The sequence below is a fragment of the Anaerovibrio lipolyticus genome (assembly GCF_021531495.1).
Classification (GTDB): domain Bacteria; phylum Bacillota; class Negativicutes; order Selenomonadales; family Selenomonadaceae; genus Anaerovibrio.
Genome location: NZ_JADYTY010000018.1, coordinates 1 through 45529 on the forward strand (window position 1 = coordinate 1; position 45529 = coordinate 45529).

The 45529-nt window shown below is 45.3% G+C and carries 40 protein-coding genes, 2 pseudogenes and 1 other annotated feature; of the genes and pseudogenes, 38 read left to right on the forward strand and 4 right to left on the reverse strand.

Annotated features, from left to right (window positions below; translation table 11 throughout):
- From I6E26_RS07265 to I6E26_RS07325, 13 genes and pseudogenes are all read left to right on the forward strand, one after another.
- The coding region (locus I6E26_RS07265; protein WP_235321188.1) for an Rpn family recombination-promoting nuclease/putative transposase at nt 1-839 on the forward strand (839 nt) is incomplete at its 5' end.
- Nucleotides 840-1380: 541 nt separating this feature from the next.
- Nucleotides 1381-1978 (forward strand): annotated as a pseudogene (locus I6E26_RS07270) (flagellin); the annotation flags it as partial.
- Nucleotides 1979-2610: 632 nt separating this feature from the next.
- A pseudogene (locus I6E26_RS07275) lies at nt 2611-3237 on the forward strand (flagellin); the annotation flags it as partial.
- Nucleotides 3238-3493: 256 nt separating this feature from the next.
- A complete protein-coding gene (locus I6E26_RS07280) occupies nt 3494-4780 on the forward strand; it encodes an AbiH family protein (RefSeq protein WP_235321189.1) in 1287 nt (428 codons plus the stop codon).
- Between the two features lie 64 nt (nt 4781-4844).
- On the forward strand, nt 4845-5810 hold the full coding sequence (gene fliB, locus I6E26_RS07285; RefSeq protein WP_235321190.1) for a flagellin lysine-N-methylase: 966 nt from the start codon (nt 4845-4847) through the stop codon (nt 5808-5810).
- 474 nt (nt 5811-6284) lie between these two features.
- Nucleotides 6285-6728: a ribosome maturation factor RimP gene (rimP, locus tag I6E26_RS07290; protein WP_235321191.1), complete on the forward strand. Its 444-nt coding sequence runs from the start codon at nt 6285-6287 to the stop codon at nt 6726-6728.
- 104 nt (nt 6729-6832) lie between these two features.
- Complete coding sequence (nusA, locus tag I6E26_RS07295) at nt 6833-7996, forward strand: transcription termination factor NusA (RefSeq protein ID WP_235321225.1); 1164 nt, start codon at nt 6833-6835, stop codon at nt 7994-7996.
- Between the two features lies 1 nt (nt 7997).
- A complete protein-coding gene (rnpM, locus tag I6E26_RS07300; RefSeq protein ID WP_235321192.1) occupies nt 7998-8267 on the forward strand; it encodes an RNase P modulator RnpM in 270 nt (89 codons plus the stop codon).
- Nucleotides 8264-8593: a L7Ae/L30e/S12e/Gadd45 family ribosomal protein gene (locus tag I6E26_RS07305; protein ID WP_235321193.1), complete on the forward strand. Its 330-nt coding sequence runs from the start codon at nt 8264-8266 to the stop codon at nt 8591-8593. The genes rnpM and I6E26_RS07305 overlap by 4 nt, the downstream gene beginning before the upstream one ends.
- Entirely contained in the window at nt 8593-11157 is a 2565-nt protein-coding gene (infB, locus tag I6E26_RS07310; RefSeq protein ID WP_235321194.1) for a translation initiation factor IF-2, read from the forward strand. The genes I6E26_RS07305 and infB overlap by 1 nt, the downstream gene beginning before the upstream one ends.
- Before the next feature lie 23 nt (nt 11158-11180).
- Nucleotides 11181-11546 carry a 30S ribosome-binding factor RbfA gene (gene rbfA / locus I6E26_RS07315; RefSeq protein ID WP_235321195.1) on the forward strand — a complete coding sequence of 122 codons (366 nt, stop codon included), beginning with the start codon at nt 11181-11183 and terminating at the stop codon, nt 11544-11546.
- 110 nt (nt 11547-11656) lie between these two features.
- Nucleotides 11657-12592, forward strand: a complete 936-nt coding sequence (locus tag I6E26_RS07320) for a DHH family phosphoesterase (RefSeq protein WP_235321196.1) — start codon at nt 11657-11659, stop codon at nt 12590-12592.
- 79 nt (nt 12593-12671) lie between these two features.
- Nucleotides 12672-13199: a nitroreductase gene (locus tag I6E26_RS07325; protein ID WP_235321197.1), complete on the forward strand. Its 528-nt coding sequence runs from the start codon at nt 12672-12674 to the stop codon at nt 13197-13199.
- Nucleotides 13200-13360: 161 nt separating this feature from the next.
- On the opposite strand, the gene I6E26_RS07330 is transcribed toward I6E26_RS07325, so the two are convergent.
- Entirely contained in the window at nt 13361-13828 is a 468-nt protein-coding gene (locus I6E26_RS07330) for an Hsp20/alpha crystallin family protein (RefSeq protein ID WP_235321198.1), read from the reverse strand.
- Between the two features lie 415 nt (nt 13829-14243).
- Here I6E26_RS07330 and murI point away from each other — a divergent pair, with 415 nt between their 5' ends.
- A complete protein-coding gene (gene murI / locus I6E26_RS07335; RefSeq protein ID WP_235321199.1) occupies nt 14244-15035 on the forward strand; it encodes a glutamate racemase in 792 nt (263 codons plus the stop codon).
- 33 nt (nt 15036-15068) lie between these two features.
- Here murI and I6E26_RS07340 read toward each other — a convergent pair whose 3' ends face one another.
- Complete coding sequence (locus I6E26_RS07340; RefSeq protein ID WP_235321200.1) at nt 15069-15635, reverse strand: chromate transporter; 567 nt, start codon at nt 15633-15635, stop codon at nt 15069-15071.
- A gap of 12 nt (nt 15636-15647) precedes the next feature.
- A complete protein-coding gene (locus tag I6E26_RS07345; RefSeq protein ID WP_235321201.1) occupies nt 15648-16229 on the reverse strand; it encodes a chromate transporter in 582 nt (193 codons plus the stop codon).
- Between the two features lie 251 nt (nt 16230-16480).
- Here I6E26_RS07345 and I6E26_RS07350 point away from each other — a divergent pair, with 251 nt between their 5' ends.
- From I6E26_RS07350 to I6E26_RS07445, 20 genes are all read left to right on the forward strand, one after another.
- Nucleotides 16481-17854, forward strand: a complete 1374-nt coding sequence (locus I6E26_RS07350; RefSeq protein ID WP_235321202.1) for an amino acid permease — start codon at nt 16481-16483, stop codon at nt 17852-17854.
- Between the two features lie 89 nt (nt 17855-17943).
- A complete protein-coding gene (gene polA, locus I6E26_RS07355) occupies nt 17944-20631 on the forward strand; it encodes a DNA polymerase I (RefSeq protein ID WP_235321203.1) in 2688 nt (895 codons plus the stop codon).
- Between the two features lie 84 nt (nt 20632-20715).
- On the forward strand, nt 20716-21561 hold the full coding sequence (gene mutM / locus I6E26_RS07360; protein WP_328228049.1) for a bifunctional DNA-formamidopyrimidine glycosylase/DNA-(apurinic or apyrimidinic site) lyase: 846 nt from the start codon (nt 20716-20718) through the stop codon (nt 21559-21561).
- A complete protein-coding gene (gene coaE, locus I6E26_RS07365; protein WP_235321204.1) occupies nt 21558-22154 on the forward strand; it encodes a dephospho-CoA kinase in 597 nt (198 codons plus the stop codon). The genes mutM and coaE overlap by 4 nt, the downstream gene beginning before the upstream one ends.
- Nucleotides 22154-22789 (forward strand): lytic transglycosylase domain-containing protein, encoded by a 636-nt coding sequence (locus tag I6E26_RS07370; protein WP_235321205.1) that lies wholly within the window; start codon nt 22154-22156, stop codon nt 22787-22789. The genes coaE and I6E26_RS07370 overlap by 1 nt, the downstream gene beginning before the upstream one ends.
- A gap of 28 nt (nt 22790-22817) precedes the next feature.
- A complete protein-coding gene (locus I6E26_RS07375) occupies nt 22818-23570 on the forward strand; it encodes a 3'-5' exonuclease (RefSeq protein ID WP_235321206.1) in 753 nt (250 codons plus the stop codon).
- Nucleotides 23571-23992: 422 nt separating this feature from the next.
- Complete coding sequence (locus I6E26_RS07380) at nt 23993-24190, forward strand: hypothetical protein (protein ID WP_235321207.1); 198 nt, start codon at nt 23993-23995, stop codon at nt 24188-24190.
- A gap of 116 nt (nt 24191-24306) precedes the next feature.
- Complete coding sequence (locus tag I6E26_RS07385; protein WP_235321208.1) at nt 24307-24567, forward strand: type II toxin-antitoxin system RelB/DinJ family antitoxin; 261 nt, start codon at nt 24307-24309, stop codon at nt 24565-24567.
- On the forward strand, nt 24564-24827 hold the full coding sequence (locus tag I6E26_RS07390) for a Txe/YoeB family addiction module toxin (RefSeq protein ID WP_235321209.1): 264 nt from the start codon (nt 24564-24566) through the stop codon (nt 24825-24827). Before I6E26_RS07385 ends, I6E26_RS07390 begins: the two co-directional genes overlap by 4 nt.
- A gap of 105 nt (nt 24828-24932) precedes the next feature.
- Nucleotides 24933-25260, forward strand: a binding site (T-box leader).
- Between the two features lie 103 nt (nt 25261-25363).
- On the forward strand, nt 25364-26383 hold the full coding sequence (gene trpD, locus I6E26_RS07395; RefSeq protein ID WP_235321210.1) for an anthranilate phosphoribosyltransferase: 1020 nt from the start codon (nt 25364-25366) through the stop codon (nt 26381-26383).
- On the forward strand, nt 26380-27006 hold the full coding sequence (locus I6E26_RS07400) for a phosphoribosylanthranilate isomerase (protein ID WP_235321211.1): 627 nt from the start codon (nt 26380-26382) through the stop codon (nt 27004-27006). The genes trpD and I6E26_RS07400 overlap by 4 nt, the downstream gene beginning before the upstream one ends.
- Nucleotides 27003-27779 (forward strand): indole-3-glycerol phosphate synthase TrpC, encoded by a 777-nt coding sequence (gene trpC, locus I6E26_RS07405; protein WP_235321212.1) that lies wholly within the window; start codon nt 27003-27005, stop codon nt 27777-27779. Before I6E26_RS07400 ends, trpC begins: the two co-directional genes overlap by 4 nt.
- 73 nt (nt 27780-27852) lie before the next feature.
- Entirely contained in the window at nt 27853-29049 is a 1197-nt protein-coding gene (gene trpB / locus I6E26_RS07410) for a tryptophan synthase subunit beta (RefSeq protein WP_235321213.1), read from the forward strand.
- Between the two features lie 2 nt (nt 29050-29051).
- Nucleotides 29052-29846, forward strand: a complete 795-nt coding sequence (trpA, locus tag I6E26_RS07415; protein WP_235321214.1) for a tryptophan synthase subunit alpha — start codon at nt 29052-29054, stop codon at nt 29844-29846.
- 15 nt (nt 29847-29861) lie between these two features.
- Nucleotides 29862-31358: an anthranilate synthase component I gene (gene trpE, locus I6E26_RS07420; RefSeq protein WP_235321215.1), complete on the forward strand. Its 1497-nt coding sequence runs from the start codon at nt 29862-29864 to the stop codon at nt 31356-31358.
- Complete coding sequence (locus tag I6E26_RS07425; RefSeq protein ID WP_235321227.1) at nt 31339-31905, forward strand: anthranilate synthase component II; 567 nt, start codon at nt 31339-31341, stop codon at nt 31903-31905. The genes trpE and I6E26_RS07425 overlap by 20 nt, the downstream gene beginning before the upstream one ends.
- A 180-nt stretch (nt 31906-32085) precedes the next feature.
- Nucleotides 32086-32310: a hypothetical protein gene (locus I6E26_RS07430; RefSeq protein WP_235321216.1), complete on the forward strand. Its 225-nt coding sequence runs from the start codon at nt 32086-32088 to the stop codon at nt 32308-32310.
- Between the two features lie 304 nt (nt 32311-32614).
- The gene (locus tag I6E26_RS07435) at nt 32615-33217 is read left to right on the forward strand and encodes a cytidylate kinase-like family protein (RefSeq protein WP_235321217.1); all 603 of its coding nucleotides are present in this window, start codon (nt 32615-32617) and stop codon (nt 33215-33217) included.
- Between the two features lie 30 nt (nt 33218-33247).
- Complete coding sequence (locus I6E26_RS07440; RefSeq protein ID WP_235321218.1) at nt 33248-34669, forward strand: glycoside-pentoside-hexuronide (GPH):cation symporter; 1422 nt, start codon at nt 33248-33250, stop codon at nt 34667-34669.
- Nucleotides 34670-34777: 108 nt separating this feature from the next.
- Complete coding sequence (locus I6E26_RS07445) at nt 34778-37018, forward strand: alpha-galactosidase (RefSeq protein WP_235321219.1); 2241 nt, start codon at nt 34778-34780, stop codon at nt 37016-37018.
- Nucleotides 37019-37034: 16 nt separating this feature from the next.
- On the opposite strand, the gene I6E26_RS07450 is transcribed toward I6E26_RS07445, so the two are convergent.
- On the reverse strand, nt 37035-37886 hold the full coding sequence (locus I6E26_RS07450) for an AraC family transcriptional regulator (protein WP_235321220.1): 852 nt from the start codon (nt 37884-37886) through the stop codon (nt 37035-37037).
- Between the two features lie 92 nt (nt 37887-37978).
- Between I6E26_RS07450 and I6E26_RS07455 the strand changes: the two genes are divergently transcribed.
- The 4 genes from I6E26_RS07455 (at nt 37979) to galE (ending at nt 45189) form a co-directional block, all read left to right on the forward strand.
- Nucleotides 37979-41086, forward strand: coding sequence for a glycoside hydrolase family 2 TIM barrel-domain containing protein (locus I6E26_RS07455; RefSeq protein WP_235321221.1), 3108 nt, complete (start codon nt 37979-37981; stop codon nt 41084-41086).
- Nucleotides 41087-41110: 24 nt separating this feature from the next.
- Nucleotides 41111-42388 carry a galactokinase gene (locus I6E26_RS07460; RefSeq protein ID WP_235321222.1) on the forward strand — a complete coding sequence of 426 codons (1278 nt, stop codon included), beginning with the start codon at nt 41111-41113 and terminating at the stop codon, nt 42386-42388.
- Between the two features lie 21 nt (nt 42389-42409).
- Nucleotides 42410-43903 (forward strand): UDP-glucose--hexose-1-phosphate uridylyltransferase, encoded by a 1494-nt coding sequence (gene galT, locus I6E26_RS07465; RefSeq protein WP_235321223.1) that lies wholly within the window; start codon nt 42410-42412, stop codon nt 43901-43903.
- 290 nt (nt 43904-44193) lie between these two features.
- Nucleotides 44194-45189, forward strand: a complete 996-nt coding sequence (gene galE / locus I6E26_RS07470) for a UDP-glucose 4-epimerase GalE (RefSeq protein WP_235321224.1) — start codon at nt 44194-44196, stop codon at nt 45187-45189.
- The last annotated feature ends 340 nt before the right edge of the window (nt 45190-45529 follow it).

The window sequence follows — 45529 nt, forward strand, 5'->3', positions numbered from 1 at the left end:
AACCAGAAGCTCTTGTTGATGCAATGGCGAAATCACAGTATAAAGCTGATGATAATGTAATACACGAACAGGAACGGGATGTAGCTAAATATTGGACGGATAAGAACTGTTATATTCGTCTAGCCCTGTTGGGAGTAGAGAATCAGTTGGCTATAGATATGGATATGCCATTGAGGGTGATGGGCTATGATGGCAGTTCCTATCGGGATGAAATGAACCAAGACGAAATAGTTATTGATGAAGGAACAGGCAAAAAACATAAAATTCGCCATAAGCGTTACCCAGTTGTAACTATTGTGTTATATTTTGGCAAGACACCTTGGAAGAAGCCGCTTAGCTTATATGATGTATTGGAAATATCTGATGATTTGAAGCCCTTTGTTAATGACTACAAAATCAATTTGATTGATGTGCCAAGGCTTACAGGGGAGCAGGTAGAAAAATTTACCAGTGATTTTCAGATTATTGCAGACTACTTTGTACAGCTTAGTAAAAATAATGATTATGTGCCAAAGGATAAAACTATTAAGCATGCAGATAGTTTCTTGAAATTAATGTCAGTATTAACACAGGATGATAAATATGCTGAAATGGGTAAAAAAATTGCCCATGAAAGGGAGGGATTTAATATGTGTAAAGTATTAGATAAGGCAGAGGCGCGTGGTGAAGCTCGCGGAAAAGCTATTGGCGAGGCAAGGGGCAAGACTATTGGCGCCTTGAATAAAACTGTAGAAATTTTGCGGGTGATTATTGCCAAGAATAGCTGGTCCAAGGAACAGGCTATGGAGTTTATTGGCATACCTAAGAGTGAATTTGCCAAATATGCTGCTTTATTGTAAAGTTGCAGGGTATATTATGCGAAAAAATCCAACACGACAATTTTAATTAATAATAAATGAGAGAAAAGAATAAAACTTTACAAAATTTATGAAAAAAGGGGCGTATTCGGCTTGTAAGGCGGATATGCCCTTATTTTTGTGTCAAGAATAAGGCTGTTGCAGGCAAGTGTTAGAGGCTGGCTGTGAGGAAATATGAGGATAGGGAAATTGGTGGGGGTAGATGATTTGCAGATCGGTTGCAATAATTAGGAAACTATTAAGTGCCATGAGCGAGGCTGGCATATGAGGCCAGAGAGGCCCTAGAACCCCCATGTAGTCACAGGAATGAAATTTGACCTAAAAACTCCCGAATATACTTGATTTTTTCAACTTCTATATTAAAATATAGTCACCGAGGATGGAGTAGAGAAAAGCCTTGTACCAGACAATTTTTCCGCGGAGGCTGGAACAGGATTTTTCCTGAAAAATCCTACCTATATGGGAGAGATAGCAAGGATGCAATCTCTCTTTAGATGTTTTTAAAATCAAGGAGGAATTTATTATGGCTATGATCGTAAAGAACAACATGACCGCAATTAACACTCTCAACACTTTGAACAAGAACTCCAGCGCCCTGTCCAAGAGCCTGCAGAAGGTTTCTTCCGGCATGAAGATTAACAGCGCTGCTGATGATGCTTCCGGCTACGCTATTTCCGAGCGCATGCGCGTACAGATCCGTTCCCTGGATCAGGCAAATCAGAACACCCAGAATGGCAGCTCCATGATGAAGGTAGCTGAGGGTGCTGTAAGCTCTACTGTTGAGATTCTTAAGACTTTGAAGGAAAAGGCTGTAAACGCAGCCAACGATTCCAACACCGATTCTGATCGTCAGACCATCCAGAAGGAACTGGATCAGTCCATTGACCAGATTAACGATAATGCAAATGTAACCTTCAACGGCAAATATCTGGTTGACGGATCCAAGAACAGCAAGGGTAATGCTACCTACACTGTATTGACTAACCAGAGTCTTTCTACCGATACTAAGGCTGGTGATTTGCTTACTACCTTGAAGGCTCGCAGTGGCGACAGCTTGGAGATTGTAGATACAGATAAGGTAACTGTATCCTATGTGCAGGCTGGTAAGACCTATAGTACTACCTTTGATGCTAAGGGTGCTAGTTTGCAGGATATTTTCAATCATGCTGAAAATATTGATGATAGTAGCAAGATTTTTGCAGATAAATCTAATGAAAGTGTTATGGCTTCCACAGGTGTTACAGATGCTACTAAGGCACAGGAAGCCATGAAGAAAGCTGATGCAAAAGTGTATGGTGATGATGTAGCTGACGCAATTGCTAAGGGAACTATGGACTATCCACCTCAGTTTAGTAAAAAAGCGGCTGATTCTGGAAATTTTGTTGCAAAAGATGGCACTACTAAGATAGCTATTGACAACACGGCAAAAGCTGCTTTGGGTTCTGTAGAAGGTGGTACAGGTAAGGCAGGCGAGAAGGTAGCCAAGGCTATTGCTACTTATAATGAAGGTGCAAAAGCAGGAGAGGAAATCGATATTAGCAAGCTGAAGGCTTACATGACCATAGACAAGACCGCTGGAGCAGTTACTGCCGATAATGATGCTGACAAAATGGAAATGTTGAAGATTTTGGCTCAGGATCCTAATGCCGCAAAATTGGCAGCTAAACAAGCCGATGCTAAAGCAGCAATTGATGCTTATAATACATACAGTAAAGACAGAGTAGCTTCATCTAATGAACATACCGCGGTAGTTTCAAGTGCTACCGTGGGTATTGATGCTGCTGGTGATAAGGTTGATACTGCTTCTGGTGAGGCAGGGATTAGCATTACTGCCCACAAGGGAGGTATCGGCGGTCAGATTTCTGGTCTGAACATCAGTATTACCGATTCCAAGGGCAATGTAAAGAAGTCTGCTAATGCAGCTTTGGATGCTTTCTCCGAGACTGTTCGTGCTCAGAACAAGTCTGATGATAATGCTATTACCTTGCAGGTTGGTGCATCTGCTAACCAGTCCATTAAGGTTGGTTTGACTGATATGCGTGCTGAGGCTCTGGGCTTGAAGGGTGCAGACGGTACTACTTTGAACATTTCTACTCAGGGTAAGGCAAATGCTGCTATCAACGTATTGGATAACGCTATTCAGAAGGCTCTTGACCAGCAGACCACCATTGGTTCCGTTGAGTCTCGTCTGGAATACACCTCCAGCAACCTGACCACTGCATCTGAGAATGTACAGGCTTCTGAGTCCACTATTCGTGATGCTGATATGGCTAAGGAAATGACCAACTATACCAAGAACAATGTTCTGCTGCAGGCTGCACAGTCCATGTTGGCACAGGCTAATCAGTCCAGCTCCAACGTACTGTCCCTGCTTCAGTAAGAGCATCGCTAGGATAGCTGGTTGATGGCAAATCTATTTAGATAAGCTGTCAAAATTACTATGATATATTCAGTAGCAAGGTTTCACTTGCTACTGGTATATATAAATTAAATATGCTAATTCCGCACCCCTTCTTGTTGCTAGCCTGAAGGATCAAGGTGTGTTATTAGAACTACCATTGCATATGGGGCGGGAGAGTTGTCACTCCCGCCCCATTATTATTAGGAATAGATGTACAAAGCAGATGTTTATATTAATGAAGGTGATCGATTTGAATATACTTGTTATTGGGAATGGATTTGATTTGGCACTGGGATGGCCAAGTAAGTATACGGATTTTTTGAATTTTATAAAGGTATTTCAGATAGCCTACAATAATAAAGATTATCAGGATGCTCGGGTTCCTGAAGATTGCATAAGGGATTTAAACGATAGAATAGATCGGTATCCCATGGAAGATGAAAAGAAGACATTAGAAAGTTTAAAGCCATTTTGGGACGGATTTAGCGAGGCTTTTACCTCCTCAGAGGCCAATCAAGTATTTAGAGATTTTCATTTCTGTATTTATAAAAACCGTTGGATAGAATATTTTCAATATAGATATGATAGGCAATTGATTGCAGGCGAAAATTGGATAGATATTGAGAAAGAGATTAAAGATGCAATTAAGGTATTGGAAAATGATTCTATAGCGATAGTCAATCGCGAATCTTTTTTTATTGACACATATGAAGTCAATAATACAATAAAGGAACTAATAGAAAAAATACAAAGTGAAAAAAAGGAAAATAGAAAATATAATTTGCCTGCAGAAGTGTATGAAAAATTAAGAAGCAGTTTAATATACGAACATGATAAATTTGTTATGGCTTTGGGGATATACATTGATTTTTTTATTAGTACGATATATGAAGAATGTGATATTCAAAGAGATATATATAGGTTATTAAAATTAAGGGAGAATGATAAGATAGACCATGTTTTGAGCTTTAATTATATAAATAATTACAATGCAAAATATAGTGGCGTTAAGCAAGAAGAAAATAATACTTGTACTGTACATGGTTCGGTGAATTATATGTATGAGATACGGAATTTAACAAAAAACGAGAAAAAATATGATTACGATTCAGAGAATATAAAAAGAATAATAGAAAAGAACAAAATGATTATCGGTTTTGACGAATATAGGGATGATGATGCCAAAAACAAGCAATTGGATTTTATCTATTATAGAAAATATTTTCAGAGAATTTTAAAAGGAACAGGAAGTCAGTATTTAGAATGGCTTGGCCAAAACGAACTTAACAATATTTACATATTTGGGTGTTCCTTGGATGCTACAGATAAAGAAATTATTAAGGATTTATTTCTGCGTAAACCAGTTCATACAAAGATTAAAATTTATTATCATGATGAAGAGGCACATAATAGAATGATAATGAATCTAATTAGTATACTGACGCAGGAGAAAGTTATTGAAATGACTAGCGGAATTAATCCAGATATTGAATTTGTAGCACAAACAAAGTGGCAAAAATAATACTTTAGTAAAAGAAAGGAATATGCCAATTCTTTCTATGGAATTGGCATAAGGTATTAGTTAGATGTCAAATAATGATATCATTATATTACAACCGAAATATGTAGCAGATTTTCAATGTGATGGTTCTAAATGTAATGCCAAATGCTGTGGTAAATGGCGTATAGATATTGATATGGAGACTTATAAGAAATATCAGCGCATTAAGAATCCTGCTATGCGAAAAAAGATATTATCTAGCATTCAGCCTTCAACTATTCAGACTGGTTTTCAAATTGAGCTAAATAATAAGGGTGTATGTCCATTACTGTGTGAGGATAATTTATGTTACATTCAGCGTAATATGGGAGAGAGTGCATTATCCCAAACCTGCAAGGTGTATCCAAGAATGGTACAGCAAATTGGTAATTATCAATTTAGAATGTTGGCGATGACTTGTCCGGTAGCTGCTGAATATGCTTTGCTTTCGCCTAATGCTATGGGGCTGCAGCAAATTAGCTGTGAAGAGGATACATCTGCCTGGAAACTGATTGCAAAGAATTGTAACATGAAGAATGTACCTAATGATTTGTCTGCTGTTCATATTATGATGGGAGGATTAGCAATTTTGCAAAATACTTCCTATACTTTTGAGCAGAGACTAGTGATTTTAGGTTTGTTTCTTGATAAAGTAGAGGATTGCCAACAGGATGTGGAAGCTGTGGCAGGTTTGATAGATTATTACAATAGCGACACATTTCAGCAGGAAATTTCGAATTTATGGGAGAATTGGCAATATTATCCAGTTGCTCATCACCAATTTATGAATGGCATTATTACAGTGCTAAAGCAGGAAAAAGAATTACTAATATCAAGCGAGCATTGGCAGGTAATGAATGATTATTATAACAATGTATATGAGGAAAGGCATCATTTGGTGCAAGAGCGTTTGGGAAGTGTTCTAGAACGATATTGGCAGCATGAATGGCTTTTTCATGCTTATACATATTCCTTTAGTGGTGGTTTTTGCATAATTATTTTTCATATTTGATAGCTTATGAACTGTGCCAATTGGTGATTCATAGCACCTATGCCTTAGACAATGCATGGGCTGAAAGAAATATATTGGATGTGCTGGGAGAGTTCTCAAAATCATTTGATCATAGGCGAGATTTTTCCAAAGCTTTAGTCAAGGAAACAGCTTATTTTGAGCGAGAGCCATTAAAGCTGATGCAGGTGCTGTTGAGATTGAAGTAGAGTGATTCGGCAACAGCCGGAGGGGCATGACACTTTTGCGTAAATAGGGCCATTAAGTCGGACAGAGCAACAGTCGTTATGACCGCAGGTTGTATTTTGATAAAAGGCGATATATAAATTTTGATTAATATGTAAATTAGTATTTACATACCTGAATAGAAATGCTATAATAAGCATAGCAATTAATTTAAGTCTTAGCAGAGTGGGTGTTTCACCCACTCTTTTCTTTGAAATAAGATAGGAATTTTCGTTAAGGAGGGAGATTTGCGTGGCTGGCAGAATTGAAGCAGAGGTAGAAAAGATTGTCGAGGAGCTGCTGGAAAATACAGCCTTGGAGCTGGTGGCAGTGGACTACGTAAAGGAGCGTGACTGGTACCTTCGTGTCTTTATTGACAAGGAGGGCGGCGTAGATCTGGATGATTGTCAGGATCTTAGCAGAAAGCTGGAAGAGCTTTTGGATGCCCAGGATCTTATCAAGACCAGTTATATTTTGGAGGTATCCTCTCCCGGCCTTGATAGAGAGCTGAAAAAGCCTAGAGATTTTCAGCGGGAAATGGGTAAGGATATTGATGTAAGCCTTTTTGCTCCACTAGATGGCAAAAAGGTGGTAACAGGCCCACTAAGTGCCTATGATGGAGAAACCATCAATGTAGGCGATATGGCTATTCCAATGGACAAGGTAGCCAAGGTGAACCTGCATATAGATTTTTAAGAAACCAAATGATTGGTAACCAGTCATGAAATTTAGGAGGTTAATAAATAGTGGCTACCAGAACAAAAAAAGTAAAGGCTGCAGAAGATAAAGATTGCGGATTTATGACAGCATTCAAGGAGTTGGGCTTGGAAAAGGGTATCAACCCTGAGATTATCTTTGATGCTATTGAGGATGCCCTGGTGGCAGCCTACAAGAGAAATTTTAATTCCGCACAGAATGTACGAGTTAATTTGGATCGCATTACCGGCAGCTATCATGTATATGCCATTAAAACCGTAGTTGATGAGGTTGAGGATGCTGTTCAGGAAATTTCCTTGGCTATGGCCCGCAAGATTTCTCCAAATTATCAGGTAGGGGATACTCTGGAGGTAGAGGTTACTCCTGCTAACTTTGGCCGTATTGCAGCCCAGAATGCCAAGCAGGTAGTTGTACAGCGTATTCGCGAAGCTGAGCGGGGCATGATTTACAGCGAGTTCTCTGAGAGAGAGAATGAGGTTGTAACCGGCATTATTCAGCGAGTAGAAAACAGAAATGTTTTTGTAGATCTGGGCAAAACTGAGGCTATTATGCCTCCAGCAGAGCAGATTCCTACTGAGGAATATGTAGTAAACAATCGTATCAAGGCAATTGTTATTGAAGTAAAGAACAGCACCAAGGGCCCACAGGTTACTCTGTCCCGTACTCATCCAGACCTTTTGAAGCGTCTCTTTGAGCTGGAGGTGCCTGAGATTCACGATGGCATTGTGGAGATTAAATCCGTAGCCCGTGAGGCTGGTATGCGTTCCAAGATTGCTGTTTGCGCTAGAGAAGAAGGCGTAGACCCTATTGGTTCCTGTGTAGGCCATAGGGGATTCCGTGTACAGACCATTGTGGATGAGCTGCACAACGAGAAGATTGACATTGTAGAGTGGGATGAAAATCCTGCTGTTTACATTGCTCATGCTCTTAGCCCTGCCAAGGTTATCAGCGTAGATGTAGACGAAAATGAGAAGATGTCCAGAGTAGTGGTTCCAGACAATCAGCTTTCCCTTGCTATTGGCAAGGAAGGACAGAATGCTCGTCTGGCAGCCAAGCTTACCGGCTGGAAGATTGATATCAAGAGCGAATCTCAGGCTCAGGAGGAGGAAGTTGCTGCTCCTGTAGAGGATGATTTGGCTGATGATATTCTGGCTGAACTGGGCCAGGAAGATGATTTCCAGCAGGAAAATGCTGCTCCAGAGGAAGCTTCTCAGCCAGCAGATGTAGAGCCAGACGAGGAAGCATAATATGGCAGTAACAAAGAAGATTCCTGCCAGATTATGTCTGGGCTGTCAGCAGCAGCATCCCAAGAAGGAGCTGGTACGGATAGTACGCAGTCCTGAGGGGGAGTTTTCTGTAGATCTGACAGGCAAGAAAGCTGGTCGGGGAGCATATATATGCAACAACAAGGAATGTCTGGAAAAGGCCTTTAAGAGTCATGGTCTGGATCGTTCCTTTAAGAGCAAGATTGACAAGGCTGTATATGATGAGCTGTTACAGCAGCTCCTTTCAGAATGATGAACGAACAGAAGATAATGAACCTGCTAAGTATGGCACAGCGGGCTGGTCGAGTGGCCTCCGGTGATTTTGCTGTAACCAAGGCAGTACAAGGAAATAAAGTCCATTTGCTCTTGGTGGCAGGGGATGCTTCGGCAGAAACCCGTCAGCGATATGAGCAGATGGCGGCACGAGGAAAAATAAAAATAGTCTATCTTTGGGATAGAGAGCAGTTAGGTCATTGTATTGGCAAGGACTTTAGAGCAGTGGCGGCCGTAATGGATGCAGGATTTGCCAATGCAATTGCCCGCTTTTGTCCCACTGATGGAGAAACGGGGGTGGATTAATGTCAAAATACAGAATATATGACATCGCCAAGGAACTAAATACTGACAACAAAACTATCTTGGGCATTCTGCACAAGAATAATATTGAAGCTAAATCCCATTCCAGCACAGTGGATGACAATGCCCGCCAGGTGGTAATCAAGGCGCTGCAGTCCCAGCAGAAGCCACAGCAGACTAAGGCTAATGCAAAGCAGACAGCTCCAAAGCCACAGAATGATGGTAAGCCACAGACTCATGCCAAGGCTCAGAAGCCACAGCAGAGTCATACTCAGCAGCCACAGGCTGGCAAGCAGGAGAAAAATCATCGTGAGGCTGGTGGCAATGGTCACAGTATTCGGGAGCGTAACGATAACAAAAATCGTCAGGGCCGTAATAATGGTGAACAGCATAATGCTGGTGATAACCAGAAGAAGCACAATGGCAGCCAGCAGGATCGTCGTAACGACAGGCATCAGCATAACAATGGTGGCAATGGCCATCAGAATGATCGCCAGAAGCCTGTAGGAGATAGACCAAAGAATAACAGCAATCGTCCTGAGCGCAATGACCGTAACGACCGCAATGGTGGCCATAATGATAACAGGAACGAGAAGAAGAATAACCGCGATAACCGGATGGAGCGTACTGACCGAATGGATAGAAATGATCGTAACCGCCAGAATGGTGGTCGCAATGACCGTAATGGCAAAAATGGCCGCAACAATTTCAACAACAATGGTTTTGGCGGCAAGAACAATCGCAATAAGAATAACCGCAACAAGAACAATCAGCAGCAGGCTCCAAAGATGGAAATAGCCCGCCCTAAGAACATTAAAGTAGGGGAGACTATTATCGTCAAGGATTTGGCCAGCAAGATGAGCTGTACCGCAGCTGAGATTATCAAGAAGCTGATGCTGATGGGGGTTCTGGCCAGCATCAATCAGGAAATTGATTTTGATACAGCTGCCTTGGTGGCCAGCGAATTTGGAGTTAATGTAGAGGAGTTGCCACCAGAGGTAGATCCTACTCTGATTCCAGAGATTGTGGATGATCCAAAGACCTTGGTTCTGCGTCCACCTGTTGTTACCGTAATGGGCCATGTTGACCACGGTAAAACCTCTCTGCTGGATGTTATTAGAAAGACTTCTGTATCCACCCATGAGGCTGGCGGTATTACCCAGCACATCGGTGCATATCAGGTAAAGTGTCAGGGCAAGAAGATTGTTTTCCTGGATACCCCAGGTCATGAAGCATTTACTGCTATGCGTGCCCGTGGTGCTCAGGTAACAGATATTGCCATTCTGGTAGTTGCTGCTGATGATGGTGTTATGCCACAGACTGTAGAGGCTATCCACCATGCCAAGGATGCTGGTGTACCTATTATTGTTGCTGTCAACAAGATTGATAAGCCAGGTGCTAATCCAGCCAATGTTAAGAATGAGCTGATGGAGCATGGTCTGGTACCAGAGGAATACGGCGGAGATACCATTATGGTAGAGGTTTCTGCCAAGAAAAATATTGGTATCAGCGATCTGCTGGAAATGGTATTGCTGGTTGCTGAGGTGAAGGAGCTGAAGGCTAATCCAAAGCGTGAGGCTCGCGGTGTTATTATCGAGGCACAGCTGGACAAGGGCCGTGGTCCTGTAGCTACTGTACTGGTTCAGTCTGGTACTCTCCGCATTGGTGATTCCATTGTGGCTGGTACTACCTACGGTAAGGTTCGTGCCATGCTGAACGATCGTGGTGAGAATGTGAAGAAGGCTGGTCCTTCTGTTCCTGTAGAGGTGCTGGGCCTTAACGATGTTCCAGCAGCAGGTGATGAACTGGCAGCTCTGGAGGAGAAGCAGGCTCGTACCATTGCTGAGAAGCGTATGGAGAAGCAGCGCAACGATATGATTCATGCCAAGAAGGTTTCCCTGGATGATCTCTTTAACCAGATTCAGGAGGGCCATCTGAAGGATCTGAATATCGTTGTTAAGGCCGATGTTCAGGGTTCTGTAGAGGCATTGAACAGTTCTCTTATGGGCTTGAACAAGAATGATGAGGTTCGTGTCCGTATTGTACACTCCGGTGTAGGTGCTGTTACTGAGTCTGATGTAATGCTGGCTTCTGCTTCCAATGCTCTGGTTATTGCCTTTAATGTGCGCCCAGATGCCAATGCCCGCCGCGTAGCAGATACCGAGGGTATTGATATCCGCACCTATCGGGTTATCTATGATGCATTGAACGATGTTAAGGAAGCAATGAGCGGTATGCTGGCTCCTAAGTACAAGGAGATTATTCAGGGCAAGGTGGAGATTCGTCAGGTTATGAAATTCTCCAAGGCTCTGGTAGCTGGTTCCTATGTACTGGAGGGCAAGATTACCAATCAGTCCAAGATTCGTATTGTCCGTGACAATATTGAAGTATTTGATGGCGAGCTGGATGGTCTCCGTCGCTTCAAGGATGATGTGAAGGAAGTTGCTGCAGGCTACGAGTGCGGTATTACCATTAAGGATTACAAGGATTTCCGTGAAGGAGATATTATAGAGGCTTATATCATGGAGGAGGTAAAGACCTCTATCAATGATATAAATAAGGAATAAAAAAAGAAACGGAGGGTAGAGATATGAGCCAGCTTCGTATAGAAAAAATTCAGGAGCTCATGAAGCAGGAAATCAGCCAGATTATTCTGCAGGAGTTGAAGGACCCAAGAATCGGCTTTGTGACTGTTACCCAGGTAGAGATTACCAGAGATTTGAGCAGTGCCAAGGTATTTGTCAGCATCATGGGCAATGATGAACAGATAGCCAAAAGCTGGGCTGGTCTGAATAGCTCTCTGGGCTTTATCCGCCGTGAGGTGGGACATCGTATCCGCCTGAGAGTTACCCCTGAGTTAAAATTTGTTCTGGATAAATCTCTGGACTACAGCGATCATATTCAGAAGCTGCTGTTGCAGATTGAAAAGCAGGAGCACAGCAAGGATGCTGAGTAAATAAAAATCGAGAAGCTGTCGTATTTTGTGGTAATAATCCATAACGCGACAGCTTTTTTTGTTGTATAATAAGAAATAGTTAATTGAATTTGAGAAAGGAAGTGGTTCCTGTGCATATAACATTAAAGGAAACAGCAGCCAAAATGCTGGAGGCAGAAAATCTTGTGATTACCACTCATGTAAATCCTGATGGTGATGCCTTAGGCTCCTCTTTGGCTTTGTATCATATGCTGGTACGTCTAGGGAAGAATGTGGAGGTGCTGGTAGACGACGATATTCCGGAGAGTTTTGGCTTTTTGCCAGATATAGAGGCCATACAGAAGCCGGAAAAGGAAAGCTATCCTGCAGATTATCTGATTATGCTGGATGTGTCTAAAGATAGAATAGGACAGGTGCTGAACAAATGTCAGGCTCCTATTATCAATATTGACCATCATCGCACCAATGATGGAGAGGCAGATTTCCTCTATCTGGATGCAGAAAAGGCTGCTACAGCAGAGATTATTTATCAGTTGGCGCAGGAATTGACTGTTACGCCAGACTCAGCAGTAGCCCTATGTATCTATACAGGGCTTTCCACAGATACAGGTAATTTTCGTTTTTCCAATACTAGTGCCTTTACCCTGCGGGCAGCTGCAGATATGGTGGAGGCAGGAGCTCAGCCTCATGTGGTTTCGGAGGCTTTGGAGAAGCGCAGCTTCAAGGAAGTGCTGGATAGAGCCAAAGCTATGGAAACCATTGAAATGGCTATGGAGGGGAGAGTAGCAGGTATTTTTATTGACAATGTTCTCTACGAAACCCTTGACACCACAGAGGGCTTTATTGATGGAGTAAGAATCATTGATGGAGTAGATGTGGCTGTGCTTATGAAGGAAGTGGAGCCAGGGAAATGCCGAGTTAGCATGCGCTCCAAGGGTGTGGATGTTAGTGTAATTGCCACAGAATTTGGCGGTGGCGGTCATGTGCGGGCAGCAGGCTGTACCATTGAGGAGCCTTTAGTCGAAGCCAAGACCAAGCTGCTGGAGGTAATCAGCAGACATATTTGAGAACTAACTGGAATAATTGTGGATAAGATATGGCATTATTCGTATAATTATGTCAATAAAAAAACAGGAGGAAAAACTAATGAGTGATGTTTTGCAGAAAATGGAAACCAGAAGAAGTATTCGCAAGTTCAAAGGGGATATGGTGCCACAGGATATTATGGATAAGATTATTGAAGCAGGTCTTTATGCTGCCAGTGGTCATGGTGAGCAGAATACTATCATGATTCAGGTAACCAATAAGGAACTGCGGGACAAAATTTCCCAGATGAATTGCCAGATTGGTGGCTGGAAGGAAGGCTTTGATCCATTCTATGGCGCACCAGCTATGATTATTGTTTTGGCTAAAAAGAGTTGGCCTAACCGGGTTTATGATGGCAGTCTGGTTATGGGAAATCTTATGCTGGCCGCCCATGAGCTGGGCATTGGCAGCTGTTGGATTCACAGAGCCAAGGAAGAATTTGAAATGGATTGGGGCAAGGAGTTACTAAAATCTCTGGGTATTGAGGAAGAATATGAAGGTATTGGTCACTGCGCCCTGGGCTATGTGGAAGGGGAATATCCTAAAACTCCAGCCCGTAAGCCTAATAGAGTATTCTATGTAAAATAAGGCACTATGCCCATCTTTTATGGGTAGCTGCAAGACAATAAAAAATCCCCCAAGGGAGCTGATGGCAGATTAGATTCATTTTGATACCTATCTGCTAGGACAGTCCCTTGGGGAATTTTTATATAGGGTAGGAATTTATAGGATGTATATACACTATGGGGTTACTTAATAGCAATCTTGGTGTTGCGCTGTACCTCTGGGGCCTTTGGCAAGGTAACCTTCAGTACACCACCTTCAAACTGGGCCTCAATCTTGCTTTCGTCAATGCTGTCAATATAGAAAGAACGGCTAATGGTACCGGTGTGACGCTCACGGCGGATATAATTGCCCTTATCGTCCTTCTGGTCATTGCTTTCATCCTTCTTGGCCTCGATAGTCAGATAATTGTTGTCGTAGTTCAAGGCAATATCCCTTTTGTCCACGCCAGGCAAATCAGCAATCAACTCATAGGAATCACCATTATCCTTTACATCAACCTTCATATTGGTGGTCATAGGCATATCGCCAAAGCCGGCAAAAGGATTAGCGAAGAAGGAGTCATTGAATACATCAAACAGGCTGTTGAAGCCATCCTCTTTCTTGGCAACTTCGTTATTTTTTTTGGAACCAAATGGAACTAAACCGAACATAATTAGGACTCCTTTCAAAGAATCTACACAAAATATTTTATCTTCCCTTTTCAGGGGATGTATTTGGCAGCTATGAATATAACTGCCTGGAGCTTTCATTCTGTCTTGGGATTTCTCTCTTTGACTTTTTGCTCTTTCTGATTATTATTATAGCAATATTGGTCAAAAAGTCAAGAATAATTTTTGATTTATTGACTTTTTATTTGGAGCAATATGGATGATGTGCTTTTTCTACAGGCGGGGCAGGTTGCATCATATATGGTACAACCTGGTTCAAAGTGTATGCTCAGCATTTACTTTGGATAATGTAGGGGGTATAATATAGAGGTTAAAATGAGGTGTTTTATGGCTCTGGCTCTATATATTATGAAGTCTTAGTATCTGTTAGGCTGGGATAAAAATGGAAGTGTGTGTAATGGAATTTAATTTAGATAAAGATGCTCCTATTGGGGTTATGGATAGTGGCATGGGTGGCATTAGCGTTTTGCGGGAGTTGGTAAAGCTGCTGCCTCATGAGAACTTTATTTTCTATGGGGATTCGGCCAATGCTCCCTATGGCAGCCGCAGTACAGAAAATATCTATGAATTAACGGAAAATGTGGTTCAGAAGCTGATAGCCAAAGGGGTAAAGGGGGTAGTTATTGCCTGCAATACTGCCAGCAGTGCCGCAGGCCGGCGCTTGCGGGAGGAATATCCTCAACTGCCTATTGTGGCCATTGAACCAGCTCTAAAGCCAGCTGTAATTGGCTGTCCCAATGGCAGGGTAGTGGTGTTGGCTACGGAAGCCACTTTGCGTGAGAAAAAGTTTGCCAACCTGCTGGAACAGTGGCAGGGCAAGGCGGAAATCATCAAGCTGCCTTTGCCAGGGCTGCCAGAGTTTGTGGAGCGGGGAGAACTGGATTCTCCTGCTTTGCGGGAATTTTTGCAGGGATATTTCAAGACCTTGGGGGATAAACCAGTAGACGGTGTGGTGCTGGGTTGTACCCATTATCCTTTCGTCCGCAAGGTTATAGGTGAGCTGTTGGGGCCCCAGGTGAAAATCTACGATGGAGCCGCTGGTACAGCCAGACAGCTGAGAAGAAGGCTGTTTCGCCGTCAGCTTTTGTCCGATAGACAGGCAAAGGGACAGGTGCAGTGGTTGAACAGCAGTCCTAATCCAGAGATGATAAATTTATCGCAAAAATTATTTAATATTCAGATTGATTGATTTTTTCTACAAGAAAAGCCATTGACAGAAATGTTACAGTCCAGCTATTCCCAATAATAGCCCCAGTACCCCGCTAAGGGCCAGGAGATTTATGACGCCCATTTTACGGCGAACTGCAATAAGAGCCAGGGCAAGGATAATTATTCCCTTAGTGTCGAATTGACTAAAATCCGTAGGCATAGTTTCTGTGTTCCAGACAGAGAGGTAAAGAAAGCTAAGGCCAGCAGCGAAAATCAAGGCGATTACAGCTGGTCTTAGACCATTCAGAATGCCCTTAATGGCGCTGATATCGCCGTATTTTTTCAACAGCCAGGTAACTCCCAGACAGAGAATCAGGGAAGGGGTAACAAAGCCTACTGTGGCGGCAATGGAGCCCCAGAAGCCAGCAATCTTGGTGCCAGCAAAGGTGGCCGCGTTAATGCCAATAGGCCCCGGAGTCATCTGGGATATGGTGAAGATGTCAATAAACTCATTCAAGGTCAGCCATTGGTAATTATCTACCACAGCAGCCTGAATCCAAGGCATAGAGGCATAACCGCCACCTACGCAGAAAAGACCGATTTTGAAAAACTCCCAATAGAGGAGCAAATAGATATCCATAGTGATGCCTCCTTAATTATATTTGGGATTCCGCAGTAAGGCCAGACCGATTAGGCCATCCACAATAACGCAATACATGAGATTTACATCAAAGGCCAGCACTGCCACCATTGTACCTAGGAAAATCAGGCAGGGCAGCAGCAGCTTTTTCTTAAAGAGCTTTTGTACCAGATTGATAACCACATTGATGATAATGGCAGTGGCACCGCATTGCATTCCCTTTAGCACCAGCTGAATATACTGATTGTGGGCAAACAAATCATAGCACAGAGCAATGAGAGACATGGTAATCAAGGGAGGAAGTATGGTAGCCATAAGAGTTACCATGGTGCCCATCAAGCCGGACATACGATAGCCCAGCATAATGGAAGCATTAATGGCCATAACTCCCGGCATGGACTGGGCAATAGCCACAATATCCAAGGTTTCCTTGTCGTCAATCCAACCGTATTCATCTACGAATTTGGATTTCAGCAGGGGGATGATAACCATGCCTCCACCTACGGTAAAGGCGCTAATGAGAAAGGTGGATTTGAATAGCACCCAATAAAAACGCCGAGTGCCTGGCTGTAGTTCCATTTTGTTTTCTGGCATAAAATAGCCTCCTTTAGATTGTTTCTTTTCGATTATAACACCTATATTAGGTAAATAAAATATTTTTGCTTTTTTCAGGTGTTTTTTCTCTAAAAAAACAGGGTTTTCGGCGAAAATTTTTGTAGTATTTCCCCGAAAAAAGTGGTATTATACACTAGAATAATGTTGTATCAGAATGTTATGTCTGATAGGGTGCAGTAGTTGACATCTCAAGGTAGATGCCTACAAGGAAAGGTTGTGTTACAAGGACAATGAACGAGCCAAAAATGAACAGAGGGTTGAAAAATCGCCATTTGCAGCTAATATCCCTGGGAGGAATTATTGGCAGCGGCTATTTTTTAGGAACCGGATATGTATTGGAAAAGGCAGGCCCTGCAGCCATTTTGTCATATCTCTTAGGCGGGGCAATCGTATTATGTGTTATGCTTTGCCTAGCGGAGCTGGCCGTGGCTGAGCCTATAGCAGGTTCCTTTGTTACCTATGCCCGAAAATATATCGGTCCTACCTGGGCCTGTGGTGTAGGCTGGACCTATTGGATGACATGGGTTTCCTATGTCCCCTCGGAAATGATAGCCGCAGGCATCATTATGAATAATTTTCTACCCCAGATAAGCCAATTGTGGTGGGCTGTTCTTTTTGGTTTGCTTGTAACCATTGTGAATTTGTTCCATGTGGACAAATTTGGGGAAAGCGAGTTTTGGCTGGCTATTATCAAGATAGTGGCTTTAATAGCTTTCAGTATTGTAGGTTTTTTGATTATTATGGGCCTTATCGGCCAGCAGGGATATATTGGCAGCAGTATTTTCCTAGGCAGCGGCGGCTTTGCCCCTAACGGTTATTGGTCAATTATCTTGACCATGACCATTATTCTGGTAAATTTTCAAGGTACGGAGATTATCGGTTTGGCAGCAGGGGAGTGCAAGAATCCTGAGAAAAGCATTCCTATAGCGGTGCGGAACGTAACCTGGCGGATTATTGCCCTGTATATCATTCCTATTTCCATTTTGATTTCCATTCTGCCTTGGGATAAGGCAGGTCTTGAGGACAGTGTTTTTGCTGTGGCTATGTCCAATTATGGTTTGGACAGGTTTGCAGCTCTCTTTGCCTTTGTGGTGCTGACAGCAGCCTTGTCCTGCTCCAATTCCGGCCTTTATGGTACAAGCCGGGCTATGTATTCTCTGGCTACTTTGGGCATGGCTCCCAAGAAGCTGGCCGAGCTGAACAAGAACGGTATGCCAAAGAATGCGGTGCTGGTTTCCATTGTTTCCTGCTGGTTTATTATCCTGCTGTACAGCTTTGATGCTAGTGAAGCGGTATATACCTATCTGCTGGCTCTTTCCGGCTTTACAGGAGCCATTGCCTGGATTTCTATCTGCTGGAGTCAGTATAGATTCCGCAAGCAGTCCGTGGCTGATGGCAGTTTTGCCAGTCTGAAGTACAAGACACCATTTTTTCCTTATGTAACCTTATTTGGTATCTGGGCTCAGGTTTTCTGCTTGGTGGTGCTGGCCTTTGAGCCGGATTTGCGGGAAAGCCTGCTGGTGGGAGTGCCTTTCCTGATTGTGCCAATGGCGATTTATCGAGTGCGCCAGTGGCGGCTGAGGCGGGCAGCTCTTTCCCATTAAGTCCTTGGTAATTGAGTGTTATTACATGATGATAGTATCTATGTAGGTACTGTCATCATGTTTTTGTTTATTTATGCAGGAGGTTTATTTTGGACAAGAAGAAATTTTTTATTCTGGATGGCAGCAGCTTGCTGTATCGTGCCTTTTATGCCCTGCCCTTGTTAGAAACAGAAAGTGGCGTTTACACCAATGCTATTGTAGGATTTTCCAATATGCTGTTCAAGCTGTTGACAGACTGGCAGCCAGCAGCCCTGGTCATTGCCTTTGACAAGGGGAAACATACTTTCCGCACAGATATGTTTGCGGATTACAAGGGAACAAGAAAGCCGATGCCAGAGGAATTGAGAAGCCAGGTGCCTCTTTTGCATGAAATGGCGGAGGCCTGGAATATTCCTTTGGTGGAAATGGCTGGCTATGAGGCCGATGATATTATTGGAACTCTGGCTAACAAGGCTGTGGAAGCTGGTATGTCGGCCTATGTGGTTACAGGGGATAGGGATGCTCTGCAGCTGGTAAAGCCTGATTTGACAGTACTTTTTACCAAGAAGGGTATTTCGGATATTGTTCTATATGATGAGGCCAAATTCCAGGAGGAATATCAGGGACTTTCCCCTGTTCAGCTTATTGATTTGAAGGGGCTGATGGGGGATAATTCCGATAATATTCCTGGTGTGCCCAAGGTAGGACCAAAAACTGCCATGAAGCTGATTGCTGCCTATGGCTCTGTGGAGCAGGTACTACTTCATATTGAGGAGATTTCCGGCAAGGCTTTGCAGGAGCGGTTGCGGGATAATCAGCAGCAGGCAGTGTTGTCTAAAAAGCTGGCTACCATTAAGCTGGATGTGCCTGTGGCATATCAGGAGGCCGAATTTGCCTTGGATGCCAAGGCGGGTGCCTTGACGGCTTTTTATCAGAAATATCAGATGCGGAGTCTGGCTCGCCAGGTAGGCAAGCTGGCGGATATTATAGGCGGTGAAGCAGGGGAGGAGCAGGAAGCTGAGGCTCAGCCTTTGTTAGCCATGCCTCAGATGAAGGAAGCTACAGCTTTGGAAGCTGGTCGGGAGATGTACCAGCAGGCTGTTAAGGCAGGCAAGGCCTTTGTTATGGGAGATTTTCAGGGGGCAGTGCCTCACAAAAAGCTGGTGGCAGCAGCGGTAGTTATTGGCAGTCAGCTCTATTATTGTCCTATGAGCAAAGAGGAGATCCATGGCATGGATACCCTCTTTGGGGATTTGGAGCCGGAAGTCAATCCGGGCTGGGAGTATGTGTTGAAACTTTTGGCTGATAAGGACGTTGCTAAATATATTTGTGATGCCAAGGGATTTTATCATAGCGGCATTCAGCTGGTCGGTAATATTTGGGATGCATCCTTGATGGGGTATCTTTTGAATCCTGCCAGCAACAAATATACTATGCCGGAGCTGATGCATAGCTATGATGCTGGGGTGCAGGAGCCAGAGGAGGCATGGACTGACTCCATGAAGCTGGGCTGGCAGTGCTATGGACTGGCCCAGATAGGGGAAAGACTACAGAAGAAGCTGATGCTTTTTGATTTGCTGCCCCTTTATCAGGAGATTGAATTTCCTCTGGTACAGGTGCTGGCCGCAATGGAGCAGGCAGGAATCTATTTGAATAGGGAAAGTCTGGCTCGCCAAACCAGAGAGGCTGGCAGTATTATTGCTGATTTGGAGCAGGAAATCTATGATTTGGCAGGGAGACAGTTTAATATTGCTTCACCGAAGCAGCTAGGGGTAATTCTCTTTGAGGAACTGGGACTGCCTGTTATTAAGAAAACCAAAACCGGCTATTCCACCAATGTGGAGGTTTTGAATGAGCTGTATAATCTCCATCCTATTATCGAGAAGATTTTGGCTTATCGCCAGTGGACCAAGTTGAAATCCACCTATATGGATGGTATTGCTCCTTTGATAGATAGAGAGGATGGTCGAGTACATACCAGCTTTAATCAGACCGCTACGGCCACAGGCAGATTAAGCAGTTCAGATCCAAACTTACAGAATATTCCTGTCCGTCGGCAGGAAGGGCGCCATATTCGCGAAATGTTTGAGCCAGGTCAGGGCTATGATTTGCTGGTATCTGCTGATTACAGCCAGATTGAGCTTAGGGTGCTGGCGGATATGTCTCAGGATGAAAATTTCTTGCGAGCTTTCCGTCATAATGAGGATGTTCATGCCCGTACTGCTGCTGAGGTTTTCGGAGTGGCTGTAGAGGATGTGGACAGCGAATTGCGGCGCAAAGCCAAGGCGGTAAATTTTGGCATTATCTATGGTATGAGCGATTTTGGCCTGGCTCAGGATTTGCATATTTCCCGCAAGGAGGCCAAGGAATACATTAACAAGTATTTTGCCAAATGTCAGGGGGTAAAAGCCTTTATTGACAAGGTGGTAACTGAGGCTCATGATAATGGCTATGTGGTGACCAAATTCGGCCGCCGTCGGGATTTACCGGAAATCCGCAGTACCAATTTCCAGCGCCGTTCCCTGGCCGAGCGGATGGCTATGAATACCCCTATTCAGGGAACAGCTGCGGATATTATTAAGCTGGCTATGATTCGCACCTATAAGGCTTTGCAGGAGGCAGGGCTAAAGAGTCGTATGCTGCTGCAGGTTCACGATGAACTGGTGCTGGAGGTGCCTCAGGAGGAACTGCCTCAGGTTAAGGATTTGCTAAAGCAGTCTATGGAGCAGGCGGCGGAACTGCAGGTGCCATTAACCATTGATATTAATGCAGGAAAGAACTGGGCGGAGGCAAAATAATGAAGCGTTCATGGCGAAATTAAAGTCGGCTATGATTTGGCGGAGCTATTGATTACAGAGAATGAAAATTGATAGGAGTGGTGAATGATGCCGGAAATGCCGGAAATTGAAACAATCAGACGGTCTCTGGAGCCACATATTCAGGGCCGTAAAATAACATCTGTGGAGGTATTGCTGCCTAGGCAGATTAAATGGCCTGAGCCAGAGAGCTTTGTGGCTAGAATCCTGCAAACTACCATTGCAGGTCTGGATAGGAGAGGTAAATATCTGCTTTTGCAGCTGGACAATCAGGTTTCTCTGATATTTCATCTGCGCATGACAGGCCAGCTGGTATATGTTCCCTCTATGGGACAGGATAATAGCCATCACAATAGATTGATTATTCATTTAGATGATGGCTCCAAATTGATTTTTAGTGATACCAGAACCTTTGGCACTCTATATGCTATGCATCAGGATGAGCTGTGGCGGGTTCAGGGCATGGCAGAGCTGGGGCCGGAGCCTTTGTCCCCAGAGTTTACGGTGGCATATCTATCAAAGGCTGCCGAGGGGCGTAAAACCAAAATAAAAAGCTTTCTGCTTGACCAGAGGAAGGTAGGGGGACTGGGGAATATATATGTGGATGAGGCCCTGTTTTTGGCAGGGATTCATCCTCTGCGTCAGGCAGGCAGCCTGACCTTGCCCGAGTTGACCAAATTGCAGTACACAGTAAATCAGGTTATTGCCGAGGGGATTGCTGATGGAGGCACTACCTTTAGAGATTATCGCAATGGCAATGGTGAAAAGGGCAGCCATCAGGAGCATCTTTATGTTTATGGCCGGGATGGCCAGGACTGCCGTATCTGTGGTACTCCTTTGGAAAAAATCAAGGTAGGAGGCCGGGGCACTCGTTTTTGCCCACATTGTCAGCCCTTGGAGGTAGAGTCGTGAAGATTATAGGTTTGACTGGGGGGATTGCCAGTGGCAAATCCACAGTAACCAGCCTGTTAAGACAGCACAATTTGCCTGTACTAGATGCAGATGCCATTGCCTGGGAGCTGGCTCAGCCTGATAGGCCCTTGTGGCAGGCCTATGTAAATCGCTATGGGGAAAAGGTGCTTTTGTCTAACCGTCAGCTGAATCGTCAGGCTGTGGCAGATATTGTCTTTAGTCAGCCAGAGGAAAAAAAGTGGATGGACAGCATGGCGCATCCCATTATCAAGGCAGAAATCCAAAGCCGGCTGGCAGTTTTGCGCCATCAAGGAGCTAAGGCAGCAGTGTTGGATGTACCTCTGCTTTATGAGGCTGGCTGGGATAGTATGGCAGATGAGGTTTGGCTGGTTTATGTCAACAAAGAGAACCAGCTGGCTAGACTGATGAGTCGAAATGGCTATAGCCAGCAGGAGGCATTGAGGCGTATTCAGGTACAAATGCCTTTAGAGGAAAAGAAAAAAATAGCTCAGATCATTATAGATAATAATGGCACTAGTCAGGAGCTGGTGGCCAAGGTCAAGGAATTGCTGAATAAACAGAAGGAATGGTAATGCGATATACGACAGAGGAAAGAAACAGGCGTAAAGAGCAGCTGTTGCAGCGTATGGAAGCCAAAAGGCGGGTTATGGGCTTTGCTGTAGGTATGTGTATTCTGCTGGCAGTAATGATTTCCTATGCTCTGCTGCAGCAGAATGATATTCAGCGACAGTATATTTATCCCTATCATTATAGAGGGGTAATTGAAAAATACAGCCAGCAGTATCAGGTGGATGAATATCTGGTAATTGCTATGGTAAAAACGGAAAGCAAATTCCAGCCAGAGGCGGTATCTGGCTTTGGAGCTATGGGATTGATGCAGCTTATGCCGGAAACCGCCATCTGGATTTCGGGACAGCTGGATGACACAGGGTTTAATTTGGATCAGCTTAAGGAGCCTCAATGCAATATTCGTTATGGTTCTTGGTACTTGGCTTCACTGCAGGAGGAATTTCAAGGTAATGAGGTGTTGATGCTGGCGGCCTATAATGCAGGCCGGGGTAATGTATTGTCCTGGATGAAGCAATATGGCTGGGATTATAGCTTTAATAATCCAGAGGAAATACCCTATAGGGAAACTCAGGAATATGTAAAAAGTGTTTTGGGTAATCGCAATAAATATCAAAAGCTTTACGAAGTACAGGAATAGAATTTGTTAAAGGGAAAGGGGCTTGATTATGCTGGGGAATATTCCGGGGAAGGAAAGAAGAAAATATACGCCGGATTATGTGGTTTATGATTTGGAGACTACAGGTATATCCTGTCAGCGGGATGAGGTTATTGAAATCTCTGCTATTAGGGTAAGAGGGGGGCATCCAGTGTCTACCTTTACTCAGCTGGTAAATCCAGGTCGGCCGATACCCTATGGAGCCAGCAGTGTCAATCATATTTATGATAATATGGTGGCGGACAAGCCAGGCTTTCCTCAGGTGCTGGGGGAATTTTTGGATTTTATAGGCGATGATGTGCTGGTAGGCCACAATATCAAGCGGTTTGATATGAATTTTATCTATCGGGATTGTCAGCGGTATTTTGGGCAGACTATTGATAATGACTATATTGATACACTTAATATGGCCAAGCAATGTTTTCCAGCTTGGAAGCATCGGCGGTTGGAGAATCTGGCAGAGTATTATGGCATTTCCACCCAGGGAGCACATCGAGCTTTGCAGGATTGCCATATGAACCAGCAGGTTTTTGAGCTAATGGCTCAGGATATAGCTAAGGCTGCCAACAATGGGGGCGGGGTGCATCAGCTGGGAAATTTGAATTTTGGCCAGACGAGAGCAATGCAGGGAAATTCCTCTCCCCAGGGAGAGAATCGCTATTGTCCTCGCTGTCATAGCACACTCAAAAAACGAAAAGGCAGATTCGGATACTTCTGGGGCTGCAGTGGGTTTCCCAATTGCCGCTATACAGAGAATGTGTAGCAGTGCATTCGCTGGAGCAGTAAATTCTGATTTGCCGAATACATTAATTATCTATACACTTCTCGTAGGCATGGCATATACCCTTACAGGCACGCTCTTGCTATATTGATGTGCAAAACTATCCCCTATTAATGGCGATATGGGAGTACCCTTACAGGCACGCTCTCGCTACTTTTCTCGCCTAGCGGTACTAAAGCTCTCATGAGGCAATTCGTGGCTGACGCCCCGAAAGCTCATGAATCGCTAAGTACCGAGGCGCGAAGAGTACCTGTGCAGGGTACTCCCATACCGCTCATTAGTGTATTCATTGAGTCTTTCCGCTTTGGTACTGTTTGTAATAACCGATTTTCTACAAAGGTAGCAGAATTATAGGGATTGACAATATCGATAAGCCTTGATGATTCGACAACAGCCGGAGGGGCATGACACTTTTGCGTCGGGAGACTCCTGCTTTTGCGCAGCAAAAGTGGCCCGGTGGCACTCTCTATCATTATGGCCTATGTGAATTGGCTCAGCGACAAGCGGTATTAATGCGTCAGGATAAATCCCAAGGTAGGGCCATTAAGTCGGACAGAGCAAAAGTCGTTATGACCGCAGGCTGTATTTCGAGAACCCACTAACATAACGACTTTCATTTCCAATATTTAGGGAGATAGTCAACTCGGCAAATCAGAATTTGTAGAAATATATTGCAAATGTATGACAAATGATATATTATGATGGTGAGGTGATAAATATGGCACAAGCAACATTGACTGCAAGATTAGATCCTATGGACAAGCAAAAATTCGAGACTTTTTGTAATTCAGTAGGTTTAACTGTTTCTGGAGCTATTAATTTATACGTGAAAGCTGTATTAAAAAATTACCGTATCCCTTTTGATATTTCTAGTGATCCGTTTTATAGTGAAGAAAATATGAATGTATTAAGAAAATCAATTGCCCAGGCAGAAAACGGCTATACAGTTAAGCATGACCTATTAGAGGTGTCTGAATGAATTTGCTTTGGACAGAAATTGGTTGGGAAGACTATATCTATTGGCAATCTCAGGATAAAAAGACCTTAAGGCGTATAAATGGCTTAATTAAAGAAATACAAAGAACTCCATTCACTGGAACAGGTAAACCAGAACCTTTGCGACATGAATTTCAGGGATGTTGGAGTAGACGTATTGATGATAAAAATCGTATAGTTTATTCCTGTGAGGGGGATACTGTTACGGTATTTCAATGTCGTACTCATTATGGTAATAAATAGATTTTTGACATTAGCAAGAAAAATTCAAAAAATGTCTTGACAGGCGGGACAATTAGTCGTATTATATAAACCATCAAAAGGAGCGTAGCTCCTGCTAATCAAATACTCAAACCATTGAATGGGAAATAGTAGCTGATTTTGCTTATCTTCAGCGAGCCGGTGCCGTGAAAGCGGGTAGGTGTGATGACCGGTGGTAAGGTTTTAGTGAATGGTCCCAGGAGGGTTCACCCAAATCCCTTGTGGAAAGTAGGCTGAAACGGTTGCTCCCGTTACAGAGCTGAGGTATCGGAGGATAACTCCCGTACCAAGAGGATATTATATCGAGTGGCACGAACATTTCGTCTCGTTAGAGGTGGATGTTCGTTTTTTGTTTATATAGCCATTGGATAGATATTGAAATTGGGTGGCACAGCGGAACCATTTCGCCCCATGTACAATCTACACAGTCAAATGTAGGTTGTACACGGAGTGAAATGGTTTTTTATTTTGAGTAAATCCAGAAGGTCCAAAGCAGCAAGAAGAAAGGAAGATGCCTTATGTTGAAGCAGTATATAGAAAAAATTATCAGTGGTCAGAATCTCACTCAGCAGGAAGCCGGAGAGGCTATGGACATTATTCTTACCGGTCAGGCCAATGATAGTCAGCTAGCCAGCTTCCTATCTGTCCTGAAAATGAAAGGGGAGTCTTTAGACGAAATTGCAGGCTTTGCCAAAACCCTGATAAGTCATGCCGACCATGTACCTCACAGCAAGCCTGTTATGTGCAACTGTGGCACTGGTGGAGATACCAAGAATACCTTCAACATTTCCACCACTGCAGCCTTTGTGCTGGCAGCCGGCGGTGTAACCGTAGCCAAGCATGGCAATCGTGGAGTATCCAGTGCCAGCGGCAGTTCCGATGTACTGGGAGAGCTGGGAGTGAGATACAATCTTACCCCTGAAAATGCTGGCAAAATCATTGATGATATTGGCGTAGCCTTCCTTTTTGCACCAGCCTTTAACAAGGCCATGAAATACGTAGCCAAAACCCGTCAGGAGCTGGGCTATAGAACAGTATTCAATCTGTTGGGGCCTATTATCAATCCAGCAGGTCTTGATTACCAGATGGTAGGAATTTACGATAAAAACCTTACAGAGCTGATTGCTGGCGTGCTAAAGGAAATCGGTGTGAAGCATGCTCTGGTTATTGCCTCTGAGGATGGCATGGATGAAATCTCCACCAATGCACCCACTAAGGTTAGCGAGCTAAAGGATGGAACAGTTCGTACCTACGAAATCAATCCAGCAGATTATGGCTTCCAGCCTGGCAGCATGGCAGATTATGCAGGCGGTACACCAGCAGAAAATGCGGCAATCACCCTGCGGATTCTCCAAGGTCAGGAGCAGGGCCCCAAGCGGGATATTGTTCTTCTCAATGCAGGTGCGGCCCTTTATGCTGGCAACAAGGCAGAATCAATTGAGGCAGGCATTCAGCTGGCTCAGAATATGATTGACAGTGGCAAGGCATTGCAAAAGCTGCAGCAGCTGGTGGCAGAAACTCAGGAGCTGGGAGCATGATTATAAAAATATGCGGTATCCGGGATATAGCCACCGCCCAGGCTGTGGTCGCAGGGGCCGATATGATGGGCTTTATTATGAGCAGTAGATACTGGCGGTACACAGAGCCAGCTACAGTCAAGGCCATTTGCCAACAAGTGAAGCCATGTCAAAAGGTGGGAGTTTTTGTAGATGAGCCTGCCTCTCAGGTGGCAGAGCTGGCCAGAGAATGTCATTTGGATATGGTACAGCTCCACGGACACGAAACCGTAGAATACGGTAAGGAGCTAAAAAAACTGTTAGCCCATAGCCATATAGGCATTATCAAAGCCTTTCGTTATGGTGATGATTTTACCCCAGAGCTGGCCAACAGCTATCCCGCAGATATGGTGCTTGTAGACAGCTACAGCAGGAACACCGAAGGGGGCAGCGGCGTCGCCTTTGCCTGGACACAGGCGACGGACTCCATCCAACAGGTTAGGAAGCCATACCTGATTGCCGGAGGTATTACCAAGGATAATATACAGGAAGCAGAGAGAATTTTTCATCCCTATGGCTTGGATGTATCCAGCGCTCTAGAGGTAAATAAAAAGAAGAGTCCCGAATTGATTAGAGAATTTTTGACAAAGGCAGGTAAGCTATGAGAGATATATTGGCAGAAATAGTAGAAGCCAAAAAGGACGTGGTGGCCAAGGCTAAGGAACAGCTGCCACTACAACAGGTGAAAAAGCTGGCCAAAGCCCATGTAGGCTGCTTTCCTATGAATTATAGATTCAAGGCAAATGGCTGGGGGCTGATTGCCGAGTGCAAGCTCCAATCCCCCTCCAAGGGAAATTTTGGCCACCATCATACGGTGGCAGAGCTGGCTCAAGTTTACGAAAAAGCCGGGGCTGCCATGCTTTCCGTCCATACAGATGCCCATTTTCTAGGCAGAAATGAGGACATCCCTATGGTAAAGCAGTTGGTATCTATTCCAGTTCTCAGAAAAGAATTTATTATAGATAAATACCAGATATACGAATCTCGGATGCTGGGGGCAGATGCTATTTTGCTTATAGCAAGAATCCTTACCGCCCATCAGCTAAATGAATATCTCCAGCTGGTCTGGAGCCTGGGCATGGATGCTTTGGTGGAGGTACATGATGAGGAGGATATGGCTAAAGCCTTGGCAACTCCTGCCAGATTTATTGGTATCAACAATCGGAATTTGAAATACTTCCAAACCACCATTCAGAATACCTTGGATTTGCTGCCAGTGGCAGATAGAAGCCGGATACTAATCAGCGAAAGCGGTATTCACACCCTAGAGGAAGCCAAAATGCTTCGGGAAGCAGGCTTGCAGGGAATACTGGTAGGAGAGGGCTTGTCCACAGCTCCTGATGTGGAGGCCATGACCAGGGATATGGCTCAGCTTTAGAGACCGCCCAGCATCCACCTGATAAGGAATAATTTAGCATAAATAAGACTTAAAATAGACGGAGGATATTATCATGACAGTAGAGAATAAAAAGGGCAGATTTGGTAAATTCGGCGGACAGTATGTACCAGAAATCGTAATGCCGGTACTGAACCAGCTGGAGGAGGCCTACGAAAAATATAGAAGAGATCCAGAATTCTTGAAAGATTTGCGTAAATACTATGTGGAGTACGCTGGCCGTCCTACCCTTTTGTATTATGCAGATAAGCTCACCAAGTACTACGGTGGAGCCAAAATTTATCTCAAGCGGGAGGATTTGCTTCACACTGGCGCCCACAAGATTAACAATGCTTTGGGACAGGCTCTTTTGGCACAGCGCATGGGCAAGAAGCAGGTAATCGCCGAAACTGGTGCTGGTCAGCATGGTGTGGCCACCGCCACGGTGGCAGCTCTCTTTGGCATGAAATGCAAGGTATTTATGGGAGCTGTGGATATTGAGCGCCAGAAACTGAATGTTTTCCGCATGAAGCTGTTGGGAGCAGAGGTGGTGCCTGTGACCACTGGTACCGGTACCTTGAAGGATGCCACCAGCGAGGCTATCCGCTATTGGGCTGCCCACATTGATGATACCCATTATATTATTGGCTCTGCTGTAGGCCCTCATCCATATCCAACTATGGTAAGAGATTTTCAGTCCGTCATTGGTCAGGAAATCCGCCAGCAGATTCAGCAGGAAACCGGTGGCCGGCTGGATTATATGATAGCCTGTGTAGGTGGCGGCTCCAATGCCATTGGCACTTTTTATGAGTTTAAGGATGATGCTCAGATAAAAAAATTCGGGGTAGAGGCTGCAGGCCGTGGCCCTGCTATAGGAGACAATGCCCAGACCTTGTCCAACCCTAACAGCCGTCCCGGTGTCCTGCACGGTGCCTATAGTTATCTGGCTCAGGATGAAGATGGACAGGTTATCGAGGTTTATTCCATTTCTGCTGGGTTGGATTATCCCGGTGTAGGCCCAGAACATTCCATGTTCCATGAACAGGGCGTTGTGGAATACGTAGGTATTAATGACAAGGAAGCTCTGGATGCTTTCCAGCTTCTGTGCCGTACAGAGGGCATTATTCCAGCTGTGGAAAGCTCTCATGCTCTGGCTTATTTGGAAAAGCTTATGCCTTCTACCAAGCCAGAGGAAGTGGTAGTAGTCACCCTGTCTGGCCGTGGTGACAAGGATGTACAGCAGGTAGCAAAGGTACTGGGAGAGGAGATTTGAAAATGACTGGTGTAGAAAACAAATTTGCAGAATTGAAAAAGGCAGGCAAAAAGGGCCTGATTATCTATATAACCGCAGGTATTCCCGATGCAGATTCCACTGTACAGCTGGTGCTGGAGGCAGAAAAAGCCGGGGCAGATATGGTGGAGCTGGGCATTCCCTTTTCTGATCCTATGGCAGATGGCCCAGTGATTCAAAAGGCTTCCTATGATGCTATCCAAAAGGGCATGAATTTGCACCGTGTGCTGGATATTGTCAGGGAGATTCGCAAGAAGTCCCAGATTCCTTTGGTGGGTATGGGCTATATTAACATCATGCTGAATTATGGCTTTGCCAAACTGGCTCAGGATGCCAAGGAAGCTGGTCTGGATGGCTTTATTATTCCTGATGTGCCCCATGAGGAATCTGGAGAACTAAAAAAGGCCTGCCGTGACAATAACCTCCATTTGGTGGAATTTGTTACTCCAGGCACCACAGACCAGCGGATTGGGGAAACCTGCAGCACTGCTGATGGCTTTATTTATTGCGTATCCATTAACGGAGTTACCGGTGTGCGGAAGATAGATTACAGCCCTATTAACAGGGTTATCAGTCATGTGAAGAAACAGACTGCCACTCCTTGCGCTGTAGGCTTTGGCATTGGTACCCCAGAGGCGGCTGTGGAGGCAGCAGCAGAGGCAGATGCCGTTATTGTAGGCTCAGCTGTAGTGAAAAATATTTTGGAGGGAGCTGATCAGGAGGCTATGAAGCTGATTGCCTCCATGCGTCAGGCCTTGGATAATAGCTATCACAAATAAAGGGAGGGAAAGGATATGAAGCTGACTCCTACGCGGGAAGAATTTAAAAAGCTGGCTAAGACTGCCAATCTGGTAGCAGTCAGCACTCAGATAGATACGGATTTGGATACCCCGGTTTCCATGTACTACAAGCTGGTAGGGGAGGAAAAGGGATTTTTGCTGGAATCTGTAGACGCTCATCAGAAATTTGGCCGATTTTCCTTTATTGGGGCAGAGCCTTTTATCAATATTCAGATTTACAAGAATCGCTTGATGATTCAGGAAGAGGAGCTGATGAAGGCGCTGGATGGCAGTCCTGTGGAAACCATGAATCAGTATATGCAGAAATTCCGGGCGGTGCTGGGAAATCAGCAGCTGCCTCTGGCCAATGGAGGAGCGGTAGGCTATTTCAATTACGAAGCCTCGGCGGTATTTGACCGGGTGCGGGGCACGCACATAGCTGAGGAGGAGCTTTTGGGCCAGTTTATGATTTGCCGGATTCTCATGGTTTTTGATCAGGAAAAAAATGCCTCTCAGCTGATTTATCTGGCAGAAGTTAAGCAGGAGGAGAATACTGATGAGATTTATGCCAGAGTGGAGCAAAGAATGGAGGCCTTGGCAGCCCAGCTTTACCAGCCTGTATGTACTGGTAATCATGCTGTGCCACCACGGCAGGACAAGCTGGATTTTATGGCTCAATATGGAGAAATGCCAGAGGAATGGGCCAAGACTATTGCCAAATGCAAGGCATATATTAATGCTGGAGATATTTTTCAAGTGGTGCCCTCTCGTCAGTTCCGCAGCAGATTAACCAAGCCAGCCTTTCATTTTTATCGTCGTCTACGGCAGATCAATCCCTCTCCCTATATGTTTTATCTAAATTTTGGCAAAAAGAAATTTGTGGCAGCTTCCCCGGAAATGCTGGTTAAGGTGTCTGGTTCCTATGTTTATACCTATCCTATTGCTGGCACCCGCCGTCGGGGACAGAATGAGGCTGAGGATGCAGCTTTGGAGGCAGAGCTGAAGCAGGATGTTAAGGAATGTGCGGAGCATTCCATGCTGGTGGATTTGGCGCGCAACGATATTGGCCGTATCAGTGAAGCTGGCTCTGTAGAGGTTACCAAGCTGCAGCAGGTGGAGAGGTTCTCCCATGTTATGCATATGGTTTCCGAGGTACGGGGGAAGCTGCAGGAAGGCTATACTCCTATGGATGTGCTAAAGGCCTGCTTCCCTGCTGGTACGGTCAGCGGTGCCCCCAAGTTGAGAGCTATGGAGATTATTCACGAGTTGGAGCCAGTAAAGCGGGGGCCTTATGCCGGCACGGTAGGCTATATGGATTTTGATGGCAATATGGATATGTGCATTACCCTCCGCACCATGTTTATTGATGGGGATATAGGCCATATTCAGTCTGGCGCAGGCATTGTTTATGATTCTCAGGCAGAGTTTGAATACAAGGAAATCCTGCAAAAATCCAAGGCTATGTTTACTGTGGTAGAGGAGGTGGAAAATGATGTTGTTGCTTTTAGATAATTACGACTCCTTTACCTACAATGTTTATCAGCTTTTATCCTCTCTGGAAGCCTCTGTGGAGGTTATTCGCAATGACCAGATAACTGTAGAGGAGATTGCCCGCCGTGGCTACGAAGCTGTGGTTATTTCTCCAGGTCCGGGAGTACCGGCAGAGGCGGGCATTACTGAGGAGCTTATCTCCCAGTTGAAGGGTAAGCTGCCTATATTAGGAATTTGTCTAGGCCATCAGGCCATTGGTGAGGTATTTGGAGGCAAGGTGGTAGGAGCTGGGGAGATTGTTCATGGCAAAACATCTCCTCTACGGCACAATGGTAAAGGTCTTTATGCCGGTCTGCCCCAGAATATTCCCGTAGGCCGGTATCATTCCCTGATTGTGGACAGGGAAAGCCTGCCAGATTGCTTGGAGATTACCTCACAGCTAGATAACGGCATGATTATGGGCCTCCGTCATCGGGAATACGATATTGAAGGCATCCAGTTTCATCCGGAATCCATTTTGACTCCCCAGGGAAAGGTAATGCTGGAAAACTTCTTGAATCGTCTTTGAAAATCTTTTCTCAACAAGAAAACAACCCTCTGTAACAAATGAGTATAATTAAACCATCAAAGCGAAATGTTATGCTCAGCAATCAACCCCAAAAGCTCTGGTACGGGCCAGTAAGTTTCTAGGGTATTGCTAGCTTGCTATGGATGATAAATTGGAAAGTTTGTTATAGGGGGAATTTTTGTGATTTTTGTAATAAATCTCAACGCGTCTGTGGACCAATGGCTTAAATTCGTTAAGAAGCGGGGCACATCGATATACCTGTTAAGGGTTATGTCATACCTTCTACTTTGTGTATTCATTGCACCCTTCTTTCTGACTCCACAGATGGCTTCCGTGTTTAATGAATTGAAGCATGACTGTGACGAGAAGGGTGTACCTGCAGCTACCTGCTCCGGTGCCAATTAGCCTCACAGCCCTATTTTACTTTTGTTAATCAAGGAAAAATACGCAAAATACAACATTTTTCCGTATATACGTAACAGATATGGGTAGCGTGATACAGGAAAAAATATTAAAATCCTATATAGAAACAGCGAAATGATGTAAAACAATAAAGGAAAACCGCTATAAATTCCGTTTATGTCAGATTTTTTAATAAAAAAGCAAATTATTATGACAATTTCTTCACAACAAAAGTGGGGAATAGTAACTATGGCCGGAATTTGTCCAGCGGTGGGGGTAAGAATGCTGTATCAGAGGAGGAAGTATTATGAGTGGAATTCCCGTAATTACCATTAGCCGTCAATATGGTGCCGGTGGCCGTGAGATTGCTGGCCTGGTGGCTGAAAAGCTTGGTATCAAGCTCTATGACCGTCAGATTGTCCATATTGCCGCAGCCAAAATTGGTCTTGATGATCTCAGCGAAAATGATTTGTTAGAGCTGGAGAACTATGTCAAGCCATTGTCCATGAACTTTTTGCCATTCCGTTCCTTTGGCATGAATATGAGCGATTCCAGTCAGAAAATCTTCATGACTGAGTCTGCCGCTATTCGCAAGCTGGCACAGGATGGCCCTTGTGTTATTCTGGGCCGTAGTGCTGACTATGTATTGCGGAAGTTCGAGAACAAATTCTCCATCTTCATTTGTGCAGATGATGAATTCCGTGAGGCCAGAGGCAAGGAAGTCTATGGCGGCAAAACCTTGAAGGAGCTGGACCAGGAGGACAAGAAGCGTGCTCGTTATTACAACTACTATACTGGCCAGAACTGGGGAGAAGGCCAGAACTATGATTTGGTTGTCAATACCAGCCGTGATTCACTGGACAAGATAGCCGATGCTATTATCGACTATATAAAGGTTGTTAAGGGGTAATTATCTAGTAAAAGAGGGGAAGTTAATATTATGTCAAACGGTAAAAATCGTATCTGGCAGCGTATAGCCTATGCCTGCGGTACTTTCGGTCATGACGTGTTCTATGCCATGATTGGTACATATTTCATGATTTTTGTTACCAGTAATCTGTTTAACTCAGATAATCCAACTAACGATGCTTATATGATAGGTATTGTTACCACTATCATTCTGGTATTGAGAATTGCGGAGCTTTTCGTAGATCCATTCATTGGTAATATTATTGATAAAACCAAAACCCGTTGGGGCCGTTTCAAGCCTTGGGTTCTGGGGGGTGCAGTTATCGCAGCTGTTACTTTGGCTATGCTGTTTACCGATTTCGGAGGCTTAACTGTCAGCAATCCAACTCTGTATCTTGTTATCTTTGCCGTTGTATATTTCATCATGGATATTTTCTACTCCGCTAAGGACGTAGCTATCTGGTCCATGATTCCGGCTTTATCCTTTGATTCCCATGAGCGTGAGATTACAGCCACTATTGCTCGTATTGGTTCTGTATTCGGTGGTCAGCTAGTTACTGTTATCGTAATGCCAGTTGTTCTGTATTTCTCCATCAATCAGAATGGCGGTGCCGGTGATCCAACAGGCTGGTTTGCCTTTGCCTGCATTGGCGGTGGTATTGCTACCCTGGGTGCTATTATTCTGGGTCTGGGTACTCACGAGCAGGATAATGCTCTCCGTGAAAACAAGGAAGATACTTCTGCCAAGGATGTGCTGAAGGTTCTTACCAAGAATGACCAGCTCCTTTGGATGGCAATTGCTTATCTGGTTTATGGTATCGGTATCAATATTGTAAACAACTTCAACCTGTATTATTTCATCTATGTAATTGGTGATGCTACCAAGTTCTCTATTCTGGGTGTTATCAACACTGTTATCGGCCTGCTGGCTGTAGCAGCTTTCCCAATTCTCACCACCAAGTTCAGCCGTCGCAAGCTGTTCTTTTCTTCCATTGCTGTTATGGCAGTTGCTCTGGTGATTTATGCTATGAGCGGTACTAATGTTACTTTGGCTCTTATTGGTGCAGGTCTATTTGCTTTGCCACAGCCATTGGTATTCTTGATTGTGCTGATGACCATTACTGACTCTGTAGAGTATGGCCAGCTGAAACTGGGCCATCGTGATGAAGCAGTTTGCCTCTGCGTAAGACCTTTGGTTGATAAGTTCGCCGGCGCTGTTTCTTCTGGTATTATCGGCTTGGCTGCCATCTGGGTAGGCATGACCGGCGGCGCCAGTGCCAGCGGTCTGACTGCTGACAATATGATGCGCTTGCAGATTATCATGTTTGCAGCACCTATCGTATTTATGGCTATAGGTGGTCTTATCTATCGCGCCAAGGTTACCTTGACTGAGCAGGAGCATGCCCGTATTGTTGAGGAACTGGAAGAAAAATGGGAATCCATGAATAAGTAAAAAAATTAGTCCCCCCTTTCGCCACAGACGAGACGGGGGACTAAACAGTATAACTAGGTTGATTACAACCGCCAAAATTAATAATAGGTGAACGACGGGGGTATCTTTATGGCAATTCAGTTTAATGAAAAAACAAAGCAGTTTCATTTGACCAATGGCAATATCAGTTATGTGTTTGAAATCATGCGGAATGGACAGCTTGGACAGCTGTATTTTGGCCAGGCTCTGCCTTTGGAGGGAAATTATTCTCACCTCCAGGACAAGGTGCATTATCGGGCGATGCTAGCTCAGGTTTACGAGAATGAATATAGATTTTCGCTGGAGCAGATAAAGCAGGAATATCCATCCTATGGAACTACAGATTTCCGTGAGGGAGCGGTGGAGGTACTGCAGCAGGATGGCAGCAGGCTTTCTGATTTCTGCTATGTATCCCATGAGATTGTCCCTGGCAAGCCAAAGCTGGAGGGACTGCCTGCTACCTACGTGGAAAAGGATGAGGAAGCAGAAACCCTGCTGGTAAAGCTCATGGATGCCAAGGACGGCATGGAGCTGATTCTGTCCTATACAATTTTTGCTAATTTTGATGCCATTGCCAGAAATGCTTATTTCAAGAACACCGGTGAGGAAGTAGTCAACCTTACCAAGGCTATGAGTCTGAGTCTGGATCTGCCAGATGATGACTATGATATGGTGCAGTTCTCCGGCTGGTGGACTAGGGAAAGACATAAGAAAACTGCTCATTTGCGTCAGGGTATCCAGTCCATTGGCAGTACGAGGGGCCAGTCCAGCCATACCCACAATCCTTTCCTGATTTTGAAGCGTCCTAATACTGATGAAAATCAGGGTGAGGCCATGGGTTTCTCTCTGGTGTACAGCGGTAATTTCCTGGCTCAGGTAGAGGTAGATACCTTTGATACCTCCAGAGTGATGCTGGGTATTCATCCTCAGTCCTTCTGCTGGCAGTTGAAGCCAGGCCAGCATTTCCAGACACCAGAGGCTGTTATGACCTGGTCAGATACAGGCTTGAATGGCATGAGCCATATTTTCCACGAGCTGTACCGCAGCCGTTTGGCTCATGGCGTATGGCGGGACAAGGTTTGTCCTATCCTTATCAACAACTGGGAGGCCACCTACTTTGACTTTGATGAGGACAAGCTGGTAAGGATTGCCAGCAAGGCTCAGGAAGCCGGTGTAGAGCTGTTTGTTCTGGATGATGGCTGGTTCTCCACTCGCCGGGATGATTATCATGGCCTGGGAGATTGGTCACCAAATAAGGAATTGTTGCCAAATGGCATTACCGGCCTTGCCCAGCGCATTAACGACATGGGCATGAAATTCGGCCTGTGGGTGGAGCTGGAAATGGTAAATAAAGATACCCCAATCTACAAGGAACATCCAGATTGGATTATCCATGTGCCAGGCCGTAAGAGCTCTCATGGCCGTAACCAGTACGTGCTGGACTTCTCCCGTCCAGAGGTGGTGGACTACATCCATGACGATATCTACAAGGTCCTCAGCACCGCAGATATTTCCTATATTAAATGGGATATGAACCGCAGTATTACCGAATGTGGATCCGCCGGCTGGCCAGCAGCTCAGCAGGGGGAAATCTTCCATCGCTATATCCTGGGAGTATATGATTTGTACGAAAGATTAACCTCAGAATTCCCCCATATACTCTTTGAATCTTGTGCCTCAGGGGGCGGTCGTTTTGACCCAGGCATGTTCTACTATGCACCTCAGGCCTGGGCAAGTGACGATAGCGATGCCTGCGAGCGTCTCTTCATTCAATATGGCACCAGCTACTGCTATCCGCTGTCCTTTATTGGCTCTCACGTTTCCATTACCCCAAATCACCAGGTATTCAGAAATACCAGCCTGAAATTCCGCGGGGATGTGGCTTACTTCGGCAGCTTCGGCTATGAGCTGGATCTGGGCCGTTTGTCTCCAGAGGAATTTGAGGAGGTCAAGGAACAGATTAAGTTTATGAAAAAGTACCGCCAGCTGATTCAGTATGGCACCTTCTACCGTATCAAGGATCCATTTGCTGGCAATGAAGCAGCCTGGATGGTAGTATCTCCAGACAAGAAGCAGGCCATCTTCGGCTTCTATCGGATGTTGTCCAAGTCCTGCATGCCATTCAGCCTGACCAAGCTGCCGGGACTGGATGAAAATGCTACCTACCATGTCACCATAGACAATGTAGAGGAAATGGGCAGCTTCACCGGTGCCGAGCTGATGCGGGCAGGCTTGGTAACTACTGATGAAGCCTGTGGCGAGCAGAAAACCGAAAAGAAGGTATTCTGTGGGGACTTCTATTCCCGCCTCTTCCTGTTAGAAGCTAAATAATATAGTCAGCAGAGAATCAGATATCTTCCTGAGATTCCTGCCGGCGCATCTTTCGGTAGGCAGAGGGGCTCATGCCCTTCTGCCGCTGAAAGGCTCTGGTATAGGAGTCGCATTTGCTATAACCGCAGGAGTAGACAATGGTTTCAATGGAAAGCTTGGAGGAATCCAGTAGATGACGGGATTTGTTAATCCGGCACTGCTGAATATATTCGTGAGGGGACATACCGGTTTTGGACTTGAAAAGGGTGGTCATATAGCTGCGGTTCAATCGTAGGTAATCCGCTAGTTCCTGTACTGTAAAGGGTTCAGCCAGATGTTTGCGGATATACTCCAAGGCGCTGGTTATATAATCATCGGTTCTGGTCTGAGGCATACTGTCAGTTTGAACCTCTGCCATAACGGCAAAGAACTCATGGAGCAGGGAAAGACGGCGGAAGTTGTTGACCAGCTGGGCATCGTGGTATTTCAGCATGGTGGACACGCATTTGTCCAACTGCTGGCCCTGAGCCTCAGTACAGGAGAAGATAGGATTGTCATGGCTAAGGCCTAGAGAGGACACGATGTTTTCTGCATCACTGCCCATAAAGGCAACCCAGATATAGCTCCAAGGCTCTTCCAAATCGCTTTCATAGCGGATAACCAGCTCCGGCTCAATCAGGAAGCCTTGACCAGCCTGTAGATTGTATACCTTGTTTTCATCATAGAAAGTCTTGAAGGTGCCTTTGCCGGAAAGAATGAAATGAATGAGATAATGAGGCCTCATACCTGGGCCATAGTAATGACCGGGATGGGTATGAGACTTACCAAAGGTGGTAATGGACAGGGCGGTGTCCTGAGCCGTAAGGACAATCTTTTCTGCATCTTCCATATGTATTCCTCCATTCGCTGGCTAACATCATAAACATCATTTTATTTTATCATATTCGGTATAATTTGTTAAATTTGAAGGAGTGTTGAAAAATGAGCGGATTCGAGATAAAAAACCTGGCAAATCCATTATATTTTGAGGAAAATATCCTGCCTCCTCATAGCGACCACAAATATTATGGTTCTGAGGCAGAGCTGGCCAGTGGCTGTTCCTCCTTTAAATATTCCTTAAATGGTCTGTGGCATATTCATGTAGCCCGGAATCTGGCAGAGCGCCCAGAGGGCTTTGAAGCCTCTGACTATGATTGCCGACATTGGGATACCATAGCGGTGCCTGCCCATATTCAGATGGAGGGCTATGGCAAGCCTCATTATACCAATACAACCTATCCATGGGATGGCCATGAGGCCATTGTGCCGGGAGAGCTTCCTCAGGAAAATCCTGTGGCCTCCTATGTAAAGTATTTTACTGTGCCAGAGGGCTGGCAGGATGTGCGGATTTCCTTTCAGGGGGCAGAAACCGCTTTGGCTGTATGGATGAACGGTCATTTTGTAGGCTATAGCGAGGATAGCTTCACCCCATCAGATTTTGATTTGACTCCTTATGTACAGGCTGGGGAAAACAAGCTGGCGGTGCAGGTATTCCGCTTTGCCAGCGGCAGCTGGCTGGAAGATCAGGACTTCTGGCGGTTCAGCGGTTTGTTCCGGGGAGTTTATTTGTACACCGTTCCTCAGATTCATGTAGAGGATATGTTTGTCCATGCTGTACCTACCAAGGCATATGAGTCTGGCCAGCTTTCCTTGGAGATGAAATGGAATACCCCTGAGGAAAAGAAGCTGACGGTAAAGCTCTTTGACAGCAACGGGGAGCTGGTACTGGATGAGTCCAAGGTGGTGCAGGGCCAGGAAAGCACCTACGAAGCAGAGCTGGAGAATATCAAGCTGTGGAGTGCAGAGGAGCCAAACCTCTACAGAATGCTGCTGGTGGTAGAGAATGCTGCAGGCGAGGTGCAGGAGCTGATTCCACAGAATGTGGGCTTCCGTGAGTTCAAGCTGGATGGCAATATTATGAAGCTGAATGGCCAGCGGATTGTGTTCAAGGGCACCAATCGTCATGAATTTGACTGCTATAGCGGTCGGGCCTGTGACCAGAAGCTTATAGAGCAGGATATTATTACCATGAAGCAGAACAATATCAATGCAGTGCGCTGTTCCCATTATCCTAACAGCAGTCTTATCTATGAGCTGTGTGATATTTATGGCCTTTATGTAATAGATGAAACCAATTTGGAAACCCACGGCACCTGGATGAAAAATGGCGGAGATTTCCCTGATGAATATACTTTGCCAGATGGTCATCCTCAGTGGCAGGGAGCTGTGCTCCAGAGAGCAGCCAATATGCTGCAGCGGGACAAGAATCATCCAGCCATTATTATCTGGTCCTGCGGTAATGAATCCTTTGGCGGTGAAACCATCTTCAAGATGCATGAGTATTTCCACAAGGCAGATGCTTCCCGTCTGGTACATTATGAGGGACTTTTCCATGATAGAAGATTCAACGCTTCCAGTGATATGGAAAGCCAGATGTACACCCATGTGGCCGATATCAAGAAATTCCTGGCAGAGCATCGGGACAAGCCTTTTATCTGCTGTGAATATACCCATTCTATGGGCAATTCCAACGGCGGTATGAGCAAATACACCGATTTGACTGAGGAAGATGAGCTGTATCAGGGTGGCTTTATATGGGACTATGTGGATCAGGCTATAGCTGGCAAGGACAGTCATGGTAAGGATGCCCTCTTCTATGGCGGTGATTTTGGGGACAGACCAAGTGACTACAATTTCAGTGGCAATGGTATTGTTTTTGCTGATAGAAGCATTACCCCAAAGATGGAGGAGGTCAAGTTCAACTATCAGAACTTCTCCCTTTATCCAGAAGCCAAGGGAGTAAAGATTGTTAATAAGAGCCTCTTTACCAATACTGACAAATATGCCTTGAAGCTGTCACTCCTGAAGGATGGCCAGCAGGTTTGGGAAATGTCCACCTCTGTGGAGATTACTCCTGGGGAAGAAGCCTTTGTAGATTATCCTTATCCATCCTTTGGAGCTGGGGAATATGCCTTTAATGCAGCTCTGGTGCTAAAGGAGCAGGAAAGCTGGGCACCAGTTGGCCATGAGGTAGCCTTTGGCCAGAATGTGGCCAAAGTTGAAGCAGAAGGCGGTATCAAGGAATGGCTGGCAGGGAATTGTGTTCCAGCTATGCCGGCACAGGCTTTGGCTGGGTGCTCTGCCATGAGAATCTGCAAATCCGATATTAACATCGGTATCTATGGTCATGGCTTCAGCGTTATGTTCTCCAGTGCGGCAGGAAATATTGTTTCCTACAAGTACAATGGGGTAGAGCTTATAGAGGAACAGCCACAGCTGAACTTCTGGCGCGGTCCAGTGGATAATGACCGAGGCAGCAGCCGTCATATTGACTGCGCTCCTTGGAAGCTGGCCAGCCTGTACCGCAGAGTCAAGAGCATTGAGCTGTGGGAAAATGGCCAGTGGCAGAAGGTAGAAAGATTCTTTGGTGCTAATGGCATTGGCAATTATCAGGCGGAGGAGTTCAAAATCCGCTTTAGCTATATTGTGCTGGATAAGCCAGAAACCGTAGTTGCTGTTACTTATACTGTTACCCAGGATGCCACTGTTGCTGTGGAACTGGACTACCAGCAGGTAGATGGCCTGCCAGAACTGCCAGACTTTGGCATGATTTTCACCCTGCCAAGGGAATACAGCCAGATTGCTTATTATGGTCTAGGGGCCAGTGATAATTATGCTGACAGGCAGAATGGTGCCAGATTGGGCATCTTTGCCAGTGATACAGCCAAGGAATTTGCCCCATATCTTAGACCACAGGAATGTGGCAACCATTGCGGTATCCGCTGGTTCAAGGTTATGGACAAGAAGGGCAGAGGCATGGAGCTTTTAGGGGATGTACCTTTTGAGGCCTCTGCACTGCCATTCAATCCACATGAAATCGAAAACGCCCGTCATCCATATGATCTGCCTCAGGTGCATCACACCTATTTGCGGGCATCTGCCGGACAGTCCGGTGTAGGCGGCGATGATACATGGGGTTCTCCAGTATTGGATGAATATACTATGAAGAATATTAGCAGAAAATTTGTCTTTAAGTTTAAGGGAATTTAATTTATTGAAAGCGGGGAAGTAAAAATGAAGAAGGAAGAATTGTTGCAGGGAATCCAGGCAGGTAAATATGATGAAATGATGGTAAAGCTCTATGGTCAGGAGGCTCTGACTGTTCAGAAACAGCGTTACAGCCAGGCTGTAGAAAATTTTGCCACTCTCTATCCTGAGAGAGAAGATATGGAAGTATTTTCTGCTCCAGGCCGTACCGAGGTATGTGGCAACCACACTGACCATCAGCATGGCAAGGTGCTGGCCGCAGCCATCAATCTGGATGCTGTAGCTGTAGTAGGTTTCCATGAGGATGAGGTTATCCGCCTCCATTCCGAAGGCTATCCTGCCATTACTGTAGAGCTGTCTGACCTGGCTATCAACGAGGCTGAGCATGGTACTACCAAGGCTCTGATTCGGGGCATGGCTGCTCAGTTTGCCTACAAGGGTGTGAAGATTGGCGGTTTTGATGCCTATGTTACCTCTGATGTATTAGGCGGCAGCGGTCTTTCTTCTTCTGCAGCCTTCGAGGTGCTGATTGGCACAATTCTGGATATTCATTACAACAAGGGTGCTGTAGGTGCGGTGGATATTGCCAAGATGGGCCAGTTTGCTGAGAACAAGTATTTTGGCAAGAACTGCGGTCTGATGGACCAGATGGTTTCCTCTGTAGGCGGTTTTGTCTTTATTGATTTTGCTGATCCAACCAAGCCTGTTATTGACAAACATGTCTGCGACTTCGCTGCTGCCGGCATCAGCCTGTGCATTACAGATACCAAGGGAAGCCACGCTGATTTGACTGCTGACTATGTTTCTATTCCTGTAGAGATGAAATCCGTAGCAGCTCACTTTGGCAAGGAGGTACTCCATGAGGTGGCAGAGGCTGATTTCTTTGCTGAGATTGATGCGCTCCGTGGCAAGGTAAGCGACAGAGCTATTCTGAGAGCTGCTCATTTCTTTGCTGATGATGCCAGAGTACCACAGGAGGTGGCTGCTCTGGATGCCAAGGACTTCCAGAAGTTCTTTGACCTGGTAAAGGCTTCCGGCAATTCCTCTGCCAAGTGGCTGCAGAATGTTTACTCCATTCAGAAGCCAGAGGAGCAGGGTGTCAACATGGGCCTGATGGTCAGCGAGAAGGTATTGGATGGCAAGGGAGCCAGCCGTGTACATGGCGGTGGTTTTGCTGGTACTATTCAGGCCTTTGTACCAACTGAGCTGGTAGATAAGTATGTGACTGCTATGGAGAACCTTTTTGGTGAGGGAAGCTGCTATAGACTGAATATTCGTCCTCTGGGCGGCGTTCAGGTTATGTAAAAATTGCAAGGGAGTGCTATTATGAATCGCGAGATAAACCGTCTGCTGAATTTTGGGCTTCAGCAGGGCTTGATAAAGGAAGAAGATTATTGCTATGCTGCCAATCGTCTGTTGACTGTGCTGAAAATTGATGAATTTGAGCCTGAGCAGGTGGAGGAAGTTTTGCCTGTGGCAGACGGGATTCTTGACAAGATGCTGGACTATGCAGCAGAAAAGGGCTTGATTGAGAATACAGCCAATGAGCGGGATTTGTTTGATACAGCCATTATGGACTGCCTGATGCCTCGTCCATCTGAGGTAATTGCAGGCTTCAAGGCTGATTATGCCCAGTCCCCAGAGCTGGCTACGGACAATTACTACAAGTTGAGTATTGCTTCCAACTATATTCGCAAGAGCCGTATTGACAAGAATGTTATCTGGAAAACAGCTACTGAGTACGGAGATTTGGATATTACCATTAATCTGTCCAAGCCTGAGAAGGATCCACGGGACATTGCCAAGGCCAAGCTGATGAAATCATCCAGCTATCCCAAGTGCCTGCTTTGCCGGGAAAACGAGGGCTATGCTGGCCGGGCCAATCATCCAGCCCGTCAGACTCATCGCCTGATTCCTTTGGATTTACACGGCAAAAGCTGGTTCCTGCAGTACTCCCCATATACCTATTACAATGAGCACTGCATTATCCTCAACGGTGAGCATGTGCCTATGAAGATTTCCCGCACTACCTTTGAGAATCTTACCCAGTTTGTTACCATCTTCCCACATTATATTGCTGGCTCCAATGCAGATTTGCCAATTGTAGGAGGCTCCATTCTGTCCCATGACCATTATCAGGGTGGACGTTATACCTTTGCTATGGCCAAGGCTCCGGTGGAAAAGGAATACAGCTTTGCAGGCTTCCCAGAGGTTCAGGCTGGCCGGGTAAAGTGGCCTATGAGTGCTCTGCGTCTTACCTCTGAGAATCTCCAGCAGTTGATTGATTTGGCTGATAAGATTCTGACCAAGTGGAGAGGCTATAGCGATGAAGCTGTAGGCATCTTGGCAGAAACCAAGGGTGAGCCTCATAACACCATTACCCCAATCTGCCGGAGAGCAGGCAAGGCTTATCAGCTGGATTTAGTATTGCGCAACAATCGCACTGATGAGGAAAATCCTCTAGGTATCTTCCATCCTCATGCCAATGTACATCATATCAAGAAGGAGAATATCGGCTTGATTGAGGTTATGGGTCTGGCTGTACTGCCACCTCGCCTGAAGGAGAATATGGCTCTGATTGCTGAGGCTTGGCTGTCTGGCAAGGAGTCCATTGAGGATAATGAAAAGCTGGCTGTACATGGAGCTTGGTACAAGGAAATCAAGGCCAAGCATCCAGAGGTAAATGCTGATAATGTGGAAAGCATTATCAAGGATGAAATCGGCAAGGTATTTATGCAGGTGCTGACAGATGCAGGAGTATTCAAGAGAGATACAGCCGGCATGGAGGCGTTTGATAGATTTGTGGCAAGTTGCCAATAATCAAGCAACCTTTTCTGGAGTCACCCCATGTACCCTTTCAGGCACGCTCTCGCTATTTTTCTCGCCTAGCGGTACTAAAGCTCTCATGAGGCAATTCGTGGCTAACGCCCCGAAAGCTCATGAATCGCTAAGTACCGAGGCGCGAATAATGCCTGTACAGGGTACATGTGCTGACTCTGCGAGCACGTTCGTACTAAATATGCCTGCAATAGCATATAGCATGGCTTTAGGTTGAGAAGCACACAGTATTATGCTTACTTGCACATGATTATACATAGGAGGAAAGAAAGATGGCAGTTTTGGTTTGTGGTGGAGCTGGTTATATTGGCTCTCATACAGTTTATACTTTGATTAATAAGGGTGAGGAGGTTGTGGTTGTAGATAATCTCCAGACTGGTCATATAAAGGCTGTGCACCCAAAGGCAAAGTTCTATGAGGGAGATATTCGTGACGCATCCATTCTGGACAAGATTTTTACTGAGAACAAGATTGACAGCGTGGTGCATTTTGCAGCCAATTCATTGGTGGGTGAATCCGTTACTCAGCCATTGAAGTATTTTAACAACAATGTTTATGGTATGCAGGTACTGCTGGAAGCTATGGTAAGAAACGGTGTGGACAAGATTGTCTTTTCCTCTACGGCTGCTACCTATGGCGAGCCTGAGCGGATTCCTATTATGGAGGATGATCGTACCGAGCCTACCAATCCATATGGTCAGTCCAAGCTGATTATGGAAAAGATGATGAAATGGGTAAGCCAGGCTAATGGTATCCGCTATGTATCCTTGCGTTATTTCAATGCGGCTGGTGCCATGGAGGATGGTTCCATCGGTGAGGATCACAACCCTGAAACTCATTTGATTCCTTTGATTCTGCAGGTGCCACTAGGCAAGCGGGATCATATTACCATCTTCGGCGATGACTATCCAACTCCAGATGGAACCTGTCTGAGAGACTATATCCATGTACTGGATTTGGCAGATGCCCATGTACTGGCTGTAGACTATCTCCGTAAGGGCGGGGATAGCAATATCTTCAATCTGGGCAATGGTCAGGGCTTCTCTGTAAAGGAAATGATTCAGGCAGCCAAGGAAGCTACCGGCGAGGAAATCAAGGTAGAAATGGGTGCCCGCAGAGCCGGGGATCCTGCCCAGCTTATTGCCTCCAGCGAAAAGGCCAGAAAAATACTTGGCTGGAAGCCACGCTTCACCGATGTACACGATGTTATCGGCACCGCTTGGAAATGGCATCAGAACCATCCAAACGGCTATGAGGATAAAAAATAAGTCCAGCTAAAAATTAAAAATATCACACCCTAAAAATGCAAATCCCCTAAAGCAGGTCAGGAAAAGACCGCTTTAGGGGATTTTTGTGCAACTGTATAAGCCACAGCCCTCATCAAGCTAATACGGCAAGGGAGGTTTCTATGGCTGGACTGTGGCTGTATAGTATTTCCACAATCAGGTCGTCTAGTCTGGTGGAGAATCGCTCTAGGGTGGTCTGGAGCTTTACCAGCAGATAGCAGGACACAGCAATGGGAAAAACTGTTTATCATATCACACTGGCGGCAGCCCATGTTTTGACTGTGCTTTAATACTAAAAATTAAAATCGACTAAGGTTTTGCT

What these genes read in the sequence shown, in the direction of transcription:
- I6E26_RS07280 (WP_235321189.1), top strand. Translation starts at nt 3,494, where the DNA reads ATGAAGGTGATCGATTTGAATATACTTGTTATTGGGAATGGATTTGAT.
- fliB (WP_235321190.1), top strand. Translation starts at nt 4,845, where the DNA reads ATGTCAAATAATGATATCATTATATTACAACCGAAATATGTAGCAGAT.
- nusA (WP_235321225.1), top strand. Translation starts at nt 6,833, where the DNA reads ATGACAGCATTCAAGGAGTTGGGCTTGGAAAAGGGTATCAACCCTGAG.
- rnpM (WP_235321192.1), top strand. Translation starts at nt 7,998, where the DNA reads ATGGCAGTAACAAAGAAGATTCCTGCCAGATTATGTCTGGGCTGTCAG.
- I6E26_RS07305 (WP_235321193.1), top strand. Translation starts at nt 8,264, where the DNA reads ATGATGAACGAACAGAAGATAATGAACCTGCTAAGTATGGCACAGCGG.
- infB (WP_235321194.1), top strand. Translation starts at nt 8,593, where the DNA reads ATGTCAAAATACAGAATATATGACATCGCCAAGGAACTAAATACTGAC.
- rbfA (WP_235321195.1), top strand. Translation starts at nt 11,181, where the DNA reads ATGAGCCAGCTTCGTATAGAAAAAATTCAGGAGCTCATGAAGCAGGAA.
- I6E26_RS07325 (WP_235321197.1), top strand. Translation starts at nt 12,672, where the DNA reads ATGAGTGATGTTTTGCAGAAAATGGAAACCAGAAGAAGTATTCGCAAG.
- I6E26_RS07330 (WP_235321198.1), bottom strand. Translation starts at nt 13,828, where the DNA reads ATGTTCGGTTTAGTTCCATTTGGTTCCAAAAAAAATAACGAAGTTGCC.
- murI (WP_235321199.1), top strand. Translation starts at nt 14,244, where the DNA reads ATGGAATTTAATTTAGATAAAGATGCTCCTATTGGGGTTATGGATAGT.
- I6E26_RS07340 (WP_235321200.1), bottom strand. Translation starts at nt 15,635, where the DNA reads ATGGATATCTATTTGCTCCTCTATTGGGAGTTTTTCAAAATCGGTCTT.
- I6E26_RS07345 (WP_235321201.1), bottom strand. Translation starts at nt 16,229, where the DNA reads ATGCCAGAAAACAAAATGGAACTACAGCCAGGCACTCGGCGTTTTTAT.
- I6E26_RS07350 (WP_235321202.1), top strand. Translation starts at nt 16,481, where the DNA reads ATGAACGAGCCAAAAATGAACAGAGGGTTGAAAAATCGCCATTTGCAG.
- mutM (WP_328228049.1), top strand. Translation starts at nt 20,716, where the DNA reads ATGATGCCGGAAATGCCGGAAATTGAAACAATCAGACGGTCTCTGGAG.
- I6E26_RS07370 (WP_235321205.1), top strand. Translation starts at nt 22,154, where the DNA reads ATGCGATATACGACAGAGGAAAGAAACAGGCGTAAAGAGCAGCTGTTG.
- I6E26_RS07375 (WP_235321206.1), top strand. Translation starts at nt 22,818, where the DNA reads ATGCTGGGGAATATTCCGGGGAAGGAAAGAAGAAAATATACGCCGGAT.
- I6E26_RS07380 (WP_235321207.1), top strand. Translation starts at nt 23,993, where the DNA reads ATGACACTTTTGCGTCGGGAGACTCCTGCTTTTGCGCAGCAAAAGTGG.
- I6E26_RS07385 (WP_235321208.1), top strand. Translation starts at nt 24,307, where the DNA reads ATGGCACAAGCAACATTGACTGCAAGATTAGATCCTATGGACAAGCAA.
- I6E26_RS07390 (WP_235321209.1), top strand. Translation starts at nt 24,564, where the DNA reads ATGAATTTGCTTTGGACAGAAATTGGTTGGGAAGACTATATCTATTGG.
- trpD (WP_235321210.1), top strand. Translation starts at nt 25,364, where the DNA reads ATGTTGAAGCAGTATATAGAAAAAATTATCAGTGGTCAGAATCTCACT.
- I6E26_RS07400 (WP_235321211.1), top strand. Translation starts at nt 26,380, where the DNA reads ATGATTATAAAAATATGCGGTATCCGGGATATAGCCACCGCCCAGGCT.
- trpC (WP_235321212.1), top strand. Translation starts at nt 27,003, where the DNA reads ATGAGAGATATATTGGCAGAAATAGTAGAAGCCAAAAAGGACGTGGTG.
- trpB (WP_235321213.1), top strand. Translation starts at nt 27,853, where the DNA reads ATGACAGTAGAGAATAAAAAGGGCAGATTTGGTAAATTCGGCGGACAG.
- trpA (WP_235321214.1), top strand. Translation starts at nt 29,052, where the DNA reads ATGACTGGTGTAGAAAACAAATTTGCAGAATTGAAAAAGGCAGGCAAA.
- trpE (WP_235321215.1), top strand. Translation starts at nt 29,862, where the DNA reads ATGAAGCTGACTCCTACGCGGGAAGAATTTAAAAAGCTGGCTAAGACT.
- I6E26_RS07425 (WP_235321227.1), top strand. Translation starts at nt 31,339, where the DNA reads ATGTTGTTGCTTTTAGATAATTACGACTCCTTTACCTACAATGTTTAT.
- I6E26_RS07435 (WP_235321217.1), top strand. Translation starts at nt 32,615, where the DNA reads ATGAGTGGAATTCCCGTAATTACCATTAGCCGTCAATATGGTGCCGGT.
- I6E26_RS07440 (WP_235321218.1), top strand. Translation starts at nt 33,248, where the DNA reads ATGTCAAACGGTAAAAATCGTATCTGGCAGCGTATAGCCTATGCCTGC.
- I6E26_RS07445 (WP_235321219.1), top strand. Translation starts at nt 34,778, where the DNA reads ATGGCAATTCAGTTTAATGAAAAAACAAAGCAGTTTCATTTGACCAAT.
- I6E26_RS07450 (WP_235321220.1), bottom strand. Translation starts at nt 37,886, where the DNA reads ATGGAAGATGCAGAAAAGATTGTCCTTACGGCTCAGGACACCGCCCTG.
- I6E26_RS07455 (WP_235321221.1), top strand. Translation starts at nt 37,979, where the DNA reads ATGAGCGGATTCGAGATAAAAAACCTGGCAAATCCATTATATTTTGAG.
- I6E26_RS07460 (WP_235321222.1), top strand. Translation starts at nt 41,111, where the DNA reads ATGAAGAAGGAAGAATTGTTGCAGGGAATCCAGGCAGGTAAATATGAT.
- galT (WP_235321223.1), top strand. Translation starts at nt 42,410, where the DNA reads ATGAATCGCGAGATAAACCGTCTGCTGAATTTTGGGCTTCAGCAGGGC.
- galE (WP_235321224.1), top strand. Translation starts at nt 44,194, where the DNA reads ATGGCAGTTTTGGTTTGTGGTGGAGCTGGTTATATTGGCTCTCATACA.